Below are 45256 nucleotides of genomic sequence, written 5' to 3'. Positions count from 1 at the left end.
GACCTGAATTCATTGTACGGCTGGGGTTTTTTTCTTGTCCATAGCTAGAAGCTCTTTAGAACCCCTTGCATAGCAAGGGGTTTTCAAAAGATACAATAATAAAAGAGGTATCAAATGGATTTTGATACCTCTTTTTATTGTCACTGAAATTTTAGAATGAAGACCGTGCCATCTCGACCCGAACGAACACTAATGGTGCCATTGTGAAGATCAATAAGCTGTTTCGTTATAGCTAGTCCTAACCCTGTTCCTGTTATATCATCTGTAGTGTTAGTTCCTCGGTAATAGCGTTCGAATAGGTTATCGAGCTCTTCCTGAGGAATACCAGGACCTTGATCTGTAATTGTTAGCATTACTTCATTAGCAGTATGTTGCGCTTCCACCATTACCTTCGTGCCTACAGGCGTATACTTCTTCGCATTGGTTAATAAATTATCCATAATCCGCTTGAGTAAAAGTTCATCTGCTTGTAGCAACACATCACCATAAACGTTTACGCTTACCTGTTCGTCTGCAAATTGTGTTAACCATGAAGCCAACGGAAGCGATACCTTATCAAGTTGTATGGCCTTATTTTTTAACTGGTACGTGTACGTTAAATCTCGAATGAGCGCATCCATGTATGTTGCCTTTTCCTGCATAGTTTGCGCAAAAATACGCATTTCGTCCTTTGTCCACTCATAGTCTTCAGAGGCAAGCATTGTGGAATAGCCATAAATAGAGCTTAAGGGCGTCTTTAAGTCGTGCGATAAACCTGTTATCCACTCCTCACGTAACTGCTCCGATTGCTTAATCTGCCTTTCATTTGAATCAAGTCGCTCAGACAAATGATTCAGCGATTCCTCTACTGGTTGGAATAATTTAAATTTCCGTTTCAATTTCCCTGTTTTCTTATGATGGATTTTCTTATCACTTATATCACTGTAATCGAATTGGGTAAGTCGCTCAATGCGTGATATCACATAAACGAGTGGGCGCACAAATTGTCGCGAAATACTAATAGATAAAAAAATGACGCCCAGCAATAAAATAATGTGCCCGCCAAAGAAAATAGAAACAAACAAGATCATGGCTTTATTGAAAGGCTCTTCAAATGGTTTATAGGATGGATTAGGCATGCGTACAACAAATGTGGAATCATCTGCTAATGTTGTACTTTGCCTAAGTTCCTTATGCTCAAAAAGATCATATTTCTCCTCCAGCAGTTGGGGCTTACTCAGCTTTTCATATCGTTTTCCTATAATGTCCGTCCTATTCCATTGCGTATCATAGATTTCAACACTAGCTTTACGTTCTTTTAAACGCTGAAGTGTCACATCTGAAATTCCCCCTGTTGCTAACCAATTATCAATGGCCTCCTCAAAAAGTGGGCGAACAGGCGAAATCGGTAGAAATAACAAGTAGTATTTTGGAAGTTCCCATGTATGCATACCTGGCTGTTTCAATGCGAAAATTTCGCTATCAGGCATTCCACATAATTCACATATATTCCCCGTATAATCAACAATGGTCATCGACTGATCAAATAAGTAGAGTTGACCTGAATTTTCCTTTGCACGTTTTACTAAATAATCAGCAATTTTAACAGAATCTCCTTTTTCAACAACGGCATCGTTCTCAATTTCAAAGGAGCTCATGACATGAATATTGTCCCCTACACGATCGTTAATAAAAATTGCAAAAAATACCAAGCTCATAATAAAGCCTGAAATGATTAATAGGTAGAATATGATGAAATAAGATACAAAACGAAGCGTTAATTTCCCTGCTGGCTTCATGAAGAAACATCCCCAACAAGTTTATAGCCAATACCTCTGACCGTTATAATACAAGTTGGCTTTCCAGGATTTTTTTCGATTTTTTCCCGTAGTTTTCGTATATGTACCATCACTGTATTATCATCAAACAAACAATCTCCCCATACACGCTCGTAGATTTGCTCTTTCGATAGTACTTGCCCTGGATTGTCGCATAGATATTTCAGTAGATGAAACAAACGACCACTAATGATTTCTTTTACACCTTCTACAGTGATTTCTGCTGCATCAATATCGAATGTAAAACGACTACATGTAAAAAGGTGCTTTTCTGAGACTTGCTTTTTCTTCATGTAACGGGCTAACTGTACCTTCACCCTAGCAACAAGCTCGAGTGGGCTAAATGGTTTTGTAATATAATCATCTGCCCCATTCATAAAACCACGAAGTTTATCTGCGTCACTGCTTTTAGCTGTTAAATAAAAAATAGGAGCATCACTTTTTTCCCGAATAATATTCGCCACATCGAAGCCATTACCATCCGGCAACATAATATCTAAAAGATAAAAATCAAATGTTTTAGTATAAATTTCGGATTTTGCTTCTTCTATCGTGTTACATAATGTAATGTTTGTCATTCCTTCTTTTCTTAAAATGATATCAATCATTTCAGCAATCGCACGTTCATCCTCTAACACTAAAATGGATGCTTTCTGCATTTCCTCACCTACTTTTAAGATTACTTTAAGGTAGTCATTATTTCACCATAAGCTTCCTCAACTATTCTTGTATAAGATAACCAATTAAGGAGATAAAACGCAATGACAACTAATCGTGTTACTTTCATTGATACAATGCGTGGGTTTAGTTTATTTGGCATCTTAATGGCGAATTTGCTGATTTTCCAGTTTGGGATGTATGGCAAAGATGAGTTGAAAAATCTTTCTACCTTAGATACTGGCGCTTTATATTTTGTAAAGACTGTAATTGAAGGCTCATTTATGCCCATCTTCACTATTTTATTCGGCTTCTCGCTTATTAAATTAATTGAATCCATTCGAAGAAAAAAAAATAAAAGCCGCTGGTCTATTTTACGCCGTGCAACCGGTTTAATTGCTCTCGGCTTATTACATTCCATTTTATTATGGGAAGGCGATATTCTTTTTTCTTATGGTTGTATGATGTTATTTTTAATTCCATTTATTAATCGTAAACCAAAAACTTTATTTATTTGGGCTAGTATTCTATTTGTACTAACGACGGCATTGACGTACGGTTCTATGGAAGCCTCTAAAAAGGAACAAAAGGAAATGGATACTTACATTGAACAAGCAGATGATGTCTACGCTAATGGAAGCTATTTTGAAATTTTTGATTTCCGAGCAAATGCAGAAGTACCTGGAATGGAGGATCCTTCCTTCGTCTTCATTTTATTAATTTTTGCACCGATGTTCTATGCTCCCCTATTCCTCTTCGGTATGGCACTCGCTAAAAAGCAGGCCTTTGTGAAGATGGATGAGGAAGTAAAATGGTATAAGATAGGTGCACTCTTAGTTCCTATAGGTCTCGCATGTAAAAGTATTAGTTTTATAGAAAGTAATCTTTCTTCCATCTTATTAATGGGCGGCTCTCAATTATTAGCAATTGGCTATGTCTGCCTTGCAGCGTTAATTTATAAAACACGCCCTGTACAGCTTCTTGCTCCTGCATTCGAGAGCGTGGGAAAACTGTCATTAACCAATTATTTACTACAAACGATCATTTGTACAACTGTTTTTTATGGCTATGGTCTTGGATTATATGGAAAACTAGGCGTCTTTGGCGGCATCCTATTCGGAATTGTAGTTTACAGCTTGCAATGCGTTTTCAGCCTTGCCTATTTAAAGAAATTTAAACGTGGTCCATTTGAAACAATCTTACGTATATGGACGAATTGGTCTTGGACTGGTCAGGTGAAGCAAGACTAGAACAAACTGCTATATAAGAAAGGAATTACTTCATATGAATAGTGACTCTAAAGAAGACTTTACAGACTCGTGGTGGTTTTTAGGTATTTGTGCGGCTGTAGCAGTAATTTTAACACTATTGCATTTTAATAGATAATATCTCGGCATTCGTTTTCCTTGCCCCCCTACTGTATACTATTACTACTACTATACAGCTTAGGGGGCATTTTGTTGTTATCACGCATAATGATTACAGGCTATAAGCCACATGAACTTGGTATTTTTAATGATAAACATCCTGGTATTAGCATCATTAAAAAGGCATTGGAAAACCGTCTACGTACGCTACTTGATGAAGGCCTTGAATGGGTTATTATCAGTGGTCAACAAGGTGTAGAGTCTTGGAGTGCTGAAGTTGTATGGATACTAAAGAAGGAATTTCCTCACTTAAAATATGCAGTCATAACACCCTTTTTAGAGCAGGAGAAAAATTGGCAGGATCATAAAAAAGAAAAGTATCAAACGTTAATTGCCCAAGCAGATTTCGTCACAAGCGTTACAAAAAAACCGTACGAAGCACCTTGGCAATTTATCGAGAAGGATAAATTTATTATTCAAAATACAGATGGATTATTATTAATTTATGATGAAGAAAATGAAGGCTCTCCAAAATATATCAAGCGGCTTGCAGAAAAATTTATGGAGTCTCATGACTATACGTTTTTAATGATCAACGCCTACGATTTACAGATTATAGCAGAAGAAGTACAACAACAAGACTGGTAGAAAAAATTGATATAATTTTCTAACAATTATATAATAGTATTATGAAATATATTGTTTGTAGCTGACTTTTTGATCACAATTCGAAAGGAGCTGTCATCATTTGAATAAACAAATAGAAATAATTCTTGAAGCTTCTCCCGTAAATGTTGCTCACGATACGTATCGCAGAGAGTGTAGGTATACACGTGGCATTCATATTGAAGAACAAGAATTTCTAGCCATATTAAATTCCATGAATAGGGATTCCCGCTTATATTTTGATTTCCATAACCCACGTAAAGAAATTAAAAAGGGAACTTATTTAAATGGACACTCCGGTTTAGCCTACAATATTTATGAATATTATAAAGTACACTTTAATACTGAGATTACTGAGCTAATCAATGGCAAGGATTTTTATGTCAAGATAATATAAAGCAACCCCCTTTAAAGGTATACCTTTAAAGGGGGTTCTTCTATCTTCTTATAGGTCTGATACTTGAGCACCTAATTCTTTATTATTATACATTTCTGTATCCAATTCTTTTGTAATACGAGCTGTTGTAACACCAGCTGTCATTGAACCACTTACATTCAAAGCAGTACGTCCCATATCAATTAAAGGCTCAACTGAGATTAATACACCTGCAAGAGCAACTGGCAAATCAAGAGCTGATAATACAAGGATTGCTGCAAATGTTGCACCACCACCAACTCCTGCTACACCAAACGAGCTAACCGCAACTACTGCGATAACTGTAATAATGAACACAGGATCAAGAGGATTGATGCCTACTGTTGGTGCGATCATAATCGCTAGCATGGCAGGATATACACCCGCACAGCCGTTCTGACCGATGGATAAACCAAATGAACCTGAGAAGTTTGCGATACCCTCAGATACCCCTAGACGCCCTGTTTGCGTTTTAATATTCATCGGTAAAGTACCGGCACTTGAACGTGACGTAAAGGCGAATAATAATGTTTCCGCAGACTTTTTCACATACGTAATTGGGTTTAATCCACTTAATGTCAAGATTAATAAGTGTACTAAAAATACAATTATTAAAGCTGCATAAGAGGCAATCACAAACTTACCTAAGTTATAGATGGCACCGAAATCTGATGTTGCTACTGTACGCGCCATAATAGCTAGAATTCCGTATGGTGTTAAACGTAAAATGATAGTTACTACACCCATAACAAGGGCATAAATGGCATCTAAGCCTTTTTTGATTGTAGCTGCTGTTCCTTCATCTTTACGTGCCACACGTAAGTAAGCAAAACCAAGGAATGCTGAGAAAATTACTACAGCAATTGTTGAAGTTGAACGAGCTCCAGTTAAATCAAGGAATGGATTTGCTGGGAATAGCTCAACAATTTGTGTTGGTAAATCCGGTGCTGCTAAACCAGTTGTTTTTTCCTCAAGATATTGCCCTCGTGCTGTTTCCGCTTCACCTTGTAAAATATGTGTTGCATCTAAATCAAATACCGTTGCAGATAGAATACCTACTGCTGCTGAAACAGCTGTTGTACCAATTAAAATAGCCAAAATAAGTGCTGCCATTTTCCCAAAATTTTTGCCAATTTTCATTTTTGTAAAGGCAATTAAAATGGAGATAAACACTAATGGCATTGCAACCATTTGTAACAATTTAACATACCCAGTACCTATAATATTGTACCAAGATGTTGTTTTGGCTAATACTTCTGAATCTATACCGTAGATAAAATGAAGTCCAAGACCAAGTAAAATCCCTAAACCTAGACCTGCAAAAACACGATTTGAAAATTTAACGTGTTTTTTATTCATAACATATAAAATTCCAACGAACACAAGTAATACTGCTACGTTAAGAATGATTTGTAAATTCGACAATGGAATGCCTCCTAAGGTGTTTTATAATAATGTAATCGAATTATATACCCATAATCCCTATAATTCAAGTATGTTTTATTAAGATTAATAAATTCATAAAATATAAACGATTTCATGCCTTTCATTATGCCCTTAAAACCTAAAACAATCGTTTATAAAATGATTTACTTTAATAAGGCTTACTTTGTACAAAAAATAATTATTTATTTTAGTGGTATGGATATTTTAGTCACTAATACTTTGATTGGTGACAACATTATTACTTTAAACAATTAAAATGCTCAGGTGATTACAGAATTAATACCCAAGAAAGCCCACACACTAACAAAAACCTACATCGTTTAATGAACGAAGTAGGTTTCTTGTTTATTAATCAAATAACAGCTTCCTGTGATTTTTTTACATTGTTTTTTCACGTGCGTCACCGCATTAGACAATTGTTCTACGGAGTCAAAATATTGATGTTCATTCGTAATAACTGCAACCGATAAGGTAGTGCATGTTAAGGGCTCCAGTTTTCCAGCCCTATTAGCAACTTGTATATATTCGAGATCCTCTAACTCATAAAAACTCAAAATACATGCATCAAACTCATCAATAATTCTCTGGCAAATCGAGGCAGCCTCATAATGAGGCAAAATCGCCACAAAGTCATCGCCACCAATATGCCCTAAAAAAACATCTACCTCACATATATGTCTTTTGAGTATATCTGTTAAATACAGTAAAATTTTATCGCCTTTATTAAAACCATAGGTGTCATTATAAGATTTAAAATGATCTAAATCAAAATATATTAAACTAAATCGCGATAGCTTTAATGCTTCTTCTAGCTTTTCATCAATTAATTTATTGCCAGGCAAACTACTTAATGGATTCAAAAAGCTGGCAATAGCCACCTGTGTGTCGACGAGCTTTAACAACAGCTCCCGTATACTTACCATTCCATGATATAAGTCATTTTTAGTTACAATCACATCATCATATAAGTCCTCCGGAGGTCTAGACATTGCTTGAGTACTGACCTCTGTGATAGGTATATTTCGATCTACAATTAAAGGATTTTCTTTAATGATCAGTTGATTTTGCCGACCCATAAATAAATGATAGCCATACCGAGTACCTATTTTTTGATAGAAATGTGTACGTGTAATATGTCCAATTGGTTTTTCATCACGAACTACAACAACACTACGCAATGAAGGATTACTCGTAAAAAGCACATCTACTTCTTTATTTTTCACAAATTCATCAATACACGGAACCTTTTCAATGACTTCCCCAATCTTCATGGTCACCCACCCTTATTTTCCCCAAATGTATTTCCTTTGCGGGCTTTCCTATCGCATATCCTTGCGCATAGTGAATACCGATACGATGCAGATACTCAAGTTCTTCCTGTCGTTCAATTCCTTCAGCAATAATTTTAGTTTTGGCCTGTTCAGCATATTTCATTAACAATGTAACAAGTTGCTGCTGCTCACTAATTTGGTCAATGCATTGAATTAATGAACGATCTAATTTAATAAATTCTGGCTTTAAATAAATAAGTGTTTTCAAGCTATTGTAGCCCGAGCCTACATCGTCTACCGCAATACGATAACCCTGGGATCGATAATGTGATAATACACGTTCAAACTCAACAAAATCTATAACCGCGCTACGCTCAGTTAATTCAAAGACTACTTGCTGGGGTTTAATGCCAAGTTCCTTTAATAATTGCAGTGTCTCTCCACTGTGATATTTTTTATCTAATAATACATTTGGGTGTATATTAAGAAACACTATAAAGTTCTTATCCACCAAATCTTTGTGCATGCGTTCCTTGAAGCGTTGTAAGGAAAGATTTCTACAAAAACACTCAAATAAAAATACGCGATCTGTTTGTCCTACAAACTCATAAAACTGATCGACACTATTAAACAATTCTGAGGGTACTGGACGGTTTAAAGCTTCAAATCCCATAGTTTGCTGTGTCTGTAAATCCACAATAGGCTGAAAGTATGTATGTAAATTATTTTGTTGAATAATTTGCTTTAATGCTTTTAAACGTTTCATATATAACGTATTGCTTTGATGTTGCCCATACATATATTTTAAAAAGGAAAAAATGTTATTAGTTTTTATACTTTGTTCCTCAGCAGACTCCATGCTTGCACCTCTTCAATTGGTTATTATGGTCCATTGTACGCTTCGATTGTAAATAGACTGTGAATCGCATGTAAAAAGAGCAGACTCTAGCACTAGATTACAGGATATTTCTTTCCGAAAATTAAGCTTGTCTTAGTATGTATTAGATAGTAAATTTTTCACAATATTTATGCTATTACAAATAATATATTTGATATAAACTATTATTAGTGTATGATTGTAATAATAGTATTATATTACCTATTATAAGTTTTTGTGTTTTTTGAAATTGGTCTTAATAGGGAAACCTATTTAGATAATAAAATTATTCAAGGGAGGATCTTGTTAATGAGCTTGTCTATTCAACAATTATTGGAGAACAAAGGAATTACACCGAAACCTGAACACCTTGAACTATTAAAAACACGCTGGGAAGGTATACAGTCACTTCGCAGCCATCTAGAAGGTATTGCGATTGATGATGCGGATATCGCTGTGCGAAGCATTCCTGGAGGTGATCATCTTGACAACTGATTTACATTTAAAATCCGTTGAAGAACTGGCACCTTTACTCGAGTCGAAGACATTATCTCCCGTGGAACTAACGAAAGCCATTCTGGACTTTGCTGAGGAAAGTCAACCTAAGATTAATGCCTATATGGCCTTTTACCGAGAAGAAGCATTAGCTCAATCAAAAAAAATAGAAAATGAGATTCTCCAAGGCCAATACAAAGGAATGTATCATGGAATTCCTATGGCTTTAAAGGATAACTTGTATTTTAAAGATAAAATAACAACGATGTCCTCAAAAATTCATAAGGACTTCGTTTCAGATTATGATGCGACAGTCGTAGAAAAACTTCGTGACGCAGGTGTTATTTTCACTGGGAAATTAAGCATGCATGAATATGCTTGGGGAATTACCAATAACAACCCTCATTACGGACCTGTTCGCAACCCATGGGATTTAGATAAGATTCCTGGTGGTTCTAGCGGAGGTTCTGGGGCAGCCGTTGCAGCTGGTGCAAGTGTTGCCTCACTAGGAACTGATACTGCGGGCTCGATTCGTATTCCATCTTCTGCCTGTGGAATTGTTGGTTTAAAGCCTACGCATGGGCGTGTTAGTAAATATGGCTGTTATCCACTTGCTTGGAGCTTAGACCATATCGGTCCAATGACAAAAACAGTAAAGGATGCAGCGGGCTTGCTTGAAGTCATTTCTGGTTTTGATCATCGAGACCCTACTTGCATCGATGTACCAACGGACAACTATGTGCAGCAGCTATCAGGCAATATCAAGGATTTAGTCATTGGCATCAATGAAGAATACTTCTTTAAAGATGTCGATGCTGACATAGAAAAGGCTGTTCGAGCGAGCATTCAAAGTTTAGTGGATCAAGGAGCAAAGGTGGAAGTAGTGCGTCTTCCATCCTTACAATATGCTGAATGGGCCGAGCTTGTGACATCCCTTTCGGAGGCAGCTGCCATACACCATTCAGATTTACAAAAGAGACCTCAAGATTTCGGAGACGATATCCGTTTATTATTTGAACTAGGAGAATTGCCTTCTGCGGTTGATTACCTACAGGCTCAACAGGTACGCCGTCAAATTAAGCAGGAGTTTACTGAGATTTTCACCCAGATAGATGTACTGATTACCCCTACCCTACCTGTTGTGGCAAGTACTATTGGTGATGATTTCGCAGAGTTAAACGGTAAAAAAGTGGATTTAATTGATAATATTATTCGCTTTACTGGCCCGAGCAACTTAACAGGCTTACCTGCCCTTTCCGTTCCTTGCGGCTTTAAAGGAAACTTACCAATTGGTCTACAAATTATAGGACCTGCCTTTAAAGAAGGACGTATTTTAAATGTAGGGTATGCCTTAGAACAGACGAATCCATTAAAAAACAGAAAGCCTAATATCTTTGCTAATATTTAATCTATAAATATTGAAAAATCTGCTCACTTCACGTTATTCCGTTGAATGAGCAGATTTTTTTCATTGGGCATACACTCTTATCAATACTAATGGTTTTTTATTGATGAGTACTTTTATAATAGAAGATAGTAGCTTACTACGGGAAAGGCAATGATCCAATCATGAATGTAGAAAACTTTTTACAACTACCCATTACAAAAGATTTTACCGTTGTTGCTGGTCACAACGGTTTGCATAAAGCTGTTCAAAATGTAGAAATACTCGACTTTGAATTTTCGCCAGATATACATCATGTGCGGGATACAATTTTCACGCCCAACAGCGTTGTGTTAAGTAGCTTATTATTTGCAAAGCAAAAACCCGAGTATTTATTAAATGCAGTCAAAAGTTTGATTGAGCTTGGGGCAAGCGCCTTAGCATATAAACCTGTTATTTTTAAAGATTTACCTGAAGAGGTTTTGAATTATGCTGAAGAACAAAATTTCCCTATCTTAAGATTTGGTGGAGATGAGTTTTTTGAAAAAATTATTTTAGAAACGATGGCTTATGCTAAAACACAGGATTACTCGTTCTTTTTAGAAACTATTTTACGAAGATTAATGGAGGAGGATCTTGCACAAGAGCAACTGAAGTCGATTTTACAGCAGATCGACAGACCCTTCGAAAAGTATGTATTTATCGCTAATATACGGACAAAAGATTCCTGCTATAATTGGAATAAAGAATTTTTATCATTAGAGCCTCTATTAAAATCTGGTCTAATTTGTTCCTATAAGCAAAGTCTTTTTATCATCATGACTCACCCATCTCAGCAGTTTCAATTTGAAAGATTCATACATGAATGGTTAACATTATATGCAATCCCCGCTGAAGCATTTACTTTTGGCTACAGCGGTTGGTACGAGACTCAAACAGGGTTCCCTACTGCTTTACGAGAAGCCTTTTTTGCCCGTGTTTTTGCTGAAATTGACATGATACCGAGCTGTCATTATAGGTCCCTTGCATCAGATCAATTATTAATTGAGTTGTATCGTAAAGATCCCACATTTGCCATGGATTATGTCACCTCTTTTTTAGCGCCTTTACTTGATGATAAGGTAGATCCCGATTTATTAAAAACAGCCAAGACTTATATTATAAAAAAAGGAAATATTAAAGAAGTAGCTGTTGCCCATTTTTGCCATCCTAATACAATCCGCTATCGCATGGCTAAAATACGTCAATTAGTAGTACCTGCAGATAATGATTATGTATTTTATGAGCGTCTAGCTGCAGCCGTTAAATTGTACTTATTACATAGCAAATTGAGAGATGAATAGTCGCTTTGGAATAAGTACAAAAAAACGCCTGAATATTTAGAAATAAAATCAAATTATTTTCTTCTTTCCTATGCTATTCTATTGTAGTTAGGAGGAAGAATCATGAAAACTTACATAGCTGATGGCATGCTATTGGTTACTGCAATTGTTTGGGGTAGTGGATTTGTTATAACAGCCATAGCCTTAGAATATTTAACAGCTTATCAAGTGATGGCTGGTAGATTTTTATTAGCATCGATAATATTAACTGTTTTATTTGGTTCCCGATTAAAAAAAGCATCAAAATCCGTAGTATGGAAAGGTGCTTTATTAGGTACGATATTGTATATAGCATTTGCTCTTCAAACAGTTGGACTTCAATATACAACACCATCAAAAAATGCATTTTTAACCGCCGTAAATGTCGTTATCGTCCCATTAATTGCCTATGCAGTTTATAAGCGCCGAATTGATGGCTATGAAATCATCGGCTCCTTAATGGCCATTGTAGGAATTGGCTTTTTATCATTACAGGGTTCATTGTCGATGAATATTGGTGATGCTCTTTCGTTAGCTTGTGCAGTTGCTTTTGCCTTTGATATCTTTTGTACAAATCTTTTTGTTCAAAAGGAGGACGCCATTGCCCTGACCATCATTCAATTTCTTACCGCTTCCTTTATAGGTATTCTTGTGGTTATTAGCCAAGGAGAAATCCCTTCGTCTCTAGAAAAAGAGGCCATCTATTCGATTATTTACTTGGGGATTTTTTCAACAACAATTGCTTACCTATTTCAAAATGTGGCCAATCAATATACAACTGCTACAAAGGCTGCAATTATTCTATCAACAGAATCTTTTTTCGGCATGATATTATCCGTTATCTTCTTGCACGAAATCTTAACGAGCCGTATGGTTGTAGGAGCTGTTCTTATTTTACTCGCAATACTTATTGCAGAGGTCAAACCAGCGCATCCTAAGAAGAAACTTATGAAAACACTCGATAATCAAACGCCAAAATAGTTTCAGTTTCATACTGGAACTATTTTTTTATATTCGAAAATGTTGAACTAAGCACGCTAATAAGTAAATCTTGTTATTAAACACGACTAGTGATAATACTTGTCGTTATGCCAACTACTAACACCGTAATAATTGACAATAAAAAAGTAGTGGAGGACAAAAGGAAACCACCAATTACAATGACAATAGAATCGATAAAAAATATTAATATCCCTACATTGATACCTGTTTTATCACATATAAATTGTGCAATTAGGTCTGTCCCCCCAGTGCTTGTCTGAAATCGGAGCATTAAGCCAATGCCAAAGCCTACAAGAATCCCTCCAAGTATAGCGCTATAAAGGGCATCTATATGAACGAGATTCCTGACTGGCTTTAACAAATCAATCGTCAAGGAAGAGGCTATTAAGCCATGTATACTATTGTAAAAATAGGCTCTATATTTAAACCAAGCGACAAAGAAAATCGGAATACTAATGATAATAATCATGAAACCGATCTTTAGCTTATATAAATAATGTAAAATTAGCGCTAAACCTACAACTCCCCCATCTAATATTTCATAGGGCGTTAAGAATAAGTTAATTCCTAACGACAAAGAAATACTTCCTATTATAATGACAAGACCTTTTGTAAAAAAGTACATATAACCCCCCTCCGTAACTGAGCATGTCTTATAGTATGAAAATAGGTTATTGAACATGTTATGAAATAACCCTAGCTCAATAGCCATTTTTATCGAGCACTTTTGATAAATTTCTTCGAAACCTATTCAATTATTTTCCGTATATACATATAACGTAAAGGGGGTTTTTTTAATGGATCATGCATTATTAGAACAGGTGAAACATACAAGAGTCTTTTTAAGAAGGGAGCTCTTAAAAACCATTTTTGAAGAGTTTGATGCTCAACGAATGAAACTAACTGAGGCACAGCGTTTGGAGAAGTATCAGAAAATGCTTGAAAGTCCATTCCGCTTTTTCCGTGGAAGTGCATATTTATTTTATTTTGACATGACAAAAATCGCTTCAATCTTCCATACGCCTACTCTCAAACCAACTTGGATTCAAGGAGACATGCACATGGATAACTTTGGTGCTTTTCAAAATGAAGTAGGCACCATTGTTTTCGATGTCAATGATTTTGATGAGGGCTATGTCGGCTCTTATTTATACGATATTGTTCGTATGAGCGTCAGTATTGCACTCTATTTAGAGGAACAAGGCATACATAAGGCCGATCAAGAAATGGCTATTCAACATTTACTCAACAGCTATATTGAACAGCTAAAACGTTTTCAGCGTAAACAGGATAATCCCCTAACTCTCGTATTTACGAAAGACAATGCAAAGGGGCCCGTCAAGAAATTATTGAAAAAGCTTGAGAAACGTCAACGATCCCAATTCTTACAGGATATTTCATATGTCAATGAAGACGGGCAACGCCTATTTTTAAGTAATGATGAAATTCAGCCCGTTACTGCAGAGGAATCTAGCGCGATTTCAAGTGCACTCCCTACATACAAAATTAAGGATATTGCTTGCAAACACGGCTCCGGCACTGCTTCAATCGGCTTAAAACGTTACTATATCTTAGTGGAAGACAAAAAGGATGCATCGGGAGTAGATGATTTAGTATTAGAAATGAAAGAGGTACGTACAGCGATTCCTGCCTATTTCCTTCCTTACAATGATGAATTCTGGAAACATTATGAGCATCAAGGTGCACGAGTAGTTGGGACACAAAAAGCCATGCACCATTTAGAGGACCCTCATTTAGATTATATCACCATGAATGGGCAGGAATACTATATTCGAGAACGTTCTCCTTATAAAAAGAAAATGAAGCCTAAAAACTATAAAAACGTAGAGGATTACTTCGCAACAACATCGATCATGGGACAAATAGCAGCTAAAATACATGCACGAGCTGATATTGATTATTCCCATGTTTTCACCTATCATAGCGAGGAGGAAATTTTAAAAACGATTGGTAAAAATCATAATGTATTTGTTGAACAGATAATTTTACATGCCATGAGCTACAAAGACATGGTCTACACTGATTTTGACTTATTCAAAAACTGGGTTGAAACAAATTTTAAATAGCAACAGCAAAGGACCTCGGCTAGAATGCAGAGGTCCTTACCTATAGAAATTATTTCTGCTTAGCCTTCATGCGAGCCAGTAAAAAACCGCCTTTAAATGACTTCGGCTCATACGAGATAATAAACGCATTAGGCTCAAATTGCTCTACTATTTGAAAGAGTTCTGCCTCACGATTTCTCTTCGTTAAGATTTCATATTTATAGCGATTACTATCTCGCCCCTCTCCAACATAAATCGTAACAGCAAATCCTTCGTTACGGAGAAATCTCACAAGCTCTTCATTTTTATTTTGCGTATTAATCGTTGTATAAACATAGCCAATCGCCAGTTTTCGTTCAATTTTGGCTCCTAAAAATATACCTAACCCAAAACCAATTGCATAAACGACCATTGCTAACATACTTTGTTTTCCACTAAAAACGAGCGAAAGGCCAAATACATACACTAACATCTCCAGCATACCGAATATCGCAGCAAGGAAAGTAATATTTTTCACCAAAAATATTGTCCGTAATGTTAAAAAAGGTACATAAACTAATTGAAGTATTAAAATCAACACGATACTTTGCATTTGTACGAGACCTTTCTGAGAGTATTTATATAAGTGTATGTTGAGATATAGAGTTACATTCTATTAAAAACAATCCTATTTCTAAATTCCCTTATAGCCCAATTCTAAACATCGAAGTCTTTCGAAATGGATTTATCTTCCAAATTCATTAGGTACCTACATAACAATACAAACAAAAAAAGTCACCTCCCGCAATCTATATCCATAGATAAAAAGATGACAAATGTAGTGTATTTAGATGATTGTTATAATTTTGCCTCCCATACATTAGATCTTCCTTTTCTTATCACAGTGTTACGACTACTTTTCCCAAAGCTCTATACGTCTTCCCTCAGGATCTTCAATCCAAATAAATTTTCCAAACTCATGAATTGTCTTTTCCATCACAAGGGGAACACCTATTTTTTCTAGATGTTTAATACTGTCATCTAAATTTTCCACTTGAAAGTTTAACATCACTTGTTGTTCTACTGGAAAGTAGCTATCATTTTCAGAAAAGAGGGAAAATATCGTTTCATTTCCAGGTTGTGGTGTAATAATAGTACCATTCCAATTTTCTATTTCCATGTTTAAGACATTGCTGTACCATCTTTTTATTTCTTCTAGATTTTTAGTCCTCCAAAAGACTCCTCCCAATCCCTTTATTATCATAAGGATCTCCCTCCTACCGCATTAGTTATTCATTTAAATTCTAGTTTTTAAGGCAAATACCTTCTTTCATTAACATGCCCTTGTCAGTTGAATAGTAACACTTCAAACATGCACTCTTTTACGCATATAAAAAGCCACCTATTATTAACTATATCCATAGTCAAAGATAGGTGACTTATAAACGTTAAGTTTAATGAGAAATTTTATGCTTCCCCATGCATCGGGTCATTCTTATGCTTCGGCCCAATCATGTTGAATAAAATATTAAGGATAATCGCTGTGACTGAACCACAAACGATACCGTTAGATGTTAAAATTGAAACTTTTTCTGGTAGTGCATCAAAAATTCCAGGAACCACTGATACACCGACACCTAAACTTACTGCAATCGCAGCAATCATCGCATTTTCTGCTGATTCGTTCATTACTGGTACAAGCATACCCATACCCTGTGTGATTACCATACCGAACATCGCAAGCATTGCTGCACCTAGTACAGACGTTGGAATAATCGTTGTTAACGCTGCGATTTTTGGTAAAAAGCCAAGTGCTACAAGTAAGCCACCTGTGATGTAAATAACTTTACGGTCCTTAACACCTGACATACGAGTTAGTCCCACGTTTTGTGAGAATGTTGTGTACGGAAAGGCATTGAAAATACCACCGATTACTGATGCAAGACCTTCTGAGCGATAGCCACGAGCTAAATCTTTTGAATCTAATTTTTTATTACAAATATCGCTTAGTGCAAAATAAACACCTGATGATTCAACTAGAGAAACCATTGCTACAAGTGTCATTGTAATAATGGCCGTTACATCAAATGTTGGCATTCCAAAGTAGAATGGCTGTACCATATGGAATACATCTGCTTCTGCTACTGGGTGAAAATCAACTTTGCCCATGAATGCCCCTAAGATTGTACCAGCCACCAATCCAACTAGAATAGAGATGGCACGGACAAAACCTGTAGAAAAACGATATACAATTAAAATAATCACTAATGTAATAAATGCTAAAGCAATATTTGAGCCAGATGCAAAGTCATCTGCTCCTTGTCCACCTGCCATATTATTTAAAGCTACTGGCAGTAAGGAAATACCAATAATAGAAACTACAGATCCTGTAACTACTGGTGGGAAGAATTTTACTAGCTTTCCGAAGAAGCCTGCAATAACGACGACAATCAAACCAGATGCAATAATAGAACCATAAATATCTGTGATACCTTGCTCTGGTTTTGTACCTATAGCAATAATCGGACTTACTGCCGTAAATGTACAACCAAGTACTACAGGTAAGCCAATACCAATAAATTTACCTGAATAAACTTGTAAAAGTGTTGCGATCCCGCACATCATAATATCAATCGCCACTAAATACGTCATTTGTGTTGAATTAAAGCCAATTGCCCCTCCAATAATAAGTGGCACTAGGATGGCTCCAGCATACATCGCAAGTAAATGTTGAATTGCTAGCGTCGTTGATTTGAAGGTATTCATTACGCGCGAGCCTCCATAGCAAATGTCACTTTGCCATCTTCAAGAGAATCTACAATCGCTAATGATTCTACACGGACACCTTGTTCACGCAATAATTTGCCACCATCTTGGAAGCCCTTTTCAATAACAATGCCCACACCTACAACATTGGCACCCGCTTGTGCCGCAATATCAAGTAAGCCTTTAACTGCTTCACCATTTGCCAAGAAATCATCAACAATTAAAATATTGTCGTCTTCACATAAAAAACTGCGTGATACTGAGATATCGTTTGTCTCATTTTTTGTGAATGAGTGTACCTTTGATGTATAAAGATTATCAGAAAGCGTTAAAGATTTGCGTTTACGCGCGAACACTACAGGTGCACCAATTTCTAACCCTAACATAACAGATGGTGCGATACCGGAAGATTCTATTGTTAATATCTTTGTAATCACTTGGTCAGCGAAACGATTTGCGAATTCATGGCCAATTTCCTTCATTAATAATGGATCAATTTGATGGTTTAAAAATGAATCTACTTTTAATACTGAAGATGATAGAACTTTACCCTCTTGCATAATTTTGTCGTGTAATAACTTCATTTCTGTCATATCCTTCTTTCTTAAATATTAATAAAAAACGCTGAACACCTTGTTCCCATTCAGCTACGAGTGGAGCAAAGCATTCAGCGTTAAAACGTCGAAAGGAATAGAAAACATCATTTAAAGTGAAGTTTTCTAAAAGCATTGCTACCCATAGTCGATTTATTTACGGTAAATCGGTAGAAACTTGCGAGCCATATCCTCGCTATTATATGAGTAAAATTGTATGAATCTATCAGAATAACCAATTTAACACTTCATTCGGCAGAAGGCTATATCTTCTACTAAAAAAAGTTTAATTTTTCGGAATTTAATGGTATTCTGCAACTTTTTAATTGTAAACGTTCGTGTTTTCAATCAACGTACTGATTATAACAGACAATTTTCTAGCATGCTAGCATTATTTTGATAAATGAAAAGGTACAGTCATAATGACGACATTTCTGTGAAATAGTAGTGTCGTACGAATTAATAAGCTAGATTGATTGTGAAGCATATGGTGCCAACCCTTTTTCGGTAAAAATTGAGGGATGACAACCGTTACTTTATGACCTGTTTTAGCACATTGATGCTCAACTTTATCAATAAATTTTATCAATGGCTGTGTGATGCTACGATATGGTGAATAATACGTTACTAGTCGTATATCTGGTTGCCAAGTCTGCCATTTTTCTTCAAAAGCTTTTGCATCCGCTTGATCGAAAGCCACATAAAAGGCAATAACTTTATCAACCTTAAGTGATTTCGCATAATGAAGGGAATTTTCAACCACTTTTGTTATACCAGCTACTGGTACAATAAAAACATTCCCTTCAATAGTAGCGACTTCCTCTTGACCCAGTCTTAGCTGTTCTCCAACGGCTTGATAATGGAGCTTTATCCGATGGAAGACAAAAATGATGATTGGTAAAAAGATAAACACTGGCCATACTTGAGGCATTTTTGTCACAAAAAACATCATCGCTACGATGAAAGAAATGGCTGCACCAATCGTATTAATCGTAAATTTTGCAAACCAGCCATTAGGTTTTTCACGCCACCATTTTCGCATCATTCCCGTTTGTGCTAATGTAAACGGAATAAATACCCCAACAGCATATAGTGGAATTAAATGTTCTGTTGCCCCATCAAATAAGATGATTAAGACAATAGCTGCTAGCCCTAGCATCATAATCCCATTTGAATAACCAAGTCGGTCCCCACGCATTTGGAATATTCTTGGGATAAAACCATCTTTCGATAAATTGACAGCAAGTAAAGGAAATGCTGAATAGCCCGTATTTGCTGCAAGTACCAAAATCATCGCTGTTGTACCCTGAACTATATAGTAAAAGAGATTTCGACCAACACTTGCTTCTGCTAGTTGGGAAACGACTGTTGCTTCCGAAGTTGGCGCAATCCCGTAAAAATAAGCTAAACTAACAATACCGATAAATAATACAGCTAAGATTGCCCCCATCGCTAACAACGTTTTAGCGGCGTTATTAGGGGCAGGATTTTTAAAATTAGGAATAGCATTTGAAATAGCCTCTACGCCTGTTAGGGCTGAGCTTCCTGACGCAAATGCCTTTAATAAGATAAATAAACTAATCCCTGCGACCGGTGTACCAATCTTTGGATGCAGCTCTGCTGGCACCTGACCTGTTGCAACATTATAGAGTCCCATCCCAATTAACAATAGCATAACGGCTACAAACAGATAGACTGGATATGCCAAAATAGAGGCAGACTCTGTTACACCACGTAAGTTCAAGATCGTTAAAAAAATCACAAAGATAATAGCAATTGGCACGTTGTATGGGTGAAGACTTGGAAATGCTGATGTAATTGCGTCTGTACCTGCTGATACACTTACCGCTACCGTTAAAATATAGTCAACCAGTAATGAGCCACCAGCTACAAGACCTGCATTCACACCTAAATTTTCCCTAGATACTACATAGGCACCGCCTCCATGTGGATAGGCAAATATAACCTGCCGATAAGATAGAATCAGTGCCACCAAAAGAACAACAACCCCTGCAGCTATCGGTAAAGAATACCAAAATGCTAATGTGCCCACAGTCATAAGGACAATTAAAATTTGTTCCGGCCCATAGGCTACTGAAGACAACGCATCTGACGATAATATTGCCAATGCCTTTGTTTTACTAAGCTTTTGTTCCCCTAACGCATCGGATCTTAATGGTTTGCCGATTACATAACGTTTAAATGAGGATTTCATCAATAAACACCTTCTAGTTTCTTAGATTGTGTTTCGCCTTTCTAAATGAGACCAAAAAACGCCTACAAGTCATCACTAAATAAGACTTGTAGACGCTCATCCGTCTGCCAAGCTCCAACTTTTCTGCTCTTAACGCTTACGAGGTTAGCTGTCGGATTCGGGCCTGAGTAGCCCTACTCTTCCAATTAGAAGAGATTCACCCCAAGGATTGCTTATGCACTCCGTCAAAAATGGGTCCCCCGCGTCTAGTTTTCTTCAGCGATTTAGAAATTTGAAACTTTTATAATGATGTCATATTACGCCTGCCGATTAAAAAAGTAAAGAAGAAAATTTTTCTTTTTTACAAGTGAAAAACATAGACATTTTGAATACATTTGTAAATATCTATGGTAGAAACTAATTTACCCGCGAATGCCTGATTCAACTACATTTTACAACAAAAAAAACCTTAAAAGTTTGCTCTACTTTTAAGGTGGCTACCAATATTAGTCTTCAATATCTTGTTCAAAATCGACAATTTCTCCTGTAATTGAATCAACATCAATCTCATATTCAAATTGACCATCTTTTAATTCAATTTCATAAATACCATCGTCAAGTTTAATTTTTGTCACTGTACCCTTTGCTTTTGTTAGAGCTGCTTCAATAGCCTTTTCTTTACTTACAATGTTAGTAGCAGTATTAGCGTTATCCCAATCCTTATCATCGTCATCTTGACGCTCTTTCTTCTGCTTAAGTAATTTTCCAGTATAGGCATCGAATTTTAAATCATACTCTTCTGCATCGGTACGCACCTCTACTTCATAAACAGAGCGGTAGCGATTTTGATCTAGTTCAATATCTGCTACTGTCCCATCTACTACTGCTAATGCCTTCTTTTCGATTTCTTGCATGGATAGGACCTTTTTTTCTTGTGCGCTTCCTGATAATAATGTTGTCGAGCCAATCGCCGCTCCAACACCCAGAGTAACCACTAATGCAGGAATCATAATTATTTTTTTCATGTTCATCTCTCCTTTGTTTTATCTGCTTTTAGCTTATCAAGCAAAGATGATAGAACTATAAGAGAAACATTAGAATTTCATGAGAAAACTTATTTAATCGTCCCATGAGACAGAAAGGACCTTTCCAGAGACAGCATGAATTTGAAAAGTAGCTTCGTCATGCTGTGTTTCAATTTCAACTAAATAATAACCGCCATCTGTAGTTTCTTCAAAATCAACAGAGTCCACTTCACCCTTTAATTGTTGCAGGGCTATATCAATGGCTTGCTGTTCAGTAATAATATGATTTTCTACAGGTTGGTCTAGTAGCTTTACATCTTTTTCAGCTAATACATCACCCGAATAGCCATCTACTGTTATTTCTTTTTGCTTATGCTCTTTCTCAACACGCACCGTATAAATGGTTTCCGATAGCATGACACTTTCGACATCGCCATATTCTTTTTTGAACATTTGTCTTATTTGATGTTCAGTTAACAATAATTTACTTTGCCCTTCTTTCATAGTTAAATCAGAAACCTGCTGTGTCATAGCATCAATTATTGCCGTATACTTCACATTCTGGCGTGTAAATTGTATTTCAAAGGTATTTCCTTGTTTCTTCACTTGTGAAACTTGACCTTTATAAATGGTTTCAATATGGCGAATGGCCTCTTCTTCACTAAAAGGTTCCACTTGAAAGTAGTGACCCTGAATAAACCAAATCGTTCCGCTACAAAGAAGGAAAATCGCAACAATCATTAAAATCCACTTTTTCATTGTTGCCCCTCCTTTGGTATACATAAGGTAAAACTTGATCCTTCCCCAAGTGTACTTTCCACATCTATCCTTATGCCCAGTTGTCCCGCAAGGCCATGTGCGATTGCAAGCCCTAGTCCAGAACCACCTGTCTTACGATTACGATCCGCTGTGACGCGGTAAAAACGCTCAGACAAATGTGGAATATGCTCCGCAGGAATTCCAACGCCAAAATCTTGAATAGTCATGCGTACATGTGTAGTAGTTTCTGTTGTGAAAACACGCACTTCATCCTCACTATATTTCCTAGCATTATCGAGTAAAATAAAGAGCAGTTGTTTCATCATTTTTTCATCACTGTAGATAAATCTAGGTGTCTTTGCATCGACTATAAATGTTCGATGATATGCCTGCTGCATTTGTGCTGCCACTTTTTTTAAGAATGGTGCCAGCTCTATCTGTTCAAAATGAACATCCAGATGCTCGTTATTTTTTGCCAACTCTAACAATTGCAATACCATTTCATGCATACGAGAGGATTCATTGGCAATAGCTTGTAGCGATTCCTGCGCTACTTCATGATTGTCAAAGCCTCGTCTTAAGAGTAATTTTGCATAGCTTTCGATGACAGTAATGGGCGTTTTTAATTCATGGGAAGCATTTGACACAAATTCTTGTTGCTTTTGATAATGCTGTTCAAGTTTCTCCATCATCATATTAAAAGTACGATTAATATTTGTTAATTCATCCCCACCTTTAGCTGGGATGTCCATTTTTTCATATTTTCCCGTTGCCGCACTTTTGCGCATTGTAGCATTTAAGCGTTCTAGCGGTAACAAAATAAGGCGCCCGAGCGCTAAACTTGCTAACAAGATTGGGATCGTGGCAATAACTGACACAACTATCAATATAGCCTTTAGCAAATCCAATGTACTTTCTATTTCCTCCATGGATTGTTGTAAAGTGATATCTACAATTGTCCCATCTATCCAAATGGCAGGCATTGTATAGGTAATGGAGGTAACTTTGGGCATGTCCAAGGAAGCCTGAACCTTGGTTTTTAAGCTCTCTCCATCATAAACATAAATAGCACCATCTGTGGGCATATATGCTCTTAATACTTGCTGTAGGTTGGTTTGAGCATTTAACTGACTTAATGTAGAGCTTAAATCATTTGCTCTTGTTTGAAGTTGATTATATTCCGTATTATAGGCAAATTTCTCATACAAAAAATAAATTCCACTATTAGTTGCCACTAAAATTACTAGCATGAGCAATGTGGTGAGTAGATGAATTTTTGTTTTAAGTTTCATGGCTTATTTCCTTTAGCACATAGCCTACACCACGAACTGTTTGAATAAGAGGTGTTTCATTAGCTAGCTCAAGTTTTTGGCGAACATAACGAATATAGACATCCACAACATTTGTATCTCCATAATAATCAAAGCCCCATACAGCCTCCAGTATTTGCTCCCTTGTGAGCACCTGCTTTGGATGCTTCATTAGATATAACAATAAATCGTATTCTCGAGGTGTCAGTTGGATTTCCTTATCAAAATATACAACTTCTCTTGTTTGCTCATTTATCGATAAATGTCCAAACGACAGAGCGACTTTTTTTGGACTAGCTTTTTGAGAAAACCGTAAAGCATTGCGAATACGTGCCAGCAATTCTTCAATTTCAAATGGCTTTGTCACGTAATCGTTGGCTCCTAAATCCAATCCTTTTACCTTATCCTCCACCTCACTTTTTGCTGTCAGCATAATAACAGGCGTCTGTAACTCTGTTGCACGAATCCGTTTTAGCACATCTATACCACTCATTTCGGGTAACATAACATCTAGCAAGATTAAATCCCATTGCTGCTCACGGTATTGCAATAATCCGTCTGTTCCTGTATGGGCCATCTCTGCTTCATAGCCTTCAAATTGAAGCTCTAGCTGTAGCACTCTCGCAATATTTTCCTCATCTTCTATAATTAAAATTCGATTGCTCATGTCGAATCAGTCCTTCACCTTTTCTTTCATCGTAAACGATTCAGGTGAAGAAAGTCTAATTAGAAATTGATTAGAAATATGATGCATCTTTATCTTTTTGACTCTAAGGGTATTGCTTTAATTAATAAACTATCGGCAAAAGGATGTAAATTTCCCTTTTCTCAAAAATCCCTGAACTTACTTTTCCAACCTTTTTACCATTTAACTGGTCTGGGAAGGGAAACTCCATATGTGGACCATTGTAATGAATAATGGTCACTGTACCATCAGAATTATTGCGCCAATCATAATTCCTTTCATCTGATTTAATTGAAAGTTTAATGGATACAAAAGCTAAACTTAAGAATAATATGAAACAGGTAAGACGAACAATTTTCAATAGAATCACATCCTTTTTGTATCAGCATAATCATTTACATCCGGACGCACTATTGAGTAATGTTAATAATTTAAACAAAAAAAATCTCGCCAACAACTTTCTGCATAGTCATTGGTGAGATTTTTAATTATTGATGCAAAGCCCTAGACAAAAATGTTACAAACTCCGCTCGCGTTACAGGATCATTTGGTCTAAAATTGCCATTATCTCCAATTGTGATTCCATTTCCTGTGAGTATAGCGATAGATTCATATGCCCAGTGTGTTTTTGGCACATCCTTGAAAGTATCTTTATTTGATGAAGTTAATTTAAAGGCCAAAACCAATACTTTTGCCATTTGAGCGCGTGTCATATTAGTAGTTGGCTGGAAATTCCCGTCTATGCCATCAAACAGACCTGCCTGTTGTACCTGATTGATTACCTCAAAATAGAGATGGCTTTTAGAGATATCGTTAAATACTAGCGCTTCTTTTTTCGGCTCTAGCTCTAATGCTCTTGTTAACATCAGGGCAGCATGCTGGCGCTGAATTGGTGCATTTGGCTTGAACGTGCCATCTTGATAGCCTGTAATAATGCCCCGCTTTGCCATCTCCTGAATCATCGCCCATGCCCAATGTCCTTGAGAAGTATCTGAAAAGATGATATCTGGCTCTTGTTGGGGTGTTAGCTCTGTTGGTTGTGGCTCTGTTGGCTCTTCAGGTTTAGGGTCTGGTTTTTCAGGTATGGTTGGCTCTGGTATTGGGGCTGGATTCGGAGATACACTTCCTCCACCACCCGATGAACCGTCTGTTACCCAATGGGCATATAATGTGATATTGGACGTCACTACATCTTTGGAAAAATTCCATGTTATTGTGAAATTAATATCCTTATACCAGCCTGTAAATGTATAGCCTGCCTTTGTTGGATCTGCTGGCTTTGTTGCTAAGGTGTCTTCAGTTACCTTCTGTGATACTACTGTACTTCCTCCATTTGTATCGAAATCCACCGTATATTGTGTGACTATCTTATCCCATTTGGCATACAAGGTTGTATTCTTGGTTACCTTATCAGTTGTAAAATTCCATGGTGTTGTGAATTGAGCATCCTTATACCAGCCTAAAAATGTATGCCCTGCTTTTATCGGGTTTACTGGTTTACTTACTAGTCCCTCATAAATTACTGTAATAGGATTGATTGCTGTCCCCCCATTTGTATTAAATGTGACAACATATGCATTTGCTATCCATTTCGCATACAAGGCTAGATTGGATTCTTCAATATCAACAATGCTATTTACTGCATAATCTATACCATCCCCCGCGTTAGTGCTGTTCCAACCATCAAATGTATAGCCTGTTTTTTCTAATGATCCTATATTATCTAAGATCGTTGCTGGAGTATTTCTTGGGTACATATTCGTATCTACTGGCGGATTTCCTTGTTCAGAGCCATTTCCATGATAGATAATCTGATAAGTCAGTAATTCGAACTGGTGATTATATTGATTGGCATAGGCTTGTGCAGTCGATGCATCATGACCATAAACAATTAAATTATTTGGATTTGCATTAAAAATATCTTCTAAAAGAATCGTTGCATCCGATAATATTTTCACATGTTTAAGATTATTGTCGTTAAAGGCATTATCCTCTATAGTCATTACATTTTTGGGAATTTCTACACTACTAAGTCTATTCTCCCCAAATGCCCATCTACCAATAGTCGTTACACTACTAGGAATCTCTATACTTGTTAGCCGATTATCGAGAAATACACTTTCCGCTATACTTGTTATACTGAATGGAATGGTTACATTTGAAAGTTGATTTGTAGCAAATGCATACTCTCCCATACTTACGACACTAGAAGGTATCACTAAAGAGGTAAGGTTATTATCTGAAAACGCCCATTCTCCTATAGTCTCCAAAGTTGCTGGTAACTCAATGTTTGTTAATTGGTTCTCCATAAATGCGAAATCCCCAATTGTCTTAAGTTGATTTGGTAGCTTTACTGTAGCAAGTGCATTATCTAAAAATGCATATGAGCCAATTTGAGTCACTTGATCTGGTATTTCTATAGCAGTAAGTTTATTTGTAAAGAATACACCTTCACCTATCTTTGTAAGGTTATTTGGTAGTTTCACATATGTTATTTGATTTTCTGCAAATGCCACATCTCCAATACTTGTTACACTGTCTGGTATAATTACCTGTGTAAGACCTTTTTCACCAAATGCTCCACTACCTATTGCTGTTACTGCCCTGCCATCTAGCTGACTTGGAATGGTTATTGCAACATTAGTACCAATGTAATCTCTAATCGTTACTGACCCATCCCTATTTTTTGTCCACTCATAATCTTCTTCATTGACATGATCTGGAGAATCTAGTCTTTGGAAGTTTATATTCAACCTATCTGCATACTCTTTTACCGAAGAGTTCTCTGGAGCGTACATAACAACATCAGGACTATGCCCTATAAAAGCATCATCACTTATTTCAACATCTTTAGAATGTATAATGATTTCCTTTAAGTAATTATAAGAAAAGGCTCCATCCCCAATACTTTTTACACTTTCTGGTATCTCTAAACTTTCAATATCATTCCTTGCAAATGCATTTGCCCCTATTATTTTTACACCATCTGGGATTTTCACCCTGACAATATCATTCGTTGAAAATGCATGATCTCCTATACTAATAACACTATTAGGTATATCTACGCTTTCTAGCAAATTTCCGGAAAATGCATAATTTCCGATACTACTTAGATTATTTGGAAGCATCACATTTGTTAGTTGGTTTAAAGAAAATACACCATCACTAATATTCGTTAGATTACTTGGCAGTGTCACACTTGTTAGCTGATTTTGATAAAAGGCATAAGCACCAATCGTTGTGATTGTTTCAGGTATCGTGAGGCTTGTCAGTTTTTTATTATTAAACACCCAAGGGTCTATTCCTGTTACCATCTTCCCTTGCAATTGATGAGGAATTACAATATCTCCTCCAGTACCTGTATATGTCTTAATAGTTACTGATCCATCAGGGTTATCTTCAACATCATAATCAGCTTCATTAGCAAAAGTAAAAGGGATTTTTAATATCATCATGAAGAAAAATAGTGTGAACCATATTCCATATCTAACACTTTTGGCTTTCATATAGACTCTCCTTTCTTTAAAAATGAAATAATTCTTCTTCATCTTAAAGGTAATTATTTACTCCTACCATTGAGGAATGTTAATTATTTTCAGGTAAATACAAAAATCCCATCATTGGTAGTCTTATCACACCAGTGATGAGATTTTTTCTTATTGAGAAAGAGCTCTATATAAAAAGGTTGCGAACTCTGCGCGTGTGACAGCATCATTAGGTCTAAATTTACCTTGATCACCTATTGTGATACCGTTTGACGCAAGAATAGCAATATAATTGTATGCCCAATGAGCTGCAGGTACATCATGAAATGTTTCTTTCTTATTGGCTGTCAAGTTTAAAGCCTCTACCAATACTTTTGCCATTTGTGAACGTGTCATATTAGATTTCGGTTGGAAGTTTCCAGCTATGTATTGTTTATATGTAAAAAAAGACCGCTACCTAAAAAAGATAACGGATAACCTTATGCCAGTGGGTTTAATAATATTGCCTGTGTTCGGTTTTTAACACCTAACTTACTATAAATCCCCGAGAGATAGACACGTACTGTACCTTCAGATAAAAATAGCTGCTCGGCTATTTCTTTATTAGAAGCACCTTCTAATAATAATGAAAATATTTCCTGTTCACGAGTTGTAAGGGACGCCAATGGTGAAATTTGCTTATGATTTTGAACGCATTTTAGCAAGTGCTCAACATAGCTCATGGAAACCTCTCTCCACTCCTTTTCATAAGATTGCTGTCGAATAGTGGCATATTTTTTTAATAAAGCATATGTTTGAGGCTCATCCATAAAGGTTCTGATATATTGATATGGCTCGGCTAATTTCAAGGCTTGATGTAACGTCAACAACGCCTTATCTGCTTGTCCTTGCTCTGCCAAACATATGGCTAATAAAATTGTTGCTTCAATACAGGTAGATAGCTGTCCTTGTTGTTGTGCCTGTAATTGCACCTGTACAATTAGTTGCTGTGCTTCTAGAAGGTGCTCTTTCATGAGTAAATAACGTGCTTTCACTAGCAAATAAAATGGAGAATTCTTATCCATATTTTCTTTAATTTTGGCTAACTCCTGTTCTGCTTGGACAACATTGTTTTCACGTAAAAATAATAGTGCCTTCATCACTCTTATACTATCAATCCAATGACGTTCATTGATAGTTTCAATTGCATGGTCTAAAACGCTTTGGGCAACTATATATTGCTCTTCTAAAGCGGCTATTTTACTTTTTAGAATGTACATCGGTACTAATAATCCTGGATCTTGGAATTGATGACCAGAACGTAATGCTTCCTCTAATTCTATTGATAGCTCATCCCAGTGATTCCACTCATATAATTTTTCTGCACGCATGCCATAACTATAGCCTGTCATACTTAAGTTCTTAAATTCCCCTGTTCTAAACTTAGCGAAAAATGACATAGCCTGTTCATCTGAAAGCAACTTTCCTCTAGACCCAATATTTGTTCTAAACAACATATGCTCTGTTTGATTATATTGTATAAAAATTGCGTCCCACTTGGACCCAATTGGATTTCTCTCCAGCCTTTGTCGAATGTATTCCGCAGCTTGTGATAGATCTCCATTTTTCATGACAAAGACATAGGCTTTCACACCTAGAAAATCATCGACAGCAGATGCATACACGTTTTTATTCATCCATTGATTTGTCCTATGCTTTTGTTCTAGCTCTAGTATCGTCTGATAAGCATTTTCTAAATTGTGTAATGCTGCGAGTGTATAGGCGTACATTACCATCAATTCTGGATGTACTTCATAGCCATTAGCCAATAAAGTATTAATCCAATTTATATACGATGTTGAATGACCACAGGAAAGGAATGTTACAAGATGCTCCTGAATCCATTGTTCAGCATACATAAACACTTTGCCGCTTAAAGCAAGCTCTATAGCAGATAAAAAATTTCCGTTATTATATAAAGCAACAGCTGCTTTTTCATATAAATTCAAAATATCATGCTGAGTAAAACGTTTGCTTAACTCTTGACGCAATGTTTCTCTAAACAAATTATGGTATCGAAAGACCTGTTCTTTTGCTTCCACTCTGCTAATAAATAAACCTTGGTGATCAAGCTCTAATAAGACATGTTGAGCATCAGTACGGTTTGTTAGAACATTACATGTTTCAGAGGTTAATTGTTCCAAAAGCGAGGTATAAAGAAGAAATGTTTGGAGTTGTGGTGCTAGTTTGGAAAAAACCTCTCTCATAAAATAGTGGGCCACATATGAATTACTTTCTTTAATTTGTTTGTCATCCATATTATAGAAACTTGTTAAATTGGTTAATTGTAACCCTGCAGGCCAGCCTTCAGTTATCTTAAAAACCTTTTGAAGCTCCTTCTCATTCAGTTGTTTGTTTAATTTTTTATAAAATTCTTTTGCCTCTTCATACGTAAAAAGTAGATGCTCTACACCAATTTCAAGCAAGCAATGGTTTAATCTCCACTTTGCAACAGGTAATGAAATAGTCGATCTACTAGTCATATAAATAAAGCAGTGTTCAGGTAAGAAATCAATCAGACGAGTCATTGTTTGATGGATAGCAATATTGTAAATATGATGATAATCATCAATCATAATGTGAATCTTTTCAGTAGATAGCGATAATTCGTTTAATAGCGAATCCACTAAATATTCTAATGGTAACTGTGGTTGAGCATGGAGTATAGAATCAATTCGGGATGCTGCTTCTGGCTGTAAGGCATGACCAATCGCATGAATTAAATATTTCCAATAACGAATTGGGTCATTGTCTGTTTGGTCAACTGTAAACCATGCCACCATTGTATCAAGTTGATGAACCCAACTACTTAACAAAGTGGTTTTACCATAACCTGCTGGCGCTTGCACTACGATAAGCTTAGCTGATGTCTGTTGTAAAATGGCATTTAATCGTTCTCTTTCAATAATTTGCTCTCCCGTTAGGGGTCCGGTTGTTTTTGAGGCTAATAAAATATTTAGCATCATTTAACCTCCCTTCTGTTTAACAATTTTAATAGCCTAGCCATTCTTTTGCCCATACAATGGCCTTCATACGAGATTTCACACCTATCTTACTGTATATTTCTGTCAAGTATATACGAATTGTTCCCTCTGTCAGCTGTAATTGTTGAGCAATCTCATTATTAGAGGCACCTTCTGCGAGTAATTGCAGAACATCTTTTTCCCGTTTTGTAAAGTTAGCGAAAAACTCATCTTCTAAGCTGATATTCTGTAATAGTTTATTTACATATGCTAACGGTACTGAATTAAATATATCTCCCTTACTATGCTGACGTATACGCCAGTATTTATTAAGTAATGGCCAGATAGAATCCTCTTCTATAAATGTATGATAATAACCATGTAAAACACCCTGTTCGAGGAGAACATGTAAAACAGACAAAGCAATGTCCTCTTGATCTAGTTCAAATTGACAAGCGGCTTCTAATAAACCTGCTTCAATAAGCGTAACCATTTGTTTTTCTTGAATTGCTCCCTCTTTCAAACGGATGGCAATTTGTAATGCTTCCTCAATTTGATTTTTAGCATACAATATTCTACCTTGAATTAATAAATAAAACGGATTCCTTGATGCAATTTTATAGCTAATAAAATCAGTAACTCTTAAAAACTCCCGTTGTGCATAAGAAATATTCCCTTCAAGCAAATAAGCTCGTGCCTTCATAATATATAACATGCCAATCCAATAGGATTTATCTGTTTTCTTCATCGCTTCTGTCAATAACATATGTGCATCTTCAAATTGTTTTTTAGTCAGACAAATGCGAGCCTTTAAAAGATACATTGGTATAAATAATCCTGGATCTTGAAAACGCAAACCATATTGTAAGGCTATCTCTAAATTTTCACTCGACCTTTCTATATCATTTATTTCATACAATATCTCTGCTAAAAGCCCATAGGTTACCCCTGTAATATTTCGATCCTTTATTTCACTTTCACACAGTACCTGAATTAGTGCTTCCAGTTTTTCAACTGGTAAGAACTTACCGTTTGTGCCTGCAAAGGTACGCAAAATTCTAGGTTCAAATTGATTGTACTTTAAAGAGATACGATATAAAGAAGACTTTTCCTTTCTTACATTGACACGTATTTGTAAACCTACTTTTGCTTTTTCAAGATTTCCATCCTTCAAATAGGCAACATAAGCATTTATAATTTCAAAGATTTTTGATACAGCAATAAACTGAAAGCCATCCATCCATTTCAATATATCTTGTTTAAAAAGTAGTTCCTCAATGATTTCATTTGCTTTCTCTATTTCATGCGTAGAAAACAAAGTGGTGATGTATAAGACAAGCATATTAATATCAACTGAAAATTGGGCATTTCTTAGTTTCTGTACCCATTGCCCAAAAAGTAAAGTATGTCCCTCGGCAAATATTTCAACTAGATACTTTTGAATCCATTCGTGTGCCAGTTCATATAATGTGCCATTTAAGGCAAGTTCAATTGCAGCTACATAATCTCCTCTTAGGCATAAGTTTGTGGCTGCTTCGCGATAAATAGAATGAATCATCTCATGTGAATACTGCCTTTCCAGTTCTTCCTGAAGTGCATACCTAAATAAAGTATGGTAACGATAAACGGATGGCTGACTCTGTATACGTTGAATGAAGAGACAGTTTTTATCTAATTCAATGAAAGTATTCAAACTATCTAACCCTAACTCGTTCGTTATAGTTGCACAAATACTAGGGTCTAAGTCATTTAAAATTGAAGTACGCAGTAGAAAATCTTGAGTTACTTTAGGTAATGTAATAAAAACTTCTTGGATGAAAAATTCATGAATGTACGGACTAGCCTCTGTTAACATTTCTTTACTGCTTCGACTATCAATACTATCACCTGTGGCTAGCTTAATAAGTTGTATGCCTGCTATCCAGCCCTCCGTCACCTTTAGCAAAGGCTTCAGTGCGCCAACTTTCTCTTCCTCCGAAATGGATTGGAAATAGACATATTGTAGCTCCTCTAAATCTAAACATAATTGATCTGTCCCCACTTCTAGCAACCAGCCTTTTACACGCCAATTTGCTAGAGGTAGTTCTAAATTTGTTCGAGTCGTTATGTATAGACGTACATTAGCGGGTAAATACTCAATTAATCGGATAAATATCTGATGAATCTGAGGATGCTGGATTGCCTGAAAATTATCAAAAACAATATGAATAGTTTCTTTATATGCATCTAGTGTATCTAGCAGTGAATCTACTGCTGTCTCAAAGGAAATATCAAGTAAATTTTCAAATTTGTTTTCGAAACCATTAATTATGCTTAACGATAAAGTATGTATCAAATATTTTATAAACCGTAAAGGTTCATTGTCGTGTTGATCAATTGTAAACCATGCTACCGATTCTTTAATATGCCAGCACCATTGACTTAAAAGTGTTGTCTTTCCATACCCTGTGGGTGCTTGAACAATGGTTAACTTCTTCATCTGATTCTTAGCAAGAAGAGTCAGTAATTTTTTCCTCACAACAGCGTTTGGCACTGTACGTGGAATTGTTACTTTTGATTTTACCCATACCATGTCCATTCTTTTGCCCCCCCTTCTTTATTCATTAGTTCTCTATATTTTCAAATTTTCCTGCCGTTTGATTTTTCCATTCATTCAATTCAGCGGTATAAATATTTTCAAAAAAATTGAAGCAAACCACTTCCCTTTTTTTAATTCTAGCGTTAGAATACTATTATATTATTTTCCTCTAGGAAACTTTATTTCGCAAACGATACTTTTTTAAAGGAGGAAACAATATGGTTTATAAACAAGTCACAAAATCGTCTGCCGAGGCGGTTTTAGATGGAGATATAAAAGGTTGGCGACGCTTTTTGCCCTTTCTTGGACCTGCTTTCATTGCAGCCGTCGCTTATATTGATCCTGGTAATTTTGCCACAAATATTACAGCTGGTTCTCAATATGGTTACTTACTCCTTTGGGTAATAGCCTTTTCCAATTTAATGGCCGTGCTTATTCAATCCTTATCTGCAAAACTTGGTATTGCGACAGGAAAAAATTTACCTGAGGTGGCACGCGAGCATTTCTCTAAAAAAACATCTATATTTCTTTGGATTCAGGCTGAATTAGTCATTATTGCTACAGACCTTGCTGAGTTTATTGGGGCAGCATTAGGGCTTTATTTATTATTTAATATTCCTATGCTTCCCGCAGCATTGATTACTGCAGTTGGCTCATTTGCCATTCTAGAACTTCAAAGAAGAGGATTTAGAGCCTTTGAAGCAGGCATTTCTGGTATGGTTTTAATCGTCGTATTAGCATTTGCCTTTCAAACATTTTTAGCTCAGCCGGAATGGGGCGACGTAGCGTTTGGCATGTTCACACCTCAGTTTGAAGGAGTGGATTCATTACTATTAGCCACAGGTATTTTAGGGGCAACTGTTATGCCTCATGCTATTTACCTACATTCTTCTTTAACACAAAGTCGTATTATCGGTCGTAATGAAGAAGAAAAAAGACGAATTTTCCGTTTTGAATTTGTTGATATTATCATCGCTATGATCATTGCTGGAGCTATCAATATGAGCATGCTCATTATTGCGGCAGCAGTATTTCACACGCAAGGGATAGTAGTAGAAGATTTAGATGTTGCCTATAACGGCTTAAAGGATGCTCTCGGCCCGATGGCTGCGATATCTTTTGGTCTTGGTTTACTCATCGCAGGGCTAGCCAGTTCCTCTGTAGGGACTTTAGCTGGCGACGTAGTCATGCAAGGATTCATTCAAAAAAAAATACCACTTTATTTACGTAGAGCGATTACTATGGTCCCACCGCTAGTAATTATTGCATCCGGTGTGAACGCAACCTATGCACTCGTACTCAGTCAGGTTGTTTTATCTTTCGGTATTGCATTTGCTCTTGTCCCTCTCGTTATGTTTACAAGCAAACGAGACATCATGGGCAGTTTAGTCAACCACCGTATTACCACTATCTTAGGTTGGTTTGTTGTTATCATCGTTGTGGCATTGAATATTTACTTACTGTGGGAAACAATATTTGGATAATAAAAAAACCCCGTAAAAGTTAGATTGATGTCTAACTTTTACGGGGGAATTCAATGTAGGTACCTGTTTTTTATTTGATTAGACATCGACCTTCTCGACATGTCGAATTGCTAAGTAGGCAATACTAAGACCTATGATGGCTAACGTAATTGGAATAATAATAATATCATTCAAAGTAAAGTTACCTGAATTGGACGAAGTCACAGATACAATGAAAATAGATGAAATAATGGTCGTCGGTATCGAGTATTTTCTCATCCCGAAATACAACGGGATTAAAGCTATACCTGATGCGGCAATCGCATTCATCAATACGGAAGGGATGTGTTGTATAATTAATGAATTTGATAGTACGTCAGGAATTAATTCAAATCTATCGCTAATAATACAGAAAATCGTTGTGATAATAGCATTGGAAATGATGATCGCACAAAAAGTAAAGAGCATGACAATCGCAAGCTTTGCGGCGATTAATTTCTTTCTACTTATAGGATACATAAAGGCTAGTGTGATGGTCTTAAATTTATATTCACCGATAATTAACTTAGCTATTAATGTAGAAGCGAAAATAATAAAAACAGCTCTTACAAATGAATCAATGACACTTAAAGCCACCTCGTAATTTTCAAGTCCAGGATCTCCTTCTACTTTAGAGATAAATAAAATCATAAACAAAAATCCTAGAATAACAAAGTTAGCAATAATAGCACTTTTAATATATGAGCCTAAATGAAATTTTTTCATTTCTAAACGCATTAAATTAAGCATGCACAATCCCTCCATTTATTAACTTTAGGAAGTAATCCTCTAATGAACTTGTTTTTTTGCTAATCTCCTCGATTTCAATGTCATGTTCAATTAATGTTTTCGTCAGGCTCTTTTGGGATACTGTCGAATCATAAATTCGTATAGAGTTATCGTCCATCAGCTTGAAATTAGCAATCTTCAATTCACTTTCTAAAATGAAGGCTGCCTTCTTGCCATCATTTACAATCACTTCAATATAGTCTGCTTGATTACGATTTATTGTATCCATTGTTACTTCCTTGATGAGTCTACCATCTTTGATAACGCCAATTGTATCGGCCAATTGTTCAATTTCCCCTAATATATGACTGGAGATTATTATCGTGATGCCATATTCCTTACAGAGCATTTTGAAAAGCTCTCTCAACTCTTTAATCCCTATTGGGTCTAACCCATTAATTGGTTCATCTAAAATAAGGAGCTCTGGCTTTGTAATAATGGCACGTGCAATACCTAGTCTTTGTTTCATCCCCAGTGAAAAGTCTTTTACACGTTTCTCCTCTGTATTTGATAATTTCACCAGATTAAGAACATGAGCAATTTCCTGCTTATCGTAATACCCCATATATTCACAATGCAGTTCTAAGGTTTCCTTCGCCGTCAATTTTTCATAAAAAATAGGATATTCAATAATCGTCCCCATTCTTTTTAATATTTCGTAGGATTGATCCGTCAACTTCTCACCAAATATTTCAACATCCCCACTTGTTGGCTTCGTCAGATTCGTTAACATCTTCATAACTGTCGTCTTACCTGCACCATTGGGACCTAAAAAACCATATATCTCTCCCTTCTTCACGTTCATATTGACAGCAGAAACCACTTCTTTTCCTTCGTACACTTTCGTAAGCTGATTTGTTTTTACAATGTATGTCATGTAAATCTCTCCCTCAAATGTGCCTATTGTCATTATAAAAAAGGAAACTCTCTAATTTATTACTTGATTCTTACAAATTTCTTAAATGCATAATAAAAGCCTGTAAAGCATTGAAAGCTCTACAAGCAGGGTGTATTCAATACATCATTTGTTTTAAAGCAATTGTAAAAATGGTCTTTTTATAGGGAATACTTGATAACTGGATGGAACCATCCATTATCTCCACAAGACGCTTTGTAATGGTTAGACCTAGGCCACTCCCTTGAAAGGATTTATTTCGAGAGTCCTCTAGCGTGTACATTCTCTCAAAAACATTATCAATATGGTATTCTTCGATCCCTTTACCACAATCCCACACATCAATATAAATATTAGTTTCATCTTTTCTTACGGTTAAGCCGATCACATTACCATCCGCGCCATAAGCTATAGCATTCGATAATAGATTGTTTAGAACTCTATCTAATGCTTCTTCATTGCCAAGGGCATACATTGGCGTTTCTGGAATCGTAATACTGATATCTAATCCCATCGAAGTGACCATATCGTAAAATGATAAAATATTTTTACGGCAAATTTCACAGACATTGATTTTAGTGATTGGATAATCCGTATCTCCTGCTTCTAATTTGGCTAAATCAAAAAATGTATGAATGATGTTTAATACTTCTAATGTTTTAGTATGAACACCCGTAAGTAGTCGTTGGCGTTCCTCCTCACTAGTCGAGCTTTGAAGCTGAAGTATTTCGATATAGCCTAATACAACAGTTAAAGGCGTTTTTAAATCATGCGAAATGTTCGCCAACATTTTTTTCATGGAATCTTCCATTTTTCGATGCGTTGCCTGAACCTTTTGCTGATGGTCCAACAAAGCATTCATTATAATAAGTAATTGTTGAATTTGCGAATTGGTCGTCGTTACTAAAATCTTTTCATTACTTTGTTCATTAACAATCAACTGTAGTTTTTCATGCATATATTGGATCGTCTGATCTTGTTCTTTTTTCCCTTTCCATTGAAAAATAACAATTCCTATAAGCGCCACAATAATGAGTAATAGAATGATCATCATATCTTTTATCCTTCAAACTTATAGCCAATTCCCCACAGCGTTTTAATATACTGAGGGTTGGATGGATCATCTTCAATTTTTTCGCGTAGTCTTCTAATATGTACATTTATAATATTTTCATCGCCATAGTAAGCATCTTTCCATATTAGCTGATAAATTTGCTCTTTTGTAAAAACTCGCTGACGATTTGTCACGAACAACTTTAAGATGGCGAATTCCTTTGATGTAAGTTTCACTTCTTGTCCATTTTTATTGATAGAAAAATTAACAATATCTATCTTTAAATTTCCTATTACTACTACATCTGTTTTGTTATCCATATGGCTAGAGTATTTCGTAGCTCTTCTAATAACCGCTTTTACGCGCGCAGAGAACTCCAGCATAGAGAATGGTTTAGCAATATAATCATCTGCCCCTAAACCCAGTCCTAATGCTTTATCTACATCACTATCCTTTGCTGACATAATAATAATAGGAAGTGCTGCCTGTTCCCGAATTATTTTTAATACTTCTAATCCATTAAGTTTAGGAATCATAATATCTAAAATGACTAAATCAAAAGAATGATGTAAACAATATTGTAATGCTTCTTCCCCATTATTTGCGGTTGTGACATCGAAGCCTTCCAATAGTAAAAAGTTTTCTACCATTTCACGAATAGCCTCATCATCTTCCACTAGTAAAATATGCTTTTGCATTTTCATGCACCTCTCTCCACTAAAAAGTCAAAAATACGACCTTCCATATCTATAGTATATTACCATATATATGATATTTATTTAGACATATTTTTAACGTCTATATAAAAAAAGCTGTCCTATCAACCATCATACAACGGTTTACAGAACAGCTCTTCTTCTTAATCTTCCACCCTTAAATCACACTCTTGAAGCGGAAGCATTTTTGTTTTAAATTTGATTTTGTACCCCAACCATAATAATAGGAATAGTGGAATACCAATATAAGAAACGAGGATACCAGACCAATCAATTTTATCCCCTGTAAAGGCAGTGTAATTTTGCCCAATTACTACAATCATACAAATAGTAAAAGCAAATAATGGACCGAATGGATATAATTTTGCCTTATAGGGCAATAACTTTGGATCTAAGCCCTGTGCCTCAAAAGCACGACGGAAACGATAATGACTAAATGCTATACCTAGCCACGCAATGAACCCTGACATCCCAGAGGCATTTAAAAGCCAAATATAAACAACTCCATCACCAAAGAATGACGCTAAAAATGCTAAGCAACCTACAGCTAATGTTGCTATCAATGCATAAATCGGAATACCTCGACGACTTAACTTAGCAAAGAACTTAGGGGCATGCCCATCTACCGCTAATTGCCATAACATACGTGAAGATGCATACAGTCCAGAATTTCCTGCAGAAAGCATAGCTGTTAAAATAATGGCATTCATTAGAGAAGCAGCAAAAGCAATGCCTAAGCGGTCAAACACTAGTGTAAATGGCGATACAGCAATATCTTCAGATAATAGGCGCTCATCTGTGAATGGGATCAACATCCCTATAGCACCTATGGCTAAAATATAAAATAAAATTATACGCCAGAACACAGATTTTACTGCTTTCGGTATATTTTTACCAGGATCATCTGTTTCACCTGCTGTAATCCCAAGCAGTTCTGTACCTTGGAACGAGAATCCTGCTGCAAGAAAAATACCAAATGTAGCAAGGAAGCCTCCATGGAATGGTCCATCACTAATAAAGAAATTTGTAAAACCTACAGGTGCCTGTCCACCTAAAATACCAAAAATCATTAATATGCTAATAATAATAAAAACAATGACCGTCGCCACTTTAATCATCGCAAACCAGTATTCACTTTCGCCGTAGCTCTTTACAGACAATAAATTAAACGTCAGTACAATTGCAATAAATAATACTGTCCAAATTGCAGATGAGCTATCTGGGAACCAATATTTCATAATTAATGACACAGCTGCAATTTCAGCTGCAATTGTGATTGCCCAGTTATACCAATAGTTCCACCCCAATGCGAAGCCTAAAGCTGGATCTACAAATTTTGTCGCATACGTACTAAAAGAACCTGAGGATGGCATATAGGCAGCCATTTCTCCTAAACTTGTCATTAAAAAGTACACCATAACGCCGATTAAGGCATAGGCAAGCAGTGCACCACCAGGACCTGCTTGTGCAATGGCACCACCACTGGCTAAAAATAGCCCCGTACCAATAGTACCGCCTAATGAAATCATTGTTATATGACGGCTTTTTAATTCTTTTTTCAGCTTCGGTGCTTTATGGCCGAGCTGATTTACTTTTATTTCACTCACGATATAGCTTCCTTCCTATTGATGAGGCAAAAAAATGCCATCACATGAACAATGTGATGGCTAAGTTAATCCTCAGTTTTTCCTAAATGATAGCTCAACACGTTGTACAAACGTGACAGTTCTGTTCCTTTCGGAGACAGCCCCAGCATGAGGTTTTCAAGTCCCCTCACACTTCGGCAATATTTCCTTTCAGCTAATCTCTTCAATGCTTGTCATTTCAATTAGCATACTAATAAATACCGCGACCTCTACCTCAATACAAACATGAGGCATATAATTATTAAATTTATGATGTATATTATACTAACATAAGACCTAAGACTTTTCAATATAACGACTAACGTTCTGTATTTTGCGAATTTTCTACTATTTTTAATGATGTGATAAAGTGTTATAGTAGTTCAATTAGAATGGTTATAAACAGGGGGGATTTATGTTGACTACAAATGATCATTCGGCTAGCTACCCGAGTAGGAAAATTAGCTGGAAGGGAACAACGTTATTATTAGTCTTTGGAGTCATATTTATAGCATCTACTTTACGAATGCCACTAACTGTTGTTGGTCCGATTGTATCCTTTATCCGTGATGACCTTGGTATTTCCTATGTTCTGGCAGGATTTCTGACAACTATTCCATTGCTTGCTTTTGCGATTATATCACCATTTGCACCAGTTGTAGCACGAAAACTTGGGCTTGAGCTAACATTATTTTTATCTACTATTTTATTAGCCTTTGGAATTGTTCTACGCTCCCTCGGTACAACAGGATTGCTTGTATTTGGTACTGTACTAATTGGCGTAGCCATATCATTTGGAAACGTGTTGATTCCAGGACTATTAAAATTAAAATTTCCATATCATGTAGGTTTACTAATGGCATTTTTCACAATGTCCATGAATTTAACTGCTGGGCTTGGCGCAGGGATTAGTTATCCTATAGCCAATTCTTCACTAGGTTGGCAAGGAGCGTTGGCTGTAGCGCTTATACTAGTCTTATTAACGATTTTAATATGGATACCTCAATTGAAAATGAATAAACCAGAACCAGTTACTACAGCCCACAAGACAGGTAAACAACCCATCTGGAAATCACCAGTTACATGGGCTGTAACAGGTGCAATGGGTTTACAGTCTTTATTATTTTACACGACAGCAGCTTGGATTCCTGAAATTTATATTGCGCAAGGATTGGCTCCTGATAAAGCCGGTTGGATGTTTTCTATTATGCAATTCTCGCAAGTCCCTATGGCATTGGCTGTGCCTATTATTGCCAGTAAAATGACTTCACAAAGACCACTTGTCATCATGTTTACATCGTTCTATTTAGTAGGATTTGTAGGTGTTGTGATGGAGTGGACAACTCTTGGGATACTGTGGATGATCCTTTTAGGTTTAGCAGGGGGCGCTTCATTTTCATTAGCAATGATGTTCTTTACACTCCGTACACGTACTGCATTTGAAGCAGCCGATCTATCAGGATTTGCACAATCGTTAGGTTATTTATTCGCTGCCATTGGACCAATTCTTTTTGGTTACCTCCATGATTTATTTGGTAGCTGGAATACTGCAGGTTGGCTCTTTGTTGTTGTAGCTATGACACTCTTCTTATGTTCAATGAGAGCCTCTAAAGATGAATATATCTATTAAATTAAAGCAGATGGGAAAACTGATCCCATCTGCTTTTTGTCTACATAAATTTCTTTTTACTAGCGTTTTAGTAAGGCTAAAAGTTCCACAAGATCCTCTGTTGTGCTCTTAGTATGAGCCATAATAGCAGTGAAAATAGGGATAGCCTCTTGTAAGAGTAAAAAGCTAAAATAATAATAGCCTAAAAAAGCTTGCTGTTCATAGCCTTTTGGTGTATCTTCCTCCCACTCAAGCTCATCATCCTCTTCGTTTTCGGCCCATAAATATTTGCTATCTAATAGCTCTTGCATTGTTGGAACGCTATTTGTTGAATCTTGATAGTCCTCTGTTATTGCATGAGCCACAGCTAAATAAAGCTCTATTTCTTGGAAGGAGACATCCTCCACATTTTTGCTTGCAAGCTTTTTTAAAAGAATAAGCAGAACCCATGGTGTCACTTGCCATAGTGTTCCTTGATGTTCAATTAATTCAGCCAGCTTTTGATATTGATCCTGTTCAATCAGATGAGGAATGGCTGTTCCTCTGCCATAAGGTGTCGTCAGTTTTTGCCAAGGGATACTTGGAATGTGCTGGTTCAACATCTTGGATTGCTCCTCTCAAGAAAAGTTTCCTAGGAGCTGTTGGAGTACGAACAGTTCCTTTATAGTTAAAAACATGGTTTTTGATAAAAATAATTTGGGGTATGATAAACATTTATATAAGGCTTATGGAATATATGAGTAGTTGCAGGTGAAAGTGGTGGGATTAACCATGTCCAATTACCTGTAACATCTCGCCCTACTGATTCCTCAGCTTCTTCAAATAATTTAAACTGCTGGGCAGCAGTATGATGATCTACTATGCTTACCCCATCTTCTTTAAAAGAATGAAGGACAGCAATATTGAGCTCTACTAATGCACGGTCACGCCAAAGAGAAGCTTGTTTCGTTGTATCAAGATTAAATATCTCCGCAATAGCTGGCAGCATATTATAACGCTCATGATCTGCTAAATTGCGTGCACCAATTTCTGTCCCCATATACCAACCATTAAATGGAGCTGCTTGAAAATCAACACCAGCCATTTGAAAACGCATACTCGAAATAATAGGAACAGCATACCATTTCAACCCTAAATTCTCTACAGCTTTCGACTCTGGATGACGTATTGGCACCTCTAAAATATATTCAGCAGGAATTGTAAATAGCTGCGGTGCACGTCCATCTACCTGTATGACAAGTGGTAATACATCAAAAGGTGTCCGCTCACCTTGCCAGCCCATCGATTCACATACTTTTGTAAAAGTGATGGAATGTGCATCTCCAATAATGCCTTCTTCTGTTTCATAACCTGCATAACGGATTAGTTGATGATTCCAAATTCGTACTCTATCTGATGCAAACACTGTTATGGTCGGACGAATTTTCCCGTTATTTGTTGCATACTCTATATGCTCTAGTAACTTTTGAAAAATGCCCTCTTCATCTAAAACATCACGTGCATCTACTACATGCAATGATTGCCAAAACAATCGTCCAATACATTTATTGCTATTACGCCATGCTACCCGTGCGCCAAAAACTAGCTCTTCTGTAGTAGGGTTATACTTCCCTGCACTTTTAATCTGTTGTAATCTATTCTCTAACCACAGTTCGGATTCATTTTGTTCTACTTGATATTGACTTAAAAACTGCTGTATCTCCTGTATATTCATATCGATTCCTCCACCTCCCCTCATATTAGAGGAAGAAAGCAACAAGCACCATGAAAATAGCTATTGAAAAAACATACATATTGCATATATGAAATAGTTTGTTCAAATTTATCTTTAATCAATAAATAGAAATACGGTGGATCTCTTAGAAAGTGAGGGAAGTTATACGTTTTTTGTCTAGAGAGGAAAGGACTTTTTCTATTATCCCTAACATAAAAGCTACAAAACCTTGTTAAAGGATTTGTACAACCTTATTGTGTTTTTTAGTATAGGTTATTGCATATATAGAAAAAAGCATGTAGCACAGAACAGTGCTACATGCTTGATGACCCGTACGGGATTCGAACCCGTGTTACCGCCGTGAAAGGGCGGTGTCTTAACCACTTGACCAACGGGCCGTGGCTCCGAAGGCAGGACTCGAACCTGCGACAACCTGATTAACAGTCAGGTGCTACTACCAACTGAGCTACTTCGGAATAATGATGGGCCTAAATGGACTCGAACCATCGACCTCACGCTTATCAGGCGTGCGCTCTAACCAGCTGAGCTATAGGCCCATATTGGAGCGGGTGATGAGAATCGAACTCACGACATCAGCTTGGAAGGCTGAGGTTTTACCATTAAACTACACCCGCAAATAATGGTGGGTCAGGACGGAATCGAACCGCCGACACTTAGAGCTTCAATCTAATGCTCTACCAACTGAGCTACTGACCCGAAATGGAGGAGGTAGAGGGATTCGAACCCCCGCGCGGTGTTACCCGCCTGTCGGTTTTCAAGACCGATCCCTTCAGCCAGACTTGGGTATACCTCCAAAAATATTGAAATGGTGGAGCCTAGCGGGATCGAACCGCTGACCTCCTGCGTGCAAGGCAGGCGCTCTCCCAGCTGAGCTAAGGCCCCATTTATCATGAAAGATGATCGGAATGACAGGATTCGAACCTACGACCCCTTGGTCCCAAACCAAGTGCTCTACCAAGCTGAGCTACATTCCGAAAACGAAAACATAAATATATTGGCGCGCCCGACAGGAGTCGAACCCATAACCTTCTGATCCGTAGTCAGACGCTCTATCCAATTGAGCTACGGGCGCATAATTAATTAAAAATGATGAGCCATGAAGGACTCGAACCTTCGACCCTCTGATTAAAAGTCAGATGCTCTACCAACTGAGCTAATGGCTCGTAAAAGAAAAAATGGCTGGGGTACTAGGATTCGAACCTAGGCATGACGGAATCAAAATCCGTTGCCTTACCGCTTGGCTATACCCCAATCTTAAAATGGGGCGACTGATGGGAATCGAACCCACGAATGCCTGAACCACAATCAGGTGCGTTAACCACTTCGCCACAACCGCCACTATATAATAACAACTATATAACGAGTACCTCAATACCTGGCAGGGGCAGTAGGAATCGAACCCACACCAAAGGTTTTGGAGACCTCTATTCTACCGTTGAACTATGCCCCTAAAATGGTGGAGGGGGACGGATTCGAACCGCCGAACCCTAAGGAGCGGATTTACAGTCCGCCGCGTTTAGCCACTTCGCTACCCCTCCAAGGGAATGGTGCCGGCGATAGGAGTCGAACCCACGACCTACTGATTACAAGTCAGTTGCTCTACCAACTGAGCTACACCGGCAATAAAAAAGACGGTCCCGACCGGGATCGAACCGGCGATCTCCTGCGTGACAGGCAGGCATGTTAACCGCTACACCACGGGACCATTTTGGTTGCGGGGGCCGGATTTGAACCAACGACCTTCGGGTTATGAGCCCGACGAGCTACCACTGCTCCACCCCGCGATAATGATATGTTATTAAAAAGTATAATGGTGGAGGATGACGGGCTCGAACCGCCGACCCCCTGCTTGTAAGGCAGGTGCTCTCCCAACTGAGCTAATCCTCCATAGAAAATAAGCGAAGCGACGTCCTACTCTCACAGGGGGAAGCCCCCAACTACCATCGGCGCTAAAGAGCTTAACTTCCGTGTTCGGTATGGGAACGGGTGTGACCTCTTTGCCATCATCACTTCACTTATTCAATTGAAAGTCTTATTCTTTCAAAACTGGATAAACGGTTCATTGATTGTTTCAAACTTTTTTGGTTAAGTCCTCGATCGATTAGTATTCGTCAGCTCCATGTGTCACCAC

Annotated in this window: 37 protein-coding genes, 18 tRNA genes, 1 rRNA gene and 3 riboswitches; of the genes, 10 read left to right on the top strand and 46 right to left on the bottom strand. The window is 36.9% G+C overall.

Annotated elements, in window-relative coordinates; translation table 11 throughout:
• Positions 1–140: 140 nt before the first annotated feature.
• On the bottom strand, positions 141–1778 hold the full coding sequence (locus tag AO843_RS19570; protein ID WP_054612749.1) for a sensor histidine kinase: 1638 nt from the start codon (positions 1776–1778) through the stop codon (positions 141–143).
• The gene (locus tag AO843_RS19565; RefSeq protein WP_054612748.1) at positions 1775–2476 is read right to left on the bottom strand and encodes a response regulator transcription factor; all 702 of its coding nucleotides are present in this window, start codon (positions 2474–2476) and stop codon (positions 1775–1777) included. The genes AO843_RS19570 and AO843_RS19565 overlap by 4 nt, the downstream gene beginning before the upstream one ends.
• 102 nt (positions 2477–2578) lie before the next feature.
• Between AO843_RS19565 and AO843_RS19560 the strand changes: the two genes are divergently transcribed.
• The 3 genes from AO843_RS19560 (at position 2579) to AO843_RS19550 (ending at position 4904) form a co-directional block, all read left to right on the top strand.
• Complete coding sequence (locus AO843_RS19560; RefSeq protein ID WP_054612747.1) at positions 2579–3724, top strand: DUF418 domain-containing protein; 1146 nt, start codon at positions 2579–2581, stop codon at positions 3722–3724.
• A gap of 225 nt (positions 3725–3949) precedes the next feature.
• Positions 3950–4489 (top strand): SLOG family protein, encoded by a 540-nt coding sequence (locus tag AO843_RS19555; RefSeq protein WP_369814440.1) that lies wholly within the window; start codon positions 3950–3952, stop codon positions 4487–4489.
• A gap of 100 nt (positions 4490–4589) precedes the next feature.
• Complete coding sequence (locus AO843_RS19550; RefSeq protein WP_054612745.1) at positions 4590–4904, top strand: hypothetical protein; 315 nt, start codon at positions 4590–4592, stop codon at positions 4902–4904.
• A 48-nt stretch (positions 4905–4952) separates the two neighbouring features.
• On the opposite strand, the gene AO843_RS19545 is transcribed toward AO843_RS19550, so the two are convergent.
• The 3 genes from AO843_RS19545 to AO843_RS19535 form a co-directional block, all read right to left on the bottom strand.
• Positions 4953–6347, bottom strand: coding sequence for an L-cystine transporter (locus AO843_RS19545; RefSeq protein ID WP_054612744.1), 1395 nt, complete (start codon positions 6345–6347; stop codon positions 4953–4955).
• A gap of 341 nt (positions 6348–6688) precedes the next feature.
• Positions 6689–7639: a GGDEF domain-containing protein gene (locus AO843_RS19540; RefSeq protein ID WP_054612743.1), complete on the bottom strand. Its 951-nt coding sequence runs from the start codon at positions 7637–7639 to the stop codon at positions 6689–6691.
• Positions 7617–8498, bottom strand: a complete 882-nt coding sequence (locus AO843_RS19535) for an EAL domain-containing protein (RefSeq protein WP_054612742.1) — start codon at positions 8496–8498, stop codon at positions 7617–7619. The genes AO843_RS19540 and AO843_RS19535 overlap by 23 nt, the downstream gene beginning before the upstream one ends.
• A gap of 327 nt (positions 8499–8825) precedes the next feature.
• Between AO843_RS19535 and AO843_RS19530 the strand changes: the two genes are divergently transcribed.
• From AO843_RS19530 to AO843_RS19515, 4 genes are all read left to right on the top strand, one after another.
• Positions 8826–9011: a hypothetical protein gene (locus tag AO843_RS19530; RefSeq protein WP_054612741.1), complete on the top strand. Its 186-nt coding sequence runs from the start codon at positions 8826–8828 to the stop codon at positions 9009–9011.
• A complete protein-coding gene (locus AO843_RS19525; protein WP_082389543.1) occupies positions 9001–10419 on the top strand; it encodes an amidase in 1419 nt (472 codons plus the stop codon). Before AO843_RS19530 ends, AO843_RS19525 begins: the two co-directional genes overlap by 11 nt.
• A gap of 161 nt (positions 10420–10580) precedes the next feature.
• Positions 10581–11738, top strand: coding sequence for a PucR family transcriptional regulator (locus AO843_RS19520; protein ID WP_054612739.1), 1158 nt, complete (start codon positions 10581–10583; stop codon positions 11736–11738).
• A gap of 102 nt (positions 11739–11840) precedes the next feature.
• Positions 11841–12737 (top strand): DMT family transporter, encoded by an 897-nt coding sequence (locus AO843_RS19515; protein ID WP_054612738.1) that lies wholly within the window; start codon positions 11841–11843, stop codon positions 12735–12737.
• A gap of 76 nt (positions 12738–12813) precedes the next feature.
• On the opposite strand, the gene AO843_RS19510 is transcribed toward AO843_RS19515, so the two are convergent.
• Positions 12814–13383, bottom strand: a complete 570-nt coding sequence (locus AO843_RS19510) for a YitT family protein (RefSeq protein ID WP_054612737.1) — start codon at positions 13381–13383, stop codon at positions 12814–12816.
• Between the two features lie 172 nt (positions 13384–13555).
• On the opposite strand from AO843_RS19510, the gene AO843_RS19505 reads away from it, so the two are divergent.
• Positions 13556–14845, top strand: coding sequence for a DUF2252 domain-containing protein (locus tag AO843_RS19505; protein ID WP_054612736.1), 1290 nt, complete (start codon positions 13556–13558; stop codon positions 14843–14845).
• Between the two features lie 49 nt (positions 14846–14894).
• Here the strand turns inward: AO843_RS19505 and AO843_RS19500 are convergent, their stop codons facing one another.
• The 14 genes from AO843_RS19500 to AO843_RS19435 form a co-directional block, all read right to left on the bottom strand.
• The gene (locus AO843_RS19500) at positions 14895–15416 is read right to left on the bottom strand and encodes a DUF2179 domain-containing protein (RefSeq protein WP_054612735.1); all 522 of its coding nucleotides are present in this window, start codon (positions 15414–15416) and stop codon (positions 14895–14897) included.
• 300 nt (positions 15417–15716) lie between these two features.
• Positions 15717–16064, bottom strand: a complete 348-nt coding sequence (locus tag AO843_RS19495; protein ID WP_054612753.1) for a VOC family protein — start codon at positions 16062–16064, stop codon at positions 15717–15719.
• Positions 16065–16270: 206 nt separating this feature from the next.
• The gene (locus AO843_RS19490; protein ID WP_054612734.1) at positions 16271–17569 is read right to left on the bottom strand and encodes a nucleobase:cation symporter-2 family protein; all 1299 of its coding nucleotides are present in this window, start codon (positions 17567–17569) and stop codon (positions 16271–16273) included.
• Positions 17569–18153, bottom strand: a complete 585-nt coding sequence (locus tag AO843_RS19485) for a xanthine phosphoribosyltransferase (RefSeq protein WP_054612752.1) — start codon at positions 18151–18153, stop codon at positions 17569–17571. The genes AO843_RS19490 and AO843_RS19485 overlap by 1 nt, the downstream gene beginning before the upstream one ends.
• A gap of 134 nt (positions 18154–18287) precedes the next feature.
• A riboswitch (purine riboswitch) is annotated at positions 18288–18389 on the bottom strand.
• Positions 18390–18553: 164 nt separating this feature from the next.
• Positions 18554–20377, bottom strand: coding sequence for an APC family permease (locus AO843_RS19480; RefSeq protein WP_054612733.1), 1824 nt, complete (start codon positions 20375–20377; stop codon positions 18554–18556).
• Between the two features lie 119 nt (positions 20378–20496).
• A riboswitch (cyclic di-AMP (ydaO/yuaA leader) is annotated at positions 20497–20648 on the bottom strand.
• A gap of 214 nt (positions 20649–20862) precedes the next feature.
• A complete protein-coding gene (locus tag AO843_RS19475; RefSeq protein WP_054612732.1) occupies positions 20863–21381 on the bottom strand; it encodes a PepSY domain-containing protein in 519 nt (172 codons plus the stop codon).
• 93 nt (positions 21382–21474) lie between these two features.
• On the bottom strand, positions 21475–22140 hold the full coding sequence (locus tag AO843_RS19470; RefSeq protein WP_054612731.1) for a PepSY domain-containing protein: 666 nt from the start codon (positions 22138–22140) through the stop codon (positions 21475–21477).
• Positions 22137–23432 (bottom strand): HAMP domain-containing sensor histidine kinase, encoded by a 1296-nt coding sequence (locus AO843_RS19465; protein ID WP_054612730.1) that lies wholly within the window; start codon positions 23430–23432, stop codon positions 22137–22139. The genes AO843_RS19470 and AO843_RS19465 overlap by 4 nt, the downstream gene beginning before the upstream one ends.
• The gene (locus tag AO843_RS19460) at positions 23422–24117 is read right to left on the bottom strand and encodes a response regulator transcription factor (RefSeq protein ID WP_054612729.1); all 696 of its coding nucleotides are present in this window, start codon (positions 24115–24117) and stop codon (positions 23422–23424) included. Before AO843_RS19460 ends, AO843_RS19465 begins: the two co-directional genes overlap by 11 nt.
• Positions 24118–24238: 121 nt before the next feature.
• Positions 24239–24496 carry a hypothetical protein gene (locus AO843_RS19455; RefSeq protein ID WP_054612728.1) on the bottom strand — a complete coding sequence of 86 codons (258 nt, stop codon included), beginning with the start codon at positions 24494–24496 and terminating at the stop codon, positions 24239–24241.
• 127 nt (positions 24497–24623) lie between these two features.
• Positions 24624–27641 (bottom strand): leucine-rich repeat protein, encoded by a 3018-nt coding sequence (locus tag AO843_RS19450; RefSeq protein ID WP_054612727.1) that lies wholly within the window; start codon positions 27639–27641, stop codon positions 24624–24626.
• Between the two features lie 150 nt (positions 27642–27791).
• A complete protein-coding gene (locus tag AO843_RS19445; RefSeq protein WP_197278963.1) occupies positions 27792–28001 on the bottom strand; it encodes an S-layer homology domain-containing protein in 210 nt (69 codons plus the stop codon).
• 98 nt (positions 28002–28099) lie between these two features.
• The gene (locus AO843_RS25500; RefSeq protein ID WP_054612725.1) at positions 28100–30622 is read right to left on the bottom strand and encodes a winged helix-turn-helix domain-containing protein; all 2523 of its coding nucleotides are present in this window, start codon (positions 30620–30622) and stop codon (positions 28100–28102) included.
• Between the two features lie 28 nt (positions 30623–30650).
• Positions 30651–33200 (bottom strand): winged helix-turn-helix domain-containing protein, encoded by a 2550-nt coding sequence (locus AO843_RS19435; RefSeq protein ID WP_054612724.1) that lies wholly within the window; start codon positions 33198–33200, stop codon positions 30651–30653.
• Positions 33201–33418: 218 nt separating this feature from the next.
• On the opposite strand from AO843_RS19435, the gene AO843_RS19430 reads away from it, so the two are divergent.
• Positions 33419–34684, top strand: a complete 1266-nt coding sequence (locus tag AO843_RS19430) for an Nramp family divalent metal transporter (RefSeq protein WP_054612723.1) — start codon at positions 33419–33421, stop codon at positions 34682–34684.
• A gap of 78 nt (positions 34685–34762) precedes the next feature.
• Here AO843_RS19430 and AO843_RS19425 read toward each other — a convergent pair whose 3' ends face one another.
• The 5 genes from AO843_RS19425 to AO843_RS19405 all read right to left on the bottom strand — a co-directional run bounded on the left by AO843_RS19425 (position 34763) and on the right by AO843_RS19405 (position 39763).
• Entirely contained in the window at positions 34763–35452 is a 690-nt protein-coding gene (locus AO843_RS19425) for an ABC transporter permease (RefSeq protein WP_054612722.1), read from the bottom strand.
• Entirely contained in the window at positions 35445–36368 is a 924-nt protein-coding gene (locus tag AO843_RS19420) for an ABC transporter ATP-binding protein (protein WP_054612721.1), read from the bottom strand. Before AO843_RS19420 ends, AO843_RS19425 begins: the two co-directional genes overlap by 8 nt.
• A gap of 136 nt (positions 36369–36504) precedes the next feature.
• Complete coding sequence (locus AO843_RS19415) at positions 36505–37440, bottom strand: sensor histidine kinase (RefSeq protein WP_054612720.1); 936 nt, start codon at positions 37438–37440, stop codon at positions 36505–36507.
• Positions 37441–37445: 5 nt separating this feature from the next.
• Entirely contained in the window at positions 37446–38138 is a 693-nt protein-coding gene (locus AO843_RS19410; protein WP_054612751.1) for a response regulator transcription factor, read from the bottom strand.
• 161 nt (positions 38139–38299) lie between these two features.
• Positions 38300–39763 (bottom strand): amino acid permease, encoded by a 1464-nt coding sequence (locus AO843_RS19405; protein WP_054612719.1) that lies wholly within the window; start codon positions 39761–39763, stop codon positions 38300–38302.
• Positions 39764–39845: 82 nt separating this feature from the next.
• Positions 39846–40022: riboswitch (Lysine riboswitch) on the bottom strand.
• 177 nt (positions 40023–40199) lie between these two features.
• Here AO843_RS19405 and AO843_RS19400 point away from each other — a divergent pair.
• Positions 40200–41411 (top strand): CynX/NimT family MFS transporter, encoded by a 1212-nt coding sequence (locus tag AO843_RS19400; RefSeq protein WP_054612750.1) that lies wholly within the window; start codon positions 40200–40202, stop codon positions 41409–41411.
• Positions 41412–41470: 59 nt separating this feature from the next.
• Here AO843_RS19400 and AO843_RS19395 read toward each other — a convergent pair whose 3' ends face one another.
• From AO843_RS19395 to rrf, 21 genes are all read right to left on the bottom strand, one after another.
• Complete coding sequence (locus AO843_RS19395) at positions 41471–41992, bottom strand: hypothetical protein (RefSeq protein WP_054612718.1); 522 nt, start codon at positions 41990–41992, stop codon at positions 41471–41473.
• 65 nt (positions 41993–42057) lie between these two features.
• Positions 42058–43104, bottom strand: a complete 1047-nt coding sequence (locus tag AO843_RS19390; protein ID WP_054612717.1) for a nitric oxide synthase oxygenase — start codon at positions 43102–43104, stop codon at positions 42058–42060.
• 326 nt (positions 43105–43430) lie between these two features.
• Positions 43431–43502: transfer RNA gene (locus AO843_RS19385), tRNA-Glu, on the bottom strand.
• A gap of 1 nt (position 43503) precedes the next feature.
• Positions 43504–43580: transfer RNA gene (locus tag AO843_RS19380), tRNA-Asn, on the bottom strand.
• A 7-nt stretch (positions 43581–43587) separates the two neighbouring features.
• Positions 43588–43661: transfer RNA gene (locus AO843_RS19375), tRNA-Ile, on the bottom strand.
• A 4-nt stretch (positions 43662–43665) separates the two neighbouring features.
• Positions 43666–43739: transfer RNA gene (locus AO843_RS19370), tRNA-Gly, on the bottom strand.
• A gap of 6 nt (positions 43740–43745) precedes the next feature.
• A tRNA-Phe gene (locus tag AO843_RS19365) sits at positions 43746–43821 on the bottom strand.
• A gap of 4 nt (positions 43822–43825) precedes the next feature.
• Positions 43826–43918: transfer RNA gene (locus AO843_RS19360), tRNA-Ser, on the bottom strand.
• Positions 43919–43931: 13 nt separating this feature from the next.
• A tRNA-Ala gene (locus tag AO843_RS19355) sits at positions 43932–44007 on the bottom strand.
• A gap of 18 nt (positions 44008–44025) precedes the next feature.
• A tRNA-Pro gene (locus AO843_RS19350) sits at positions 44026–44099 on the bottom strand.
• 21 nt (positions 44100–44120) lie between these two features.
• Positions 44121–44197: transfer RNA gene (locus AO843_RS19345), tRNA-Arg, on the bottom strand.
• Positions 44198–44215: 18 nt separating this feature from the next.
• A tRNA-Lys gene (locus tag AO843_RS19340) sits at positions 44216–44288 on the bottom strand.
• Between the two features lie 13 nt (positions 44289–44301).
• A tRNA-Gln gene (locus AO843_RS19335) sits at positions 44302–44376 on the bottom strand.
• 9 nt (positions 44377–44385) lie between these two features.
• Positions 44386–44461, bottom strand: a tRNA-His gene (locus AO843_RS19330).
• Positions 44462–44501: 40 nt separating this feature from the next.
• Positions 44502–44575: transfer RNA gene (locus AO843_RS19325), tRNA-Trp, on the bottom strand.
• A 4-nt stretch (positions 44576–44579) separates the two neighbouring features.
• Positions 44580–44663: transfer RNA gene (locus AO843_RS19320), tRNA-Tyr, on the bottom strand.
• 7 nt (positions 44664–44670) lie between these two features.
• Positions 44671–44746 (bottom strand) — tRNA-Thr (locus AO843_RS19315).
• 11 nt (positions 44747–44757) lie between these two features.
• Positions 44758–44830: transfer RNA gene (locus AO843_RS19310), tRNA-Asp, on the bottom strand.
• Between the two features lie 4 nt (positions 44831–44834).
• Positions 44835–44909: transfer RNA gene (locus AO843_RS19305), tRNA-Met, on the bottom strand.
• A gap of 27 nt (positions 44910–44936) precedes the next feature.
• Positions 44937–45012, bottom strand: a tRNA-Val gene (locus AO843_RS19300).
• Between the two features lie 11 nt (positions 45013–45023).
• Positions 45024–45139 (bottom strand): 5S ribosomal RNA (gene rrf / locus AO843_RS19295).
• Positions 45140–45256 lie beyond the last annotated feature (117 nt).

Origin of the sequence: Lysinibacillus sp. ZYM-1 (genome assembly GCF_001308875.1) — a bacterium.
Taxonomy (GTDB): Bacteria; Bacillota; Bacilli; order Bacillales_A; family Planococcaceae; genus Lysinibacillus.
This window is presented reverse-complemented; position numbering and strand designations above follow the sequence as displayed.

Excerpts from the sequence above, each read along its gene's own strand:
- AO843_RS19570 (WP_054612749.1), bottom strand. The coding sequence starts at position 1,778 with ATGAAGCCAGCAGGGAAATTAACGCTTCGTTTTGTATCTTATTTCATC.
- AO843_RS19565 (WP_054612748.1), bottom strand. The coding sequence starts at position 2,476 with ATGCAGAAAGCATCCATTTTAGTGTTAGAGGATGAACGTGCGATTGCT.
- AO843_RS19560 (WP_054612747.1), top strand. The coding sequence starts at position 2,579 with ATGACAACTAATCGTGTTACTTTCATTGATACAATGCGTGGGTTTAGT.
- AO843_RS19555 (WP_369814440.1), top strand. The coding sequence starts at position 3,950 with ATGATTACAGGCTATAAGCCACATGAACTTGGTATTTTTAATGATAAA.
- AO843_RS19540 (WP_054612743.1), bottom strand. The coding sequence starts at position 7,639 with ATGAAGATTGGGGAAGTCATTGAAAAGGTTCCGTGTATTGATGAATTT.
- AO843_RS19535 (WP_054612742.1), bottom strand. The coding sequence starts at position 8,498 with ATGGAGTCTGCTGAGGAACAAAGTATAAAAACTAATAACATTTTTTCC.
- AO843_RS19530 (WP_054612741.1), top strand. The coding sequence starts at position 8,826 with ATGAGCTTGTCTATTCAACAATTATTGGAGAACAAAGGAATTACACCG.
- AO843_RS19520 (WP_054612739.1), top strand. The coding sequence starts at position 10,581 with ATGAATGTAGAAAACTTTTTACAACTACCCATTACAAAAGATTTTACC.
- AO843_RS19515 (WP_054612738.1), top strand. The coding sequence starts at position 11,841 with ATGAAAACTTACATAGCTGATGGCATGCTATTGGTTACTGCAATTGTT.
- AO843_RS19510 (WP_054612737.1), bottom strand. The coding sequence starts at position 13,383 with ATGTACTTTTTTACAAAAGGTCTTGTCATTATAATAGGAAGTATTTCT.
- AO843_RS19505 (WP_054612736.1), top strand. The coding sequence starts at position 13,556 with ATGGATCATGCATTATTAGAACAGGTGAAACATACAAGAGTCTTTTTA.
- AO843_RS19500 (WP_054612735.1), bottom strand. The coding sequence starts at position 15,416 with ATGCAAAGTATCGTGTTGATTTTAATACTTCAATTAGTTTATGTACCT.
- AO843_RS19490 (WP_054612734.1), bottom strand. The coding sequence starts at position 17,569 with ATGAATACCTTCAAATCAACGACGCTAGCAATTCAACATTTACTTGCG.
- AO843_RS19485 (WP_054612752.1), bottom strand. The coding sequence starts at position 18,153 with ATGAAGTTATTACACGACAAAATTATGCAAGAGGGTAAAGTTCTATCA.
- AO843_RS19480 (WP_054612733.1), bottom strand. The coding sequence starts at position 20,377 with ATGAAATCCTCATTTAAACGTTATGTAATCGGCAAACCATTAAGATCC.
- AO843_RS19475 (WP_054612732.1), bottom strand. The coding sequence starts at position 21,381 with ATGAAAAAAATAATTATGATTCCTGCATTAGTGGTTACTCTGGGTGTT.
- AO843_RS19470 (WP_054612731.1), bottom strand. The coding sequence starts at position 22,140 with ATGAAAAAGTGGATTTTAATGATTGTTGCGATTTTCCTTCTTTGTAGC.
- AO843_RS19465 (WP_054612730.1), bottom strand. The coding sequence starts at position 23,432 with ATGAAACTTAAAACAAAAATTCATCTACTCACCACATTGCTCATGCTA.
- AO843_RS19460 (WP_054612729.1), bottom strand. The coding sequence starts at position 24,117 with ATGAGCAATCGAATTTTAATTATAGAAGATGAGGAAAATATTGCGAGA.
- AO843_RS19450 (WP_054612727.1), bottom strand. The coding sequence starts at position 27,641 with ATGAAAGCCAAAAGTGTTAGATATGGAATATGGTTCACACTATTTTTC.
- AO843_RS19445 (WP_197278963.1), bottom strand. The coding sequence starts at position 28,001 with ATGGCAAAAGTATTGGTAGAGGCTTTAAACTTGACAGCCAATAAGAAA.
- AO843_RS25500 (WP_054612725.1), bottom strand. The coding sequence starts at position 30,622 with ATGCTAAATATTTTATTAGCCTCAAAAACAACCGGACCCCTAACGGGA.
- AO843_RS19435 (WP_054612724.1), bottom strand. The coding sequence starts at position 33,200 with ATGGACATGGTATGGGTAAAATCAAAAGTAACAATTCCACGTACAGTG.
- AO843_RS19430 (WP_054612723.1), top strand. The coding sequence starts at position 33,419 with ATGGTTTATAAACAAGTCACAAAATCGTCTGCCGAGGCGGTTTTAGAT.
- AO843_RS19425 (WP_054612722.1), bottom strand. The coding sequence starts at position 35,452 with ATGCTTAATTTAATGCGTTTAGAAATGAAAAAATTTCATTTAGGCTCA.
- AO843_RS19420 (WP_054612721.1), bottom strand. The coding sequence starts at position 36,368 with ATGACATACATTGTAAAAACAAATCAGCTTACGAAAGTGTACGAAGGA.
- AO843_RS19415 (WP_054612720.1), bottom strand. The coding sequence starts at position 37,440 with ATGATGATCATTCTATTACTCATTATTGTGGCGCTTATAGGAATTGTT.
- AO843_RS19410 (WP_054612751.1), bottom strand. The coding sequence starts at position 38,138 with ATGCAAAAGCATATTTTACTAGTGGAAGATGATGAGGCTATTCGTGAA.
- AO843_RS19395 (WP_054612718.1), bottom strand. The coding sequence starts at position 41,992 with ATGTTGAACCAGCACATTCCAAGTATCCCTTGGCAAAAACTGACGACA.
- AO843_RS19390 (WP_054612717.1), bottom strand. The coding sequence starts at position 43,104 with ATGAATATACAGGAGATACAGCAGTTTTTAAGTCAATATCAAGTAGAA.